Origin of the sequence: uncultured Sphingopyxis sp. (assembly GCF_900078365.1) — a bacterium.
GTDB lineage: Bacteria > Pseudomonadota > Alphaproteobacteria > Sphingomonadales > Sphingomonadaceae > Sphingopyxis.
The window spans coordinates 226,859-283,289 of sequence record NZ_LT598653.1 but is presented as its reverse complement, the minus strand read 5'-3'; the positions used below and the strand labels follow the sequence as shown (position 1 = coordinate 283,289).

At 67.1% G+C, this 56,431-nt stretch carries 52 protein-coding genes (1 of these 52 only partly in view); 12 read left to right on the top strand and 40 right to left on the bottom strand.

Annotated elements, in window-relative coordinates; all coding sequences use genetic code 11:
* Positions 1-63: 63 nt before the first annotated feature.
* The 3 genes from QZL87_RS01295 (at position 64) to QZL87_RS01285 (ending at position 2,699) form a co-directional block, all read left to right on the top strand.
* Positions 64-756 carry an SDR family oxidoreductase gene (locus QZL87_RS01295; RefSeq protein ID WP_295322838.1) on the top strand — a complete coding sequence of 231 codons (693 nt, stop codon included), beginning with the start codon at positions 64-66 and terminating at the stop codon, positions 754-756.
* A gap of 96 nt (positions 757-852) precedes the next feature.
* Positions 853-1,824: a 50S ribosomal protein L11 methyltransferase gene (locus tag QZL87_RS01290; protein ID WP_295322836.1), complete on the top strand. Its 972-nt coding sequence runs from the start codon at positions 853-855 to the stop codon at positions 1,822-1,824.
* Positions 1,825-1,886: 62 nt separating this feature from the next.
* On the top strand, positions 1,887-2,699 hold the full coding sequence (locus QZL87_RS01285) for a hypothetical protein (protein WP_295322833.1): 813 nt from the start codon (positions 1,887-1,889) through the stop codon (positions 2,697-2,699).
* A gap of 3 nt (positions 2,700-2,702) precedes the next feature.
* Here QZL87_RS01285 and phhA read toward each other — a convergent pair whose 3' ends face one another.
* From phhA to QZL87_RS01260, 5 genes are all read right to left on the bottom strand, one after another.
* Positions 2,703-3,575 carry a phenylalanine 4-monooxygenase gene (gene phhA / locus QZL87_RS01280; protein ID WP_295322831.1) on the bottom strand — a complete coding sequence of 291 codons (873 nt, stop codon included), beginning with the start codon at positions 3,573-3,575 and terminating at the stop codon, positions 2,703-2,705.
* Positions 3,576-3,614: 39 nt separating this feature from the next.
* Positions 3,615-4,235 carry an ATP-binding cassette domain-containing protein gene (locus QZL87_RS01275; RefSeq protein WP_295322829.1) on the bottom strand — a complete coding sequence of 207 codons (621 nt, stop codon included), beginning with the start codon at positions 4,233-4,235 and terminating at the stop codon, positions 3,615-3,617.
* The gene (modB, locus tag QZL87_RS01270) at positions 4,225-4,920 is read right to left on the bottom strand and encodes a molybdate ABC transporter permease subunit (protein WP_295322826.1); all 696 of its coding nucleotides are present in this window, start codon (positions 4,918-4,920) and stop codon (positions 4,225-4,227) included. Before modB ends, QZL87_RS01275 begins: the two co-directional genes overlap by 11 nt.
* 187 nt (positions 4,921-5,107) lie before the next feature.
* On the bottom strand, positions 5,108-5,875 hold the full coding sequence (gene modA, locus QZL87_RS01265; RefSeq protein WP_295322824.1) for a molybdate ABC transporter substrate-binding protein: 768 nt from the start codon (positions 5,873-5,875) through the stop codon (positions 5,108-5,110).
* A gap of 18 nt (positions 5,876-5,893) precedes the next feature.
* The gene (locus tag QZL87_RS01260) at positions 5,894-6,520 is read right to left on the bottom strand and encodes a Crp/Fnr family transcriptional regulator (RefSeq protein WP_295322823.1); all 627 of its coding nucleotides are present in this window, start codon (positions 6,518-6,520) and stop codon (positions 5,894-5,896) included.
* A gap of 98 nt (positions 6,521-6,618) precedes the next feature.
* Here QZL87_RS01260 and QZL87_RS01255 point away from each other — a divergent pair, with 98 nt between their 5' ends.
* On the top strand, positions 6,619-7,491 hold the full coding sequence (locus QZL87_RS01255) for a sterol desaturase family protein (protein WP_295322820.1): 873 nt from the start codon (positions 6,619-6,621) through the stop codon (positions 7,489-7,491).
* Here QZL87_RS01255 and QZL87_RS01250 read toward each other — a convergent pair.
* The 11 genes from QZL87_RS01250 to QZL87_RS01200 form a co-directional block, all read right to left on the bottom strand.
* Positions 7,478-8,830 carry a PepSY domain-containing protein gene (locus tag QZL87_RS01250; RefSeq protein WP_295322817.1) on the bottom strand — a complete coding sequence of 451 codons (1,353 nt, stop codon included), beginning with the start codon at positions 8,828-8,830 and terminating at the stop codon, positions 7,478-7,480. The two genes, QZL87_RS01255 and QZL87_RS01250, sit on opposite strands and share 14 nt — an antisense overlap.
* Positions 8,831-8,841: 11 nt before the next feature.
* Entirely contained in the window at positions 8,842-10,842 is a 2,001-nt protein-coding gene (locus tag QZL87_RS01245) for a TonB-dependent receptor (protein WP_295322814.1), read from the bottom strand.
* Positions 10,843-10,988: 146 nt separating this feature from the next.
* Positions 10,989-11,381, bottom strand: a complete 393-nt coding sequence (locus QZL87_RS01240; RefSeq protein ID WP_295322812.1) for a hypothetical protein — start codon at positions 11,379-11,381, stop codon at positions 10,989-10,991.
* A 63-nt stretch (positions 11,382-11,444) separates the two neighbouring features.
* Positions 11,445-12,614 (bottom strand): sterol desaturase family protein, encoded by a 1,170-nt coding sequence (locus tag QZL87_RS01235; RefSeq protein WP_295322810.1) that lies wholly within the window; start codon positions 12,612-12,614, stop codon positions 11,445-11,447.
* Between the two features lie 59 nt (positions 12,615-12,673).
* Complete coding sequence (gene ligA / locus QZL87_RS01230) at positions 12,674-14,917, bottom strand: NAD-dependent DNA ligase LigA (RefSeq protein ID WP_295322808.1); 2,244 nt, start codon at positions 14,915-14,917, stop codon at positions 12,674-12,676.
* The gene (locus tag QZL87_RS01225; RefSeq protein WP_295322805.1) at positions 14,917-15,309 is read right to left on the bottom strand and encodes an endonuclease domain-containing protein; all 393 of its coding nucleotides are present in this window, start codon (positions 15,307-15,309) and stop codon (positions 14,917-14,919) included. The genes ligA and QZL87_RS01225 overlap by 1 nt, the downstream gene beginning before the upstream one ends.
* A 134-nt stretch (positions 15,310-15,443) precedes the next feature.
* Positions 15,444-15,797, bottom strand: a complete 354-nt coding sequence (locus QZL87_RS01220; protein ID WP_295327096.1) for a putative quinol monooxygenase — start codon at positions 15,795-15,797, stop codon at positions 15,444-15,446.
* Between the two features lie 32 nt (positions 15,798-15,829).
* Entirely contained in the window at positions 15,830-16,513 is a 684-nt protein-coding gene (locus QZL87_RS01215) for a GNAT family N-acetyltransferase (RefSeq protein WP_295322803.1), read from the bottom strand.
* Positions 16,510-18,180 carry a DNA repair protein RecN gene (gene recN / locus QZL87_RS01210; RefSeq protein WP_295322799.1) on the bottom strand — a complete coding sequence of 557 codons (1,671 nt, stop codon included), beginning with the start codon at positions 18,178-18,180 and terminating at the stop codon, positions 16,510-16,512. Before recN ends, QZL87_RS01215 begins: the two co-directional genes overlap by 4 nt.
* A 134-nt stretch (positions 18,181-18,314) precedes the next feature.
* Complete coding sequence (locus QZL87_RS01205) at positions 18,315-19,109, bottom strand: outer membrane protein assembly factor BamD (protein ID WP_295322796.1); 795 nt, start codon at positions 19,107-19,109, stop codon at positions 18,315-18,317.
* 62 nt (positions 19,110-19,171) lie between these two features.
* On the bottom strand, positions 19,172-19,921 hold the full coding sequence (locus QZL87_RS01200; protein ID WP_295322794.1) for a peptidylprolyl isomerase: 750 nt from the start codon (positions 19,919-19,921) through the stop codon (positions 19,172-19,174).
* A gap of 96 nt (positions 19,922-20,017) precedes the next feature.
* Here QZL87_RS01200 and QZL87_RS01195 point away from each other — a divergent pair, with 96 nt between their 5' ends.
* Together QZL87_RS01195 and QZL87_RS01190 are read left to right on the top strand one after the other, a co-directional pair.
* Positions 20,018-20,698: a hypothetical protein gene (locus QZL87_RS01195; RefSeq protein WP_295322793.1), complete on the top strand. Its 681-nt coding sequence runs from the start codon at positions 20,018-20,020 to the stop codon at positions 20,696-20,698.
* 13 nt (positions 20,699-20,711) lie between these two features.
* Positions 20,712-21,170 (top strand): nucleoside deaminase, encoded by a 459-nt coding sequence (locus tag QZL87_RS01190; RefSeq protein ID WP_295322792.1) that lies wholly within the window; start codon positions 20,712-20,714, stop codon positions 21,168-21,170.
* A gap of 505 nt (positions 21,171-21,675) precedes the next feature.
* On the opposite strand, the gene pnp is transcribed toward QZL87_RS01190, so the two are convergent.
* The 6 genes from pnp to QZL87_RS01160 form a co-directional block, all read right to left on the bottom strand.
* A complete protein-coding gene (gene pnp / locus QZL87_RS01185) occupies positions 21,676-23,991 on the bottom strand; it encodes a polyribonucleotide nucleotidyltransferase (protein WP_295322789.1) in 2,316 nt (771 codons plus the stop codon).
* 262 nt (positions 23,992-24,253) lie between these two features.
* Positions 24,254-24,523 carry a 30S ribosomal protein S15 gene (gene rpsO / locus QZL87_RS01180; protein WP_295322786.1) on the bottom strand — a complete coding sequence of 90 codons (270 nt, stop codon included), beginning with the start codon at positions 24,521-24,523 and terminating at the stop codon, positions 24,254-24,256.
* 23 nt (positions 24,524-24,546) lie between these two features.
* On the bottom strand, positions 24,547-25,521 hold the full coding sequence (gene truB / locus QZL87_RS01175; RefSeq protein WP_295322783.1) for a tRNA pseudouridine(55) synthase TruB: 975 nt from the start codon (positions 25,519-25,521) through the stop codon (positions 24,547-24,549).
* A 33-nt stretch (positions 25,522-25,554) separates the two neighbouring features.
* Entirely contained in the window at positions 25,555-25,959 is a 405-nt protein-coding gene (locus QZL87_RS01170) for a DUF6491 family protein (RefSeq protein WP_295322781.1), read from the bottom strand.
* A 73-nt stretch (positions 25,960-26,032) separates the two neighbouring features.
* A complete protein-coding gene (locus QZL87_RS01165) occupies positions 26,033-26,569 on the bottom strand; it encodes a GNAT family protein (RefSeq protein WP_295322779.1) in 537 nt (178 codons plus the stop codon).
* Entirely contained in the window at positions 26,562-27,164 is a 603-nt protein-coding gene (locus QZL87_RS01160; protein ID WP_295322777.1) for a thymidine kinase, read from the bottom strand. Before QZL87_RS01160 ends, QZL87_RS01165 begins: the two co-directional genes overlap by 8 nt.
* Before the next feature lie 192 nt (positions 27,165-27,356).
* Here QZL87_RS01160 and QZL87_RS01155 point away from each other — a divergent pair, with 192 nt between their 5' ends.
* Positions 27,357-28,778, top strand: coding sequence for a wax ester/triacylglycerol synthase family O-acyltransferase (locus QZL87_RS01155; RefSeq protein WP_295322774.1), 1,422 nt, complete (start codon positions 27,357-27,359; stop codon positions 28,776-28,778).
* Between the two features lie 103 nt (positions 28,779-28,881).
* Here the strand turns inward: QZL87_RS01155 and rbfA are convergent, their stop codons facing one another.
* Genes rbfA through rimP form a run of 5 tightly spaced genes read right to left on the bottom strand, consistent with a single transcriptional unit; the run spans position 28,882 to position 34,819 of the window.
* Positions 28,882-29,289, bottom strand: coding sequence for a 30S ribosome-binding factor RbfA (gene rbfA / locus QZL87_RS01150; protein ID WP_295322773.1), 408 nt, complete (start codon positions 29,287-29,289; stop codon positions 28,882-28,884).
* 50 nt (positions 29,290-29,339) lie between these two features.
* Positions 29,340-31,871, bottom strand: a complete 2,532-nt coding sequence (gene infB / locus QZL87_RS01145; protein WP_295322772.1) for a translation initiation factor IF-2 — start codon at positions 31,869-31,871, stop codon at positions 29,340-29,342.
* A gap of 17 nt (positions 31,872-31,888) precedes the next feature.
* On the bottom strand, positions 31,889-32,647 hold the full coding sequence (locus QZL87_RS01140) for a DUF448 domain-containing protein (protein ID WP_295322770.1): 759 nt from the start codon (positions 32,645-32,647) through the stop codon (positions 31,889-31,891).
* Positions 32,628-34,274, bottom strand: a complete 1,647-nt coding sequence (gene nusA / locus QZL87_RS01135; RefSeq protein WP_295322769.1) for a transcription termination factor NusA — start codon at positions 34,272-34,274, stop codon at positions 32,628-32,630. The genes QZL87_RS01140 and nusA overlap by 20 nt, the downstream gene beginning before the upstream one ends.
* Complete coding sequence (rimP, locus tag QZL87_RS01130) at positions 34,274-34,819, bottom strand: ribosome maturation protein RimP (protein WP_295322768.1); 546 nt, start codon at positions 34,817-34,819, stop codon at positions 34,274-34,276. The genes nusA and rimP overlap by 1 nt, the downstream gene beginning before the upstream one ends.
* Before the next feature lie 455 nt (positions 34,820-35,274).
* Here rimP and QZL87_RS01125 point away from each other — a divergent pair, with 455 nt between their 5' ends.
* Positions 35,275-36,414, top strand: coding sequence for a cell wall hydrolase (locus QZL87_RS01125; protein ID WP_295322767.1), 1,140 nt, complete (start codon positions 35,275-35,277; stop codon positions 36,412-36,414).
* A 42-nt stretch (positions 36,415-36,456) separates the two neighbouring features.
* Positions 36,457-36,843, top strand: coding sequence for a VOC family protein (locus QZL87_RS01120; RefSeq protein WP_295322764.1), 387 nt, complete (start codon positions 36,457-36,459; stop codon positions 36,841-36,843).
* Between the two features lie 107 nt (positions 36,844-36,950).
* On the opposite strand, the gene QZL87_RS01115 is transcribed toward QZL87_RS01120, so the two are convergent.
* The 5 genes from QZL87_RS01115 to QZL87_RS01095 all read right to left on the bottom strand — a co-directional run bounded on the left by QZL87_RS01115 (position 36,951) and on the right by QZL87_RS01095 (position 43,397).
* The gene (locus QZL87_RS01115; protein WP_295327093.1) at positions 36,951-38,540 is read right to left on the bottom strand and encodes a DUF87 domain-containing protein; all 1,590 of its coding nucleotides are present in this window, start codon (positions 38,538-38,540) and stop codon (positions 36,951-36,953) included.
* Positions 38,541-38,749: 209 nt separating this feature from the next.
* Complete coding sequence (locus QZL87_RS01110; RefSeq protein ID WP_295322759.1) at positions 38,750-39,523, bottom strand: TIGR02186 family protein; 774 nt, start codon at positions 39,521-39,523, stop codon at positions 38,750-38,752.
* Complete coding sequence (locus QZL87_RS01105; protein ID WP_295322756.1) at positions 39,520-40,428, bottom strand: sulfite exporter TauE/SafE family protein; 909 nt, start codon at positions 40,426-40,428, stop codon at positions 39,520-39,522. Before QZL87_RS01105 ends, QZL87_RS01110 begins: the two co-directional genes overlap by 4 nt.
* Before the next feature lie 333 nt (positions 40,429-40,761).
* The gene (locus QZL87_RS01100) at positions 40,762-41,976 is read right to left on the bottom strand and encodes a hypothetical protein (RefSeq protein ID WP_295322752.1); all 1,215 of its coding nucleotides are present in this window, start codon (positions 41,974-41,976) and stop codon (positions 40,762-40,764) included.
* Positions 41,973-43,397, bottom strand: coding sequence for a glycosyl transferase family protein (locus QZL87_RS01095; RefSeq protein ID WP_295322749.1), 1,425 nt, complete (start codon positions 43,395-43,397; stop codon positions 41,973-41,975). Before QZL87_RS01095 ends, QZL87_RS01100 begins: the two co-directional genes overlap by 4 nt.
* 402 nt (positions 43,398-43,799) lie before the next feature.
* On the opposite strand from QZL87_RS01095, the gene nhaA reads away from it, so the two are divergent.
* Positions 43,800-45,074, top strand: a complete 1,275-nt coding sequence (gene nhaA / locus QZL87_RS01090; protein WP_295322746.1) for a Na+/H+ antiporter NhaA — start codon at positions 43,800-43,802, stop codon at positions 45,072-45,074.
* Positions 45,075-45,084: 10 nt separating this feature from the next.
* Entirely contained in the window at positions 45,085-46,434 is a 1,350-nt protein-coding gene (locus QZL87_RS01085; protein WP_295322743.1) for a hypothetical protein, read from the top strand.
* Between the two features lie 109 nt (positions 46,435-46,543).
* On the opposite strand, the gene QZL87_RS01080 is transcribed toward QZL87_RS01085, so the two are convergent.
* Positions 46,544-48,283, bottom strand: coding sequence for a D-aminoacylase (locus QZL87_RS01080; protein WP_295322740.1), 1,740 nt, complete (start codon positions 48,281-48,283; stop codon positions 46,544-46,546).
* 102 nt (positions 48,284-48,385) lie between these two features.
* Here QZL87_RS01080 and QZL87_RS01075 point away from each other — a divergent pair, with 102 nt between their 5' ends.
* Positions 48,386-48,691, top strand: a complete 306-nt coding sequence (locus QZL87_RS01075; protein WP_295322737.1) for an alkylphosphonate utilization protein — start codon at positions 48,386-48,388, stop codon at positions 48,689-48,691.
* A gap of 42 nt (positions 48,692-48,733) precedes the next feature.
* Here the strand turns inward: QZL87_RS01075 and QZL87_RS01070 are convergent, their stop codons facing one another.
* The 7 genes from QZL87_RS01070 to sucC form a co-directional block, all read right to left on the bottom strand.
* Complete coding sequence (locus tag QZL87_RS01070; RefSeq protein WP_295327090.1) at positions 48,734-50,023, bottom strand: acyl-CoA dehydrogenase family protein; 1,290 nt, start codon at positions 50,021-50,023, stop codon at positions 48,734-48,736.
* A 21-nt stretch (positions 50,024-50,044) separates the two neighbouring features.
* Positions 50,045-51,388, bottom strand: a complete 1,344-nt coding sequence (locus QZL87_RS01065) for a phosphotransferase family protein (protein WP_295322734.1) — start codon at positions 51,386-51,388, stop codon at positions 50,045-50,047.
* Positions 51,389-51,500: 112 nt separating this feature from the next.
* On the bottom strand, positions 51,501-52,781 hold the full coding sequence (locus tag QZL87_RS01060; protein ID WP_295322730.1) for a serine hydrolase domain-containing protein: 1,281 nt from the start codon (positions 52,779-52,781) through the stop codon (positions 51,501-51,503).
* 93 nt (positions 52,782-52,874) lie between these two features.
* Positions 52,875-54,233: a DUF389 domain-containing protein gene (locus tag QZL87_RS01055; RefSeq protein WP_295322727.1), complete on the bottom strand. Its 1,359-nt coding sequence runs from the start codon at positions 54,231-54,233 to the stop codon at positions 52,875-52,877.
* Positions 54,234-54,245: 12 nt separating this feature from the next.
* Positions 54,246-55,175 carry an electron transfer flavoprotein subunit alpha/FixB family protein gene (locus QZL87_RS01050; protein ID WP_295322722.1) on the bottom strand — a complete coding sequence of 310 codons (930 nt, stop codon included), beginning with the start codon at positions 55,173-55,175 and terminating at the stop codon, positions 54,246-54,248.
* Positions 55,172-55,921, bottom strand: coding sequence for an electron transfer flavoprotein subunit beta/FixA family protein (locus tag QZL87_RS01045; protein ID WP_295322719.1), 750 nt, complete (start codon positions 55,919-55,921; stop codon positions 55,172-55,174). Before QZL87_RS01045 ends, QZL87_RS01050 begins: the two co-directional genes overlap by 4 nt.
* 232 nt (positions 55,922-56,153) lie before the next feature.
* Positions 56,154-56,431, bottom strand: partial view of an ADP-forming succinate--CoA ligase subunit beta gene (gene sucC / locus QZL87_RS01040; RefSeq protein ID WP_295322716.1) — the 3' portion only. Its footprint extends 931 nt past the window's final position; only the last 278 of its 1,209 coding nucleotides appear in the window; the start codon falls outside the window, past its right edge; its stop codon occupies positions 56,154-56,156.

Below are 56,431 nucleotides of genomic sequence, written 5' to 3'. Positions count from 1 at the left end.
AGTGGGAAGGCACTACAACTGCGCCCGCTTGGCAAGTTCTGCCCCGCTGCCTAAGGCGGGAGCATGACAACGAACATCCTGATCACCGGCGCGAGCCGCGGCATCGGCGCCGCGATCGCCGACGCCCTCACCACCGACGCGACGCAGGTCGTCGCGCTGTCGAGCGCCGATGGCGACCTGTCCGATCCCAGGGCGCCCGACCGGCTGTGGCAGGCGAGCGTCGACAAGCTCGACGGCCGCATCGACGTGCTGGTGAATAACGCGGGCGTGTTCGAGGCGAACCCGCTGAGCGACGCCAACGCCGACTGGCTCGCGAACTGGAACCGCACGATGCAGGTCAATCTGACCGCGAGCGCGCAATTGTGCCGCCATGCGGTGCTGCACTGGCACGAACGCGGCGCTCCTGGCCGCATCGTCAATATCGCGAGCCGCGCCGCCTATCGCGGCGACAGCCCCGCGCACTGGCATTATGCGGCGTCGAAATCGGGCATGGTCGCGATGACCAAGACGATCGCGCGCGCCTATGCGAAGGACGGCATCCTCGCCTTTGCGATCTGCCCGGGCTTCACGATGACGGGCATGGCCGAAGATTATCTCGGAAGCCGCGGCGGCGACAAATTGCTCGCCGACATTCCGCTGGGGCGCGTCGCGATGCCCGACGAAGTGGGCGAGATGGCACGCTGGTGTGCGCTCGACGCGCCCGCGTCGATGACCGGCGCGGTGCTCGACGTGAATGGCGCGAGCTATGTGCGCTGACCTTTCTATTTCGTCATCCCCGCGGAGGCGGGGATCCAGCTTCTGGCGCTGGAAGAGCTGGATCCTCGCCTCCGCGGGGATGACGGGAAAAACGGGATGAGCTGGATCGTCTCCCTCCCCTGCACGCGCGACGAGGCCGAGGCGCTGTCGGGCGAAATTCCCGAGCTCGACGCGATGCCGGAAGCGCCCGTCGTCGTGACGCGCGAGATCGACGAGGATGCGGGGCTGTGGCAGCTCGACGCCTATATGGACGACAGACCCGGCGCGGCGCTGCTGACGCTGCTTCAGTCGCTCGTCCCGAGCGCGAAGGGCACCGAGCCGATCGTTGCGGAGCTGCCCGAAGAAGATTGGGTCACGCTGTCGCAGCAGGGGCTCGAACCCGTGCAGGCGGGGCGCTTTTTCGTCCATACGAGCAGCTACGCCGATCGCATCCCGCCCGGCACGACGCCCTTCCTGATCGACGCGAGCCAGGCGTTCGGCACCGGCGGGCACGACACGACAGCGGGCTGCCTCGCCATGCTCGACCGGCTGGCGCGGCAAGGCGCGAGCCCGCGCAACATCGCCGACATCGGCACCGGTACGGGGCTGCTGGCTTTCGCCGCGATAGCATTGTGGCCGCGCGCGAAGGTCATCGCGTCGGACATCGACCCCGCAAGCATCCATGTCACGCGCGACAATGCGGGGATCAACGGCGTGCCCTTGGGTCGTGGCGGCGGACGGCTCGCGCTCGCGGTCGCTCCGGGGACCGACCATCCCGCGATCCGCCACCGCGCGCCCTATGATCTCGTCGTCGCCAATATCCTCGCCGGCCCGCTGATCACCCTCGCCCCCGACATCGCCGCCGCGACCGCGCCGGGCGGCCATGCGATCCTCGCGGGGCTGATCGCGCGGCAGATGGAGCCGGTGCTCGCGGCCTATCGCGCGCAGGGCTTTCGCCTCGCCGCGCGCGGCGGCAGCGCCGAATGGCCGTGCCTACTGCTCGTCAAGCGCCGCCGTTACGGCTGGCGGCGCAGGGAACGCGCGCTGCACCGGGCCAGCCCGTCCGATGCCAGTTTCGGGAGCTGGTAGCCAAATAGTTGAGTTTTACCGGTGATTTGCTAGCTTTTGGCACGTCATCGGGAGAATCGGCCATGAGCTTGTTTACCGCCCTCGCGCTGCTCGCCGCCGCACCCGCCGCCGGCGAGGACCCCAATTCGATCATCGTGACCGGCACCCCCGACGCCAAGCGTGAAGAGCGAAAACGTGCCGCCGAATTCGTCCGCCGCACGGGCGTCGCCACGCTGAACCCCGTCGCGCGCTGGATCGCACCCGTCTGTCCCCGCACGATCGGCGTCGATGCCAAGGTCGCGGGAATCGTTGACGACCGGATCCGCGACGTCGCGGAAGCAGCGGGAGCGCCCATCGCGCCAAAGCCCTGCACGCCGAATATTGCGGTGATCTTCACCGACGACGGCGACGGCCTGACCCGTGCGATCTTCGATAAATCGCCGCGACAGGTCGCCGCCCTGTCGCCGACCGAACGCGAACGGCTGGTGCAAGGCGGCGGGCCGATCCGCTGGTGGTACGGCACACGCGAGGAAAGCCGCGACGGCATGCCGACCAACAGCGGCGTGCTCAAGCAATATAACAGCAGCATCGTCAGCACGCAGGTGGTGCGCGCGTTGCGCTCGGCGACGGTGATCGTCGATGCCGAGCAGGCGGACGGTACGTTGCTCGATTCGGTCGCGTCCTATACGGCGATGGTCGCGCTCGCCGAACTTAACGGCGATCCGCCGCCGCCCAGGGACTCGATCATGGGGCTGTTCGGCGAGGAACCGGAACATCGCGATCTGTCGGGCAAGGACATGGCGCTGCTACGCGGCATATACAGCCTGCCGCCCGACCGAGAAGCCTATCAACATCGGAACCGGTTGGTGGGGGCCGTTCGCCGGGGCGAAGATTGAGCGTCAGCCGCTCTTCGCGAGCGCATAGTCCTGCGTGCCGCGGGTGATCACCGCGTCGCCAGGCAATATGTCGGCGATCGGAATCGGCGGCAGCGCGGCGTTCGCGGCATAGAGCGGCGCGAAATCGGTGTTCACCGTCGTGCTCAACAGCTGGTCGAGGCTGTCGATGACGAAATAATTCTGCTGGAAATCGTCGATCCGGTAATCGGTGCGCATCACGCGCGCGAGGTCGAAGCCGATGCGGTTGGGACTGTCCGAATCGAGCGCGAAGACGCTTTCGGCGAAGGAGGAAACGATGCCCGCGCCATAGATGCGCAGGCCCTCCGCCTCGCGGATCAGGCCGAATTCGACCGTATACCAGTAAAGCCGCGCGAGCTGCTTCAACGCGTCGAATTTCAGGCTGCGCAGCCCGCCCTCGCCATAGGCGACCATATAGTCGGCGAAGACCGGGTCGGCGAGCATCGGGACATGGCCGAAGACGTCGTGAAAGACATCGGGTTCCTCAAGATAGTCGAGCTGCTCGGGCGTGCGGATGAAATTGCCCGCGGGAAAGCGCCGGTTCGCGAGATGGTCGAAGAACACGTCGTCGGGAACGAGCCCCGGCACCGCAACGACCTGCCACCCCGTCGCGTCCATCAGCCGCGCGTTGAGCTCGCGATAATCGGGAATGCCAGGCTTTTCGAGGCGGAGCACGTCGATACCGCGCAGAAAGGCTTCGGACGCACGGCCGGGCAGCATCTCCGACTGGCGTGCGAAGAGGCGATCCCACATCGCATGTTCGTCGGCGGTGAAGGCGTCCCAATTTTGCGAAATCGTCCAGTCGGCCGCGGCGCCCGGCGGCGGACTGTCGTGGACGTGGGTAAACTGGCTTTCCATATGACAACTTCTATCATCAAAATGGTTTCAAGTGAAACTTTATTCTCCGATCTCGACGACCTGCGTCGCCAGCCGATCGACTTCGGCGCGATCGTGGCTGACATAGAGGATCGGCAGTTCGAGCTCGTCGCGAATCCGCTCGATCACCACCATGATGTCGCCGCGCCGCGCCGCGTCGAGCGACGAAAGCGGCTCGTCCATCAGCAGGATTTCGGGACCCGCGAGCAGCGCGCGGCCGATCGCGACGCGCTGCGCCTCGCCGCCCGAAAGGCTTTGCGGCCAGCGCCCCAGCAGATGCCCGATGCCGAGAAAGCGCGCGGCTTCGTCGAGGCCCATCCAGCGGTTTCCCGGCGGCGCGAGGTCGAGACCGTAGACGAGGTTCGCGCGGACGCGGCGGTGCGGGAAGAGCCGGCCGTCCTGAAAGACATAGCCGACGCGGCGCGCCTCGGGCGGCAGGTCGGTCGCGCCGTCGAACAGGGTGCGGTCGCCGATGCGGATATGCCCGCGATCGGGCTTCAGCAGCCCCGCGACCATGTTGAGGACGCTCGTCTTGCCCGCACCCGACGGGCCGAAGAGCGCGGTCAGGCCGGGCCCCGCCGTAAAGCGCGCGGCGATGATCCGATCGCCGAGCCGACGCGACACGTCGATATCAATCGCCACGGCGCTGCCTTTCGCCATGGGTGCGGCGGACGAGCCATTCGGAGAGAATGAGCGCGCCGAGCGAAAGGGCAACCGACAGCAGCGCGAGCCGCGTCACCATCGCCTCGCCGCCCGGCACTTGCAGCGCCGAATAGATGGCGAGCGGCAAGGTGCGCGTCTCGCCCGGGATGTTCGAGACGAAGGTGATCGTCGCGCCGAACTCGCCGATCGAGCGCGCGAAGCCGAGGACGAGCGCGGCGAGGATGCCGGGGAGCGCGAGCGGCAGGCTGATCGTGCGGAAGGCGTGCCAGCGCCCGGCGCCCAATGTGCGCGCCGCGCCCTCGAGCCGCCGGTCGATCCCTTCGATCGATAGCCGCATCGCGCGCACCATCAGCGGCAGCGCCATGATCGCCGCGGCGAGCGCGGCGCCGGTCCACCGGAACATCAGCGTCGCGCCGAACCAGCTTTCGAGCCAGCGGCCGGCAGGACCGAGCGGGCCGAAAGCGATGAGCAGCAACCAGCCGGTGACGACCGGCGGCAGCACCAGCGGCAAATGGACGAGCCCGTCGAGGATCACGCGTCCCGGAAAGCGATAGCGCGCGAGAATCCACGCAAGACCGAAGGCGACGGGAAGCGTCGCGAGCACCGCGACGCCGCCGACCTTCAGCGACAGCGCGACGATCCCCCACTCCTCGGGCGACAGCATCACCGCAGCCCCAACCGCCCTCTCCCCTTCAGGGGAGAGGATAGCGCAGCTTGCTCCGCAGGAGCTAGCGGAGCTTGGAGAGGGGAAGGATCGCAGCCGCCCCCTCTCCAACTCCGGCTAGGCGCTCCGCGCCAAGCCTCCATATCCTCTCCCCTGAAGGGGAGAGGGCTGGGCGGCTTCCACAGCATCAGGGCGCCGAGAAGCCGTGGCGGACGAAGATCGCGCGGCCCTGTTTCGAGAAGAGGAAGGCACGGAACGCCGCCGCGTCCCGGTGCCGCGACGCCTTGAGCTGCGCGACCGGGTAGCGGATCGGCGGGTGGCTCGACGTGGGAAAGGTGCCGACGACGCGCACCGCCTTCGAGGCGCGCGCGTCGGTCGCATAGACGATGCCGAGCGGCGCGGCGCCGCGCTCGACAAGCGCCAGCGCGGCGCGGACATTCTCGGCGGGCGCGACCTTTGCGGCAACGCCGGTCCAGACACCAAGATGGGTCAGCGCCGCCTTCGCATATTTGCCCGCCGGCACCGCATCGGGATCGGCGAGCGCGAGGCGGCCGGCGCCGAGCGCTCTTGCGAGCGGGAAGCCGCGCGCCAAGGTCAGCCGGGCCTTGCTGCGCTTCGGCGCGATCAGCACGAGGCGGTTGCCGAGCAAGGTCGCGCGCGTGCCCGCGCGGAGCATACCCGCCTTCGCCACCGCATCCATCCACGGTTCGTCGGCGGACAGAAAGAGGTCGGCGGGCGCGCCCGCGATCGCCTGCCGCGCAAGCGCCGACGAGGCGGCGAAGGAGAGGACGGGTTTGGCGTGCCCCTTCACCGCCCAGGCATCCGCCGCTTCGGTGAGCGACTCCTGCAGGCTCGCCGCCGCGAGCACCACCGGTCCGCGCTCCTGTGCGATGGCAGGGGGAGCGAACAGGAGGAGCGTCAGGAGGAGGCCAAAGCTGCGGAGGAGCGCGATCATGGTGTCGCTATAACCCGCTCAGCCATGCGGCGAAAGCGACCCGCAGAGACGAATGTGACGATAGCCGCGCTCGACCACGCCCCGCCGCGCCAGCTCGCCGAGCGCCGCGCCCAGGGTGACGCGTGACACCCCCATCAGGTCGGCGAGCTGTTGCTGTGTCGCGCGGACGATGTCGCCGGTCGCGCTGTCCTGCGCCATCACGCCGAGCAGCTGCGCCAGCCGGTCGACCGTGCTCAGCCGCCGTTCGGCGTCGATCAGGTCGAGCGCGCCCGCGAGCTGGCGCGACAGGCTGCGCAGCAACAGTTCGGCCCAGCCGACATCGGCGACCATCATCCGGCGCAGCAGCGGCCGGTCGATCGCGATGAGCCGCGCATCGCCGCTGGCGATGGCGTCGACCTGTCGCGGCACCCCGGTGAAAAAGGCGAGTTCGCCGAACAGATCGCCCGCCGCGAGCACCGCGAACAAAGTGAAGCCGCCGTCCTCGGCATAGCGCCCGACCGCGACATGCCCGTCAACGACAGCCCAGAAGGCATCGCCGGGATCGCCCCGATGCTGGACGAACTGGCCGTCGGCAAAGGACTGCGGCCGCCTCTGCGCGGCGAGCTCACCCAGCTCGTGCGCCGACAGCCGCGATCGTTCGGCCATGGCGAATTGATAACTTCTTTGCATTTCGATTCGCGACGCTGTGGCATCACGCCCGCAAAGGCAAGCGGCGATCGACCGCTCGATTTGGGAGACGGCACATGTATCTGACCACGGCGCAATCGAGCTTGCTCGTCGCGGGCATCTACCTCGGCTTCTGCCTGCTCGAACTCGCCCGCACCCGGCTGTTCGCGAAGGGCGAGCAGACGCGCAACGACGGCATCATCGAAATCGTCAGCACCTTCACGCTGCTGATCGCGACCCAGCCGCTGATCCTGTTCGCGGTCGGCACGCTCGGCCACCGCTTTTTCCCGGGTTATGAAGGCGCGCTCGCGGGCATCCCCTTCATCGCCGCGCTCGCACTCTTCCTCGTCTTCGAGGATATGATGCAATATTGGTGGCACCGCGCGTCGCACAGCTTCGCCTGGCTCTACAATCTGCACCGCGCGCACCATAATGCGCGCTATATGAGCGTGCGGCTCGTCTATCGGAACAACATCATCTATTATGCGATGATGCCGAGCATCTGGTTCGCGGGCGCGCTCGTCTATCTCGGGCTCGGCTGGTTCTATGCCGGCTATCTGGTGGTCAAGATGGCGGTGATCATCGGCGCGCACAGCGATGTCGCGTGGGATGCTCCGCTCTACCGGATCAAGGCGCTGTCGCCGCTGATGTGGGTCGTCGAACGCACGATCAGCACCCCCGCGACGCATCACGCGCACCACGGCCGCCACGCCGACGATCCGGCGGTGAATTACAAGGGCAATTTCGGAAACCTGCTCTTCTTCTGGGATGTGCTGTTCGGCACCGCGAAGATCACGCGGCATTACCCGCAAAGCTATGGTGTCGAAAACCTGCCGCCCGCGACGCTGGGACAGCAATTGCTGTGGCCGATCTTTCCCGAGAACAAGGATATGGACGCGGATATCGCCGGCGCGACGCCGGCGGCGCCCAAGGCGGTCACGCTGGCCTAGCGCGCGCCATGCCGAGCCAGCGCGCCGCGCGCGGCAGGCGCGGCAGTAGCAGCCGCTCGGCGATCCAGAGCAGGATCAGCGAGGCGGCGAGCAGTGGCAGGAGCGCGGCGAGGATCAGCATGATCGCGGCGACGCCGCGGAGCCGTGCCGGGTCGCGCGCCGCCGGCGGCGCGCCAAGCGCGCCCTCGGGTTTGCGGCGGCGCCACATGAGGAAGCCCGAGACCGCGAGCGTGAAAAGCGCGAGCGCGGTCAGGACGCCGATCAGCTGGTTGATGCGGCCGAACAGCTGGCCTTCGTGCCACGCGATGCCGATGTTCACGGCGCGGTCGATGGCATGTTTGTCGGCGAAGCCGCTACGCGCGACCTCGGCGCCGGTCGCGGGATCATAGCTGACCTTGCGCACCAGCGGCCGGTTCTGCGTCTGCGTCGTCAGCGTCCATGTGTCGCCATTCGGCGGACCGAAGAGATTGGGCGCGCCGGGCGGCTGGACGATCGCGGGGGCGGGCATATGCTCGGCGCGCGCGCGTTCGACGATGCGCGCGAGCGGCACCGTGGGCGCCGCCAGGTGTGCCGCATGATCGGCCATCGCCATCGCCTTGTGATCGTGCGCGGCGTGCGGGTCACCACCGCCCTTCCAGTCCTGCACCCCCGACACCCAGCCCATTTCGGCGCGGACGGCGCGAAAGCCGCTTGCCCAGACGTCGGTCCACGGCAGCGCGGTGAAAAGCAGGGCGAGCGCGAGGCCCGACACCCAGAAGCCGGTGACGGCGTGCAGGTCGCGCAGCGCGGTTCGTCCGCCCAGCGACAGGCGCGGCCAGACCACCCCCGCCGCCCCGCGCCCGCGCGGCCACCAGAGATAGAGGCCGGTCAGGATCATCACGATCGCCCAGCTCGCGGCAAGCTCGACGATGAGGGAGCCCGCGCGGCCCAACAGCAGGCTACCGTGGATGCGCGACAGCCACGCCGAGATGCGCCGGTCGGGGTCGGCCGAACCGATCACGCGACCCTGCGGCGAGACGGCGACGTCGCGCATCGTGCCGTTGGTGAGGCCGAGATGAACGATCGCCGCGTCGCCCGGCGCCTCGGGGATGCGGTAATAGTGAAAGTTCGCGCCCGGAAAATCGGCGAGGGCGGCGGCGACCCGCGCGTCGGCATCGACCGCGCCCGCGGTCGGCAGCCCGCGCCACGCGCGCTCCTCCCATCGGTCGAGATCGGGTTTGAACAGATAGGCGGCGCCCGTCGCCGACAAGACAAGCACGAAGGGGATGACGAACAGCCCGGCATAGAAATGCCAGCGCCAGATCGTGCGATAGAGCGGAACCGGGTTGCTGTCGGTCATCCCCCGCCCTCCTAGAAGCGCGCGCGGATGCCCGCGGAGACCGCGCGGCGTTCGACGGGGTAATAGATCGCCGAGGTCGGCGTCACCGCGATTGCCGCGCTGATGTCGCCGATCGCCTTCTTGCCGGTGATGTTGCGGATATCGACGAAGGCGTCGATGCCGTCGGCGATCGTCGCGCCGCCGGTCACGCCGATCAGCGCATAGCCCGGGGCCGACACCTGATTGCGATAATCGGCGAAGGGACCATCGGGCACCCATTCGAGGTTCGGCGCGACGTGCAGCGCTTCGGTTCCGACCCGCAGCTCGGCGCGATAGACGTGCTTCGGCACGACCGGCAGGCGGTTGTCGCCGAACTGCGCGTCACCCCGGAAGCGGAAGTTGCTGTAGGTGTAGACTTGGCGCAGTCGCAGCCACTCGGCCGCCTGCACCTCGAGCGCCGCCTCGACACCTTCGTGGAGCGTGCGGCCGGCGTTGAAGGTCGACGCCGGTATGTCGGGGCCGATGTCGAATTGCAGCAATTCGCCTTTGATCGTCGACCGGTAATAGGTGACGTCCCAGTTCAGCGCCCCCCTCTTGCCGCGCGTCCCGATCTCGGCCGTCCACGCCCGCTGCGCGTCGAGCGGGACGAATGCGGCGACCTGCCCCAGTTCGATGAAGCCCGGAAATTCGACCGACCGGCTGTAGTTGGCGTAAATCTGCGCCCCCGCCACGGGTTCGAACAGCAGGCCGATCTTGGGCGAGAAGGCGTCGAAATCGGCGCGGCCGACCGTGCCGTTCTGCGTCGGATCGGAGGCGTTGAAGTTCATCACCTGCCGCCGCTGTCCGTCGGCATAGATGCCGCCCGCGATCAGCGTGAGCATCGGCGTCGGACGCACGCGAACCTCGCCATAAAGCGACGCCGCGTGCGCATGCTGGTCGGCGTTCACGCGCAGCGCGCCGCGCTTGCCGCCTTGATTGATGAAACGCTTTGCCCGGATGTCACCGACGCGCAGTTCGCCGCCGAACGTCGCTTCGAATATGTCGCCGGCGTAATCGAGGCGGAAATAGCCCCCGCGATCGAGCCCTTCCTGATCGACCAACTCGAAAATCGGATGGTAAAGCGACTTGGCGTTGACGAAGGCGCCGACGTCGAGCTTCACCCCGCCCCAGTCGAAGCGGGTGCGGTTCTGGATGCGGATCGAATCAATGTCGCGGCCATGATCACCCGCGATCGTCCCCGCGGTCGCGAGGCGCGGCGTGGTCAGCGCCTGTTCCATCGTCAGCGCGCTCGGAATCTGCTGGTCGATGCTGTTGACGCTGACATAGAGGCGGTTCGACACCACGCCGCTGAACTGCATGCCGACATTGCCGTTGAAACGGAAACTGCGGCGCTTCGCATGATCGCGGTCGCCGTCGGACGTGTCGGCGCTGACCGCGCCCCATGCGTCGACCGCGCCGCTCGCGACGCCCGCCGAAACGAGCCCGCGCACGCTGTCGAAGCTGCCCGCGTCGGCGCGCAGATAAAGGCCCTCGGCGGTACGCCCCGTCGGGGTCACGCCGTTGATCGCGCCGCCGAGCGTGCCCGATCCGAAGCGCAGCGCGTTCGCCCCGCGATAGACCTCGAGATGATCGAAGAAGATCGGCTCGAGCTCCTGAAAATCGCCATTGTCGTCGGCGAGGTTGATCGGCACGCCGTCCTGCAGCAGCGTCAGCCCGCGCATATGATAGCCGCGCGACAGCCCCGAACCACGGATCGAGATCCGCACTTCCTGCCCATAGCGCGGCTGAAGATAGACGCCGGGCGAGAAGGCGAGCGTGTCGCGCAAGGAGACGATCGACTTGTCGGCATAATCCTCGTGGCCGACGACGTCGGTGCCGCCGGCGGTCTTTGCCACGCGCTCCTCGGCTTCGTTCGTGAGTTGCGGCGCGGTGACGATGATCGTTGAGTCGGCTTCTTCGGCACGGACGGGACCGGCGGCGAGACAGGTTGCGAGCGCCAGCAAGGGCGCCGCTTGATAGGCATATTTTGTCATTGGAAATTTCTTCCCCGGAAACAGGAATGGGGCCGCGCACAGGGCTGGCGCGGCAACATATATCGTCATCCCGGCGGAGGCCGGGATCTCGACGTCGCGTCAGAACGCGAGGGCGAGACCCCGGCCTTCGCCGGGGCGACCGAATTTCATGCCAGGGAAGGTGGTCCGGTACTCGGCGGAAGCGGAGAGGCGATGCCCGGCGCATAGCCGAGCGAGGGCGGCGCGACGGGCGCGGGTTCCGCCGCCATCGGGGCGGCTGTCAGAACGGGCACATCGGGGACGATCGGCGCATGGGCGAGCGCGCCCCACGGGCAATGCTGCTGCACCTCGCCCGCGTCGTGGCTGCCCGCTTTCTCAAGCGGGATCGTCATCGTGCCGCCGGGGTTGGCGGGATCCGAACAGATGCGGACGGTGATCGACCCGCCGGCGTCGCTCTCGATCATCCAGCCCGGCGCGACGAGCACCCGCGCCGCGAGCGCGAGAAGCAGCGGCAGAAGCAGCAGGATGCCGGGACGGCGAAAGGCGGCAAGCAGGCCCACGCTGCGCGCCTTATGGCGCGGCCGCGCGGCTGGCAAGCGGACAGATTGCCCTATCCCGCCCCGCTACTCCGCTGGCGTCTCGCCGGTCTTCTTGCCCGTGCGCGTCCAGGGATAGAGGAACTGGCGCCAATAGTTTTTCGGCACATCCTCGGGGATGCCGTAATTTTCGGGCCAGCGGTCCCTGGGCAAGTGGAAAGTGCCGAAAAGCTTGTCGATCCACGGAAAATGGATCGCGAAATTGACGTCAAACGCCTCACGCTCGAGCCCGTGATGCCAGTGGTGGAAGCGCGGGGTCGCGATCCAATGGCCGAGCCGGTTGAAATTGCCCCCGACATTGGCGTGGAGCAGCGACGACCAGACATAGATGAAACCGATATAGGCCTGCATCACCGAGGGGCTGAAGCCGAGCGTGAACAAAGGCAGCGAGGTCACCGACCGCAGCAGGACGACTTCGACCAGGTGCATCCGCGATCCCGCCAGCCAGTCCATCGAGCTCGCGCTATGATGCACCGCATGAAAACCCCACAGGAAGGGGATTTTGTGGAACAGGCGATGATACCAATATTGCGCGAAGTCCGACGCGACGAGGACGATCAGGAACTGCACGATCCACGGCAACGCCGCGACGCCAGCGCGGAACGCATCCCAGCTCGACGTATGCGCATTGACGAACTGCTGCGGCGCGAGCGCGAGAAAGCTCAATATCTGCACGAACATCGTGCTGACGAGGAAATAGAAAAGATCCTCGCGCCACTCGGTGCGAAACAGGCGCTGCGCCCGGCGGTGCGGGAACGCGCGTTCGAGCGGCGCGAACATGAAGCCGGTGACGAGCAGGTTCACGGCGAAGAAATCGAGCCCGAAGAAAATGCCCCAGTCGCGCGTTTCCTGCGGCTGGACGTTCGCGCCGCCGAGGAGGATCGCGGCGAGCCCGATCATCAGCGCGGTGAGCCCAAGCACTTTCCGGGGCCGCAGCAGCAGGCTGAGCAGCGAAAGGCCGTAGCTGACCAGCAGCGTCGCGTGGACGAGGCCGCGAAACCCGCCCCAATTCTTGACGATGTCGAGCTCGGGAGTCGCGAACCAGTCGGGAAAGCGCAGCGCGATCACCATGAAGAAGCCCGCGATCGCGAAGAGCAGACCGAAAAAGCCCGAAAGCCACCCGCTGCCGAACCGCCGCACCTCGGTGTGCGATTCGAGGTCGCGCATCAGATTCCGGAGATAGTCACGCTTTGCCATGTCGCCCCTTCACAGCGTTTTCGCCGCGCTGTCTGTGATGATACGCACGGCCAACAGAATCATCCCGCCGCCTCGACGATCTTCGCCCATTCACCCTCGTCGATCACCCTGATCCCCAGCGCGCTCGCCTGCTTGAGCTTCGACCCCGCGCCCGGGCCCGCGACGACGAGGTCGGTCTTGGCGCTGACGCTGCCCGCGGCCTTGGCGCCGAGCGCCTCGGCCTGCGCCTTGGCTTCGTCGCGGCTCATGGTCTCGAGCTTGCCGGTGAACACCACCGTCATCCCCGACACCTCGCTCGCGCGCGTCTCGACAACGTAAAGCGGCGGCGCGACTTCGGAGAGGAGATCGTCCCACAGCGCGCGGTTGTGCGGTTCGTGGAAGAAATCGGCGAGCGCCTCGCCGACCGCGATGCCGATCCCGTCGGCGCGCACTTCGAGGATCGCCTTGAACGCCTCGACGCGGCGTGCCGTATATTTGCCGTCGGACTCGCCCTCGCCGCGCGGGTTGGCTTCAAGATAGGCGTGGATTTCGGCCGCCTTTTCGGGGAGCCGCTTTATGTCGCCCAGCCCCTTCAAGAGATCGCGCGCGGTCACCGCGCCGACATGGCGGATGCCGAGTCCGAAGAGCAGCCGCGCCGCGTCGGGCTGCCGCTTCGCCTCGATCGCGGCGAAGAGATTGTCGACCGACTTTTCCTTCCACCCCTCGCGCCCGAGCAGTTCGTCGCGATGCGCCTTGAGCCGGAAGATGTCGGCCGGCCCCTTGTCGAGCCAGCCGAGTTCCAGAAACTCGGCGATGCTCTTTTCGCCGAGCCCCTCGATGTCGAGCGCGCCGCGGCTGACGAAGTGGCGCAGCCGCTCGAATTTCTGTGCGTTGCAGATGAGGCCGCCGGTGCAGCGGACGTCGACCTCGCCCTCCTCGGCGACCGCCTCGCTGCCGCACACCGGGCAATGGTCGGGAAAGGCGAAGGCCGCGCGATCCTCGTCGCGGGTGAGATTTTCGACGACTTGCGGGATCACGTCGCCCGCGCGCTGGATGACGACGCGGTCGCCGGGGCGCACGCCGAGCCGGCCGATTTCGTCGCGGTTGTGGAGCGTGACGTTCGATACCACCACGCCGCCGACGGTGACGGGGGTCAGGCGCCCGACGGGGGTGAGCTTGCCGGTGCGGCCGACCTGGATGTCGATGGCCTCCAAGGTCGTCTGCGCGCGTTCGGCGGGGAATTTATGCGCGATGGCCCAGCGCGGCGCCTTGGCGACGAAGCCCAGCCTTTGCTGCCAGTCGAGCCGGTCGACCTTGTAGACGACGCCGTCGATGTCATAGTCCATCTCGGCGCGGCGACGCTCGATTTCGGCATAGTGGGCGAGGACCGCCTCGGCGCTCTCATAGCGTTTCAAGAGCGGCGACACCGGCACGCCCCAGCCCTCGATCGCCTTCATCACCCCATATTGGGTATCGGCGGGAAGCGCGCTGACCTCGCCCCAGCCGTGCGCGAGGAAGCGCAGCGGACGCGACGCGGTGACGCTCGCATCCTTCTGGCGCAGCGAACCCGCGGCGGCGTTGCGCGGATTGGCGAACTGGCGGACCGTGGCGGGATCGAAATCCTGTTCGCGCTGCGCCGCGAGCGCCCTGCCCTCTTCCATCAATCGCGCGTTGAGCGCCACGAAGTCGGTTTTCGCCATATAGACCTCGCCGCGAATCTCGAAGACATCGGGAATATCGGTCGCCCCCGCGAAGGCGGGGGCCGTTGGCGTTTGTACGCTATCTCCAGCGGCCCCCGCCTTCGCGGGGGCGACGAGTTCGTCGGGAATGTCGGCGATGTGGCGGACGTTGGCGGTGACATCCTCACCGACGCTGCCGTCGCCGCGCGTCGCGGCCTGGACGAGCTTGCCCTTTTCATAGCGCAGCGAGCAGGACAGGCCGTCGATCTTGTCCTCGGCGGTCAGCGCGACCGCGGCATCGGCACCGAGGTTGAGAAAGCGGCGCACGCGCGCGACGAACTCCTCGACATCCTCGGCAGCGAAGGCATTGTCGAGACTCATCATCCGCTGCCGGTGCGTGACCTTGGCGAGCGGCGATCCCTCGACCGCGGCGCCGACCTGATTGTTCGGGCTGTCGGCGCGGATCAGTTGCGGGAAGGCATTCTCGATTTCATTGTTGCGGCGGACGAGCGCGTCATAGTCGGCGTCCGAAATCTCGGGCGCATCCTCGGCATGATAAAGCTTGCTGTGATGGGCGATCTTCCTAGCCAGCCGCATCAGCTCGTTGGCGGCCTCGGCCTCGGACAGGGATTCGATTTCGGTCATTAAAGCCTCTCCCCGTCAGAAGAAGGGTTGGGGTGGGGCCACCGGTCGGCCAGCCTCGCCGCTTGGGTTTCGATATGTTGCAGCACGCCGTCCATATTGGTGCGGATATCCTCGTTGGTGATGCGAATAGTCGCATAGCCATATTGCCGGGCCATCTTCCGGTCCAGCGCCCCGTCCGCTTCGCGATCATGCGTGTTGCCATCCACTTCGACGATCAGCCCCTTTGAAGGACAGAAAAAGTCCACGATCCGATTGCCTATGGTCGCTTGTCGGCGAAATTTCAGGCCTCCAAGCTTCGATCCGGAAAGGCAGCGCCACAGCCATTTCTCAGGCTCCGTCGGCTCGCGCCGCATTCGGGCGGCTCGGGACAACATATCCTCGCGGGAAACCATTCAGCCCCTCCTCTTCAGAGGAGGGGTAGCGAGACTTGGCAGCTTGCTGCCTAGTCGCAGCGGGGTGGTGGCCGCCCGCGCACGCCAAGCCGCCGCACCACCCCAAACCCCTCCTCTGAAGAGGAGGGGCTTAGTCAAAGCGCCGTCACCGGCGTGAATTCGGCGCGCGTGCCAAATCCGGCGATCAACGGGCGACCCTTTTTGATCGCCGCCTGCACGGCGGGCAGCTTCAGCGACGCGGCGTGCGCGTCCTTGCTCTCCCACAGCTCGACGATCCAGATCGCATCCGGATTCGCGCTGTCCTCGCCGATCAGATAGGCGATATTGCCGGGCATGGCCCCGGTTCCTTGCGCGAGGATCGCGACCAGATCGGCGCGTTTGCCCGGTTGGGCCATCATCTGGCCGATGAGGCCATATTGCGGGTCGGCTTCTTCCATCTTCGCCTCCAGAGCGCGGAGTTTCGTCGCGGGCAGCAGCATCGCCGCCATCGCCAGCAATGCCGCGAGATGCTCGCGCCGCTTCACTTGGCGATCACCAGCACATGCACCTGACGTCGGATGCGGAAACCGAGCGATTCATAGAGGCCGATCGCCCCCGCATTGTCGGCGTAGCTGTGCAGGAAGGGCGTCTCGCCGCGCGCCACCATTTCGCGCATGACATGGCCGATCAGCGCCCGCGCGAGGCCGCGGCCGCGGCAATCGGCCCAGGTCGCGACGCCGCTGACCTCGGCCATGCCGGGGACGAGAATGCGCTGCCCCGCCATCGCAAGCAGCCGGTCGTTTTCGCGAATCCCAAAAAAGGGGCCGTAGCGATGCGTCGTCGGTCCCCAAGGGCCCGGCTTCGCATGGCCGGCAAGCGCCGCCATTTCGGCCGCGTCCGCCTCGCCGAGCGCGAGGATCGCGGGCTCGCCCGCGCGCGTGACGGGCGGCGCGCCCTCAGCAACCATCTGCGCCAGCACCGCGCGCTTCACCTCGCGCGTGCCGTCGGGCACCGGCCAGGGCTCGCCCTCGACGATCCAGATCTCGCCTTCTTCGGGCACGAGCGCCGCGAGTGCCGCCTGCGCCGCGGCGCCCGTATCGGCAGCGACCCCGAACACGCCATAGCCGCGATCGATCCTGAGCGCCCCGCCCTCACCCTCGGCCAGATGCGCCTGCCGTCCGGTCAGCATCGACCAGATCGGGCGATCGAGCGGGTGCGCGGTCACGCCGCGACGTCCAGCAGCCGCTCGGCCTGCGCGCGCGCTTCCTCGGTCACTTCGGCGCCCGACAGCATGCGCGCGATTTCCTCGCGGCGGCCGGCGTCGTCGAGCGCGTGGACGCTGGTGCGCGTGACGGTGCCTTCGCTCGATTTGGCGATGATGAAATGGAAGGCGCCTTTCGCCGCGACCTGCGGGCTGTGCGTCACCGCAAGCAATTGCTTGCCCGCGCCCGAAAGCCGCGCCAGCCGGTCGCCGATCGCGCTCGCGACGGCGCCGCCGACGCCGCGATCGATTTCGTCGAAGATGATCGTGCCGGCGCCACCCTCCTCGGCAAGCGCGACTTTCAATGCGAGGATGAAGCGCGAGAGTTCGCCGCCCGACGCGATCTTCGCGAGCGGCGCGAACGGCGCGCCGGGGTTCGTCGCGATGAGAAATTCGACGCGGTCGATCCCCTCGGCGCCCCAGCGTTCGGCGGGCAGCCGTTCGACGGCGGTCTGAAACCGCGCGGCGTCGAGCTTGAGCGGTATGAGTTCTGCCGCGACGGCGGCGTCGAGCCGGATCGCGGCCTTGACGCGCTGGTCCGAGAGCGCGGTCGCGGCATGGGTGTACGCGGCGGCGGTCTCGGCAACCGCAGCTTCGAGCTTCGCGAGCCCCGCGCTGCCGCCTTCGATCGCGTCGAGCCTTGCGGCGAGTGTGCCGGTGAGTTCGGCGAGTTCGTCGGGCTGGACATTATGCTTGCGCGCCATCGCGCGCAGTTCGAACAAGCGCGTCTCGGTCGCCTCGAGCCGTTCGGGGTCATATTCCATCGCGCGCGCGGCATCGTGCAGCCTGGTTTCGGCCTCGTCGGCCTCGATAATCGCGCGGTCGAGCCCGGCGAGCGCCTCGGCGAGCAGCGGGTGATCGCCCGCGAGCCGGTCGAGCCGCCGCGCCGCGCCGCGCAGCAGCGCCGGGCCGCCCGCGCTGCCGTCGAAGGCCTCGAGGATCGCGCCGAGATCGCCCGCAATCCGTTCGCCCTTCTGCATCGCGGCGCGCGCTTCGGCGAGTTCGGCTTCCTCGCCCGGCTGGGGGCCAAGCGCCTGCAGTTCGGCGACGCAATGTTCGAGCCACTCGCGGTCGCGCTCGGCTTCGGAGACGGCGGCGCGCGCGGCGGCGAGCTTGTCCTCGGCGGCGCGCCACACCGCATGCGCCGCCGCGACCGCGCCAGTATCGGCGCGCGCATAGGCGTCGAGCAAGGCGCGGTGCCCGGCAGGCGCGAGCAGGCCGCGGTCGTCGTGCTGGCCGTGGATTTCGACCAGATGGCCGCCGACTTCGCGCAGCAGCGCCGCCGAACAGGGCTGATCGTTGAGGAAGGCGCGGCTGCCGCCGTCGGCCTTCAAGGTGCGGCGTATCAGCAGCGGCTCGCCCGGTTCCAGTGCAACTTCATTGTCGGCGAGCAGCGCCGCGAGCCGCGTGTCCGCCGCGGGCGGTGTGAAGCTGGCCGTCACCTGCGCCTTGTCGCTGCCCTGCCGCACCAAGGCGCTGTCGGCGCGCGCGCCGAGCGCGAGGCCGAGGGCGTCGAGCAGGATCGACTTGCCCGCCCCCGTTTCACCGGTGAGCACGCCGAGCCCCGCCTCGAAATCGAGGTCGAGCCGTTCGATGAGAACGATATTGGCGATGGACAGCGCCGTCAGCATGCGCCGTCCTTACCGCAGAACAAAATGCGAATCTATTCGGTAATAGCGCGTCGCCCCCGCGAAGGCGGGGGCCGCCGGCAACCTTGCGCCGCGCCGACAGCGGCCCCCGCCTTCGCGGGGGCGACGCTCGGGCATCACGCGCTCGGCGCGTGCTTCTGCATCAGCTTGTAGGCGCGTTCATACCATTCATTGCCCGGATAATTGGCGCCGAGCACCGCAGCCGACTTCTTCGCCTCGACCGGAATACCGAGCGCGAGATAGCATTCGGTCAGGCGGTAGAGCGCCTCGGGCGCATGGCTGGTCGTCTGATATTTGTCGACGACCTCGCGGAAACGGATCGACGCCGCGAGCCAGTTCGAACTGCGCTGATAGAAGCGGCCGATCTCCATTTCCTTGCCCGCGAGATGGTCCTGCACCAGATCGACCTTCAGCCGCGCATCGGCGGCGTAGCGGCTGTCGGGATAGCGGCGGATCACTTCGCCGAGCGCGGCGCGCGCCTGCTGGGTGATCTTCTGATCGCGGGTGACGTCGCTGATCTGCTCATAATAGCTGAGGCCGATCAGATAATAGGCATAGGGCGCGTCCTTGTTGCCCGGGTGGATCGCGAGGAACCGCTGCGCCGCCTCGATCGCCGGCGTATATTCGCGGTCCATATAATAGCTGAACGCGCTCATCAGCTGTGCGCGGCGCGCCCAGGGCGAATAGGGATGCTGACGCTCGACCTCGTCGAACAGCGCCGCGGCGAGGCCGTATTGCTTGCGGTCGAGCCGGTCCTGCGCCGCGCGATAGAGCGTGTTGACGTCGCGCGCGACGTAACGCGTGTCCTTCTTGACCCCGCCGCCGCCGGCGCAGGCCGCCAGCATCGGCGTGATCACAAGAGCGGCGGCGAGCAGGCGCGTCGTGACGCGCAAGGAGGAAGGATGAGTCATGCGCGCGGTATAGCCACAGCGCGGATGAACGCAAAATAAATGATGGTGGGTCCGGCGCAGCTTTACGGCGTCTTGACGACGCAACCCGCCGAGGCATCGGGCGGCGCGGGCACGCGGCGCGCCGTCTTGATCGTCACCTGCGGCTCGAGCATCTGGCCGACCATCACGCCCTCGCCCGCGGTGGGGGAGATCGGCGCGTTGAAGATCGCCTCCGCGACCTCGGCGCCGCCGACCATTTCGCCGAACACCGCGAAACCCGCGCCGTCGCCGCCCACCGCATCGGCGTCGAAGCCCTTGATGTCGGACAGCAGCAGGAAGAAGTCGCTCGTCGCGTCGCCGGGGTTGAGCCGCGCCATCGACAGCGCGCCCTTGCAATTGGTGAGCCCGGTCGCCGTCGTCGGCTCGTGCGCGATGGGCGGGAAATTCCGCCGCGCATCGCCGCGGTTGCCCGCCTGGATCAGTTGGCTCGCCGGCCCCCAGCTCTTCGTCGAGCGATAGAATTTGAATCCGTCGAGGCGCTTCGCATCGACATAGCGGAGAAAATTGGCGGCCGTGATCGGCGCCCGCTTGTCCTCGATCCGCACGGTGATCGTGCCGAGATCGGTGACGAGCGCGACATAGGGCCGCGTATCGGCCTCGACGACCGGCGTGACAGGCGCCGGAACCGACGGCACCGGCGGCGGCAATTGGGTCGCTTGCGGCGGGACGGACGGCGATTGGGCGGCGAGCGCGAGCACGGCGAACAGGGTCAGCATGGCGCCGATCATAAGCGCAATCGCCGCGCCGATGCGAGCGGTTTTACGAAGCGGCATCCGCGCCGCCCTTGCCGCCCGGCCGCGGTTGGAAAAACGCACGAAGCAGGCTAGGCAGGCTCCGCCCGCCCCCTCACGATCCAGATGGAAGAAACGATGGACGAGATTCCGGCCCGCGAAACCGAGCCTGCCGCCGCCCCGGCGGCGTCGACCGCGGCCGAGCTGAGTTCGCGCTTTCTGCGCTACCTTCCGTTCATCACCATCGCCCATTTCCTCATCGGCCTGCCCGCGCTGATCGCCTCGCTCGCGCTCGCCTGGTTCGCTTTCGTCCAGGCCGACGCGACGCAGAAGATGCAGACCGGCGGCGTCATGCCCTTCGTCACCTTCGGGACAAGCAATGGGGACGAGGAGGGCAATCAGGATATTTCGCTGTCGCTGACGAACAATGGCGTCGGCCCCGCGATCCTCGGCCCCATCGAAATCCGCTATGAGGGCAAACCGATAAGCACCCCGGTCGAACTGCTCAGGTCATGCTGCGCGAAGACCGAGGCGCGCGCCTTGCGCTTTTCCACTTCGCCTTCGACCGGGATCGCGGTTCGTCCGGGCGAAACCATCGAATTCGTCAGTTTTCCGCGCACTCCCGCGACCGAGAAAGTCTGGCAGATTTTCAACAAGGAGCGGTGGAAGCTCCAGGTCCGCGCCTGCTATTGCTCGATCTTCAACGATTGCTGGGTAACCGAAGGGATGCAGGGGTTGCCGAAAGCCGTCGACAAATGTCCCGCCGACTGGTCGCTGTATCGCGAGGATGCCGGAAACCGGATCGCGGGCGTTTCTTGAGATGGAGCACATCATGGAGAGCGAAGACTATCTGCGCGAGGCGATCGCGCTGGCCTATGCCAATGCCGAAAATGGCGGTCGCCCGTTCGGCGCGGTGGTCGTTCGCGACGGACGGATCATCGCCTCGGCGGTGAACGAGGTCATCGCAACCGGCGATCCGACCTCGCATGCCGAGCTCAACGCGATCCGGGCCGCGAGCGGGATAGCGGGGCCCGATCTCGCCGGCTGCTCGGTCTTCGCCAGCGGTCATCCCTGCCCGATGTGCATGGCGGCGATGCGCCTCGCAGGGATTGCGGCGGTGACCTATGCCTATTCGAACGAGGACGGAACGCCATATGGCCTGTCGACGGCGGCGATCTACGAGGATCTCGCCAAGCCTTTTCCGGAGCAGACGATGAAGATCCGCCATCTGCCGGTTCGTCTCGACGGCAGACCCGATCTCTACGCCGACTGGCGGCAGCGGCAGCGTTGATCCCGCCTGCCGAAGATGGGAACGACGGCGGCTGGCGGCCGGTAGCTGCCATGAAATCCTCCCTGCGGCGAAGCCGTGGGGAGGGGGACCGCTCGCGAAGCGAGTGGTGGAGGGGCCGCGGCGGTGCGCCCTGAGCCCCTCCGTCAGCGCTTCGCGCTGCCACCTCTCCATCGCTGTGCGACAGGGAGGATGTTCCTTTCATCGTCATCCCGGACTTGATCCGGGGTCCATTCGCGCGGGCGTCGGGAAGAATGGATTCCGGATCAAGTCCGGGATGACGAAGACTGGAAACGACCGAAAAGCGACGCTCAGTATCCCACAGCTTCGTCATTCCCGCGCAAGCGAGAACCCAAAGCCTGCGTCGGCTGATTCCACACTGGGTTCCCGCTTTCGCGGGAATGACGAATGTTGGGAATGCCATAGTCCACCCCAAGCCGCCGAATGAACTGCAACAAAAAAGGGCCGCCTTTCGGCGACCCCTTCTCTTTTCCGGTAGCGGAAGAACTCAGTCCTTCAGGAAGTCGGGCACATGGCCCTGATCTTCCGGACCGTCTTCGCTGCGCTCGCGACGCGGGCCGCGGTCGCCGCCATCGCGGCGCGGGCCACGGTCGCGGCCGCCGCGGCCACGGTCGCCACCGTCGCGACGCGGGCCGCGATCGCCACGGTCACCGCGCTCGCCCCGATCGCCTCTGGGTTCGCGCGCCGGACGCGTGTCTTCGAGTTCCTCGCCGGTTTCCTGATCGACGACGCGCATCGACAGGCGGACCTTGCCGCGCGGGTCGATCTCGAGCACCTTGACCTTGACTTCCTGGCCTTCGCTGAGGACGTCGGCCACCTTCTCGACGCGCTCGTTCTTGATTTCGCTGACGTGGACGAGACCGTCCTTGCCGCCCATGAAATTCACGAACGCCCCGAAATCGACGAGGTTGACGACCTTGCCGTCATAAATCTTGCCGACTTCAGCTTCCTCGACGATGCCGGCGATCCACTTGCGCGCCGCTTCGATCTGATCGAGGTCGCTCGACGAGATCTTGATCAGACCTTCGTCGTCGATGTCGACCTTGGCGCCGGTGGTCGCGACGATCTCGCGGATCACCTTGCCGCCGGTGCCGATGACATCGCGGATCTTCGACTTGTCGATCTGCATCGTCTCGATGCGCGGCGCGTGCGCCGACAATTCGCTGCGGACTTCGCCGAGCGCCTTGTTCATCTCGCCGAGGATGTGCGCGCGGCCTTCCTTGGCCTGGGTCAGCGCGGCTTCGAAGATTTCCTTCGTGATGCCCGCGATCTTGATGTCCATCTGCATCGTGGTGATGCCTTCGGACGTTCCCGCGACCTTGAAGTCCATGTCGCCGAGGTGATCCTCGTCGCCGAGGATGTCGCTGAGGATCGCATAATCCTTGCCTTCGAGGATCAGGCCCATCGCGATGCCCGAGACGGGGCGCTTGATCGGCACGCCGGCGTCCATCATCGCGAGCGAACCACCACACACCGACGCCATCGACGACGAGCCGTTCGACTCGGTGATGTCGCTGGTGAGGCGGATCGTATAGGGGAACTCGTCCTTCGTCGGCAGCACGGGGTGCAGCGCGCGCCACGCGAGCTTGCCGTGACCGACTTCGCGGCGGCCCGGCGCGCCGAAGCGGCCGACTTCACCGACCGAATAGGGCGGGAAGTTATAGTGCAGCATGAAGTGCTGGTACGACAGGCCGTTAAGGCCGTCGATCATCTGCTCGGCATCCTTGGTGCCCAGCGTCGCGGTCGCAATCGTCTGGGTCTCGCCGCGGGTGAACAGCGCCGAGCCGTGCGCGCGCGGCAGGAAGTGCGTTTCGGCGACGATCGGACGGATCTGCGTCGTTGTGCGGCCGTCGATGCGCTTGCCGTCCTTGAGGATCGCGGTGCGGACGATTTCGGCTTCGAGCTTCTTGGTGAGCTTAATGCCCGCCATCACCGCCTGCGGGTCGAGACCGTCTTCGGTAAACTGCGCCTTCGCCTTCGCGCGCGCTTCGTTGAGCGCGTTCGAGCGGGCCGACTTGTCGGTCAGCTTGTAGGCGGCCGCAATGTCCTTGCCGATCAGCTTCTTGATCTTGTCCTTGATCGCGGCATTGTCGTCCGACGCGGCCATTTCCCAAGGTTCCTTGGCGGCCTGTTCGGCGAGCTTGATGATCGCCTTCACGACTTCCTTGCAGGCATCGTGCGCGAACAACACGGCGCCGAGCATCACCTCTTCCGACAGCTCGTTGGCTTCGGATTCGACCATCATCACCGCGTCGTGCGTCGCCGCGACGACGAGGTCGAGGTCGCCCTCGGCCACCTGTTCGTCGGTCGGGTTCAGGATATATTCGCCGTTCAGATAACCGACGCGCGCGGCGCCGATCGGGCCCATGAAGGGCACGCCCGAAATGGTGAGCGCGGCCGACGCCGCGACCATCGCAAGGATGTCGGGCTCGTTGTGGCCGTCATAGCTCAGCACCTGGGCGATGGCGTTGATCTCGTTGTAGAAGCCTTCGGGGAACAGCGGGCGGATCGGACGGTCGATCAGGCGGCTAACCAGCGTTTCCTTTTCGGTCGCGCCGCGCTCGCGCTTGAAGAAGCCGCCCGGGATGCGGCCGGCGGCCGAATATTTTTCCTGATAATGGACGGTGAGCGGGAAGAAGTCCTGCCCGTCCTTCACCGACTTCGCGGCGGTCACGGCGCACAGGACAACCGTTTCGCCCAGCGTCGCCATCACGGCGCCGTCGGCCTGGCGGGCAACCTTGCCCGTTTCGAGCGTCAGCGTTTCACCGCCCCACTCGATCGATACTTTTTTCACGTCAAACATGTGGTTTCCTTCGCCCGCCGGGCCCTATGCCGGGCGGGGCCTCTGTGTCCGGGCAGTCCGGCCCGGGGCGGTTCAGGGCGTCTGTCTGCCCTATGGCGGTCCCGCCGGATGCGGGAGCGGCCCTTACTCTTTACGTCGCCCCCGCGAAGGCGGGGGCCGCTGGCGGAATGAAAACTCGGCTTGATCCCGCCCCGGATCCCCGCCTGCGCGGGGATGACGCAATACGTAAACGGCCCCCGTTACCGGGGGCCGAACGATTGCGTCACTTACGAAGACCCAGCTTCGCGATCAGCGCCGAATAGCGGGCCTCATCCTTCTTGCGAAGATAGTCGAGGAGGCTGCGGCGCTTGTTGACCATCATGAGGAGGCCGCGGCGGCTGTGGTTGTCCTTGTGGTGCGCCTTGAAGTGATCGGTCAGCGTGTTGATGCGGTCGGTCAGGATCGCGACCTGGACTTCCGGCGAACCGGTATCGCCCTTTTCGCGGGCATTATCCTTGATGACTTCGGCTTTGCGCTCGGCGGTAATCGACATATTCTTTTCCTCGAACATCCTTGTTACAGATTGAAGCCCCGGACGACTTTCAGCGTTCCCGCCAAAGCCTCGATCAGGGCGACGGGACGCATATCGCTGTCCCTTCCCCAATAGAGCCCGTCTTCCGTGCTACCCCCGGCCCAGACGCGACCCTGACGGATCGCCCCTGCCGCTTCCGGGGAAAGGTTCAGAGCCGGGATGTCGACCAGCCCTGCCTCGAGCGGCAGAATTATTTCTGATTGCGCGGCCCCTTGGCCGAAAGCGTTCAATTTGTCCAGCGAAATCGCCTGTTCGAGCGTGAAGGGGCCCGCGCGCGTGCGGCGGAGCATGGTGACATGCCCGACGGTGCCGACCGCACACGCGATGTCGCGGGCGAGGCTGCGGATATAGGTGCCTTTGGAGACGTGGGCGGTGAGGGTGATTTCCTGAAGCCCCTCCCCTGACCCCAACCCGTCACCCCGGCGAAGGCCGGGGTCTCGCCGGTCCGGGTCTGAGCCGCCAATGGCGAGATCCCGGCCTTCGCCGGGATGACGGATGGAAAGGGAATATATGACGACCCCCCGCGCCTTCATCTCGACCGCTTCGCCCTTGCGCGCGCGGTCATATGCTCGCTCACCATCGATCTTGATCGCCGAATAGGCCGGCGGCACCTGCTCGATCGGTCCGGTAAAGCGGGGCAGCACTGCTTCGATTTCCGCGAGCGTCGGTCGCACGTCGCTCGAAGCGACAATCTCGCCTTCGGCATCGAGCCCGGCGGTTTCGGTCCCGAACGCGATGGTGAAGTCATAGACCTTGCTCGCATCGAGCATCCGCCCGCAGAGCTTCGTCGCCTCGCCGAGCGCGATCGGCAGCACGCCCGACGCGAGCGGATCGAGCGTCCCGCCATGGCCGACCTTGACCTTGCCCAGCCCGGCCTCGCGGCACACGCGCTTCACCGCGCCGACCGCCTGCGTCGAGCCGAGACCCACGGGTTTGTCGAATATGATCCAGCCGTTCATCGCAGCGCCGCTAGGCGCGCCAGGCGGCAATTGTCAATTTGCCGCGGGCTTTTCGCCCATGATGTCCTTCGCCTTGTCGCGCTTCGACGGCGGCGGCGCCGAGGTGACGAAGGAGGTCAGCGGGCAGCGTTCGCCGCGCACGATGATCGACGCGAACCGGTCGAGCCGCCCCGCGCCGCGCGTCTCGACGCCGATCGCCTGCGCGAAATCGACATCGCGGCAGATGCCGGCGAAGGTGCCGTAATACCAGTTGCGGCGGCGATCCTGGATCCAGATGCCGCGGTCGCGGTCGGCCCGCCAGGTGCGGATCGAGCTGTCGCTGGGAAAGACGATGCTCGCCTCGACGCCGAGCGCGCGCGAGTCTTCGGCGGGCTCGATGGCCGCCGCCGCAGAAAGGGGAAGCAGCATGGCGGCCAGGGAGAGTGCGAGATTCTTCATGACGACTCGCCTAGCAGAGGCAGGCTGAACCAGTGCTGACGCGATCCTCCCTGTCGCGCAGCGATGGGGAGGACTATTTCGCCCACTCCTCCGCCAGCAGCGACCAGAGTCCCGTATCGCGCACATGGCCCGTCCAGGTGATGCGTTCGGAGCGCAGCACGCCCTCCTTGGTGCAGCCGAGCTTGGCGACGGCCGCCTGCGACCGTTTGTTGCGCTCGTCGATGCGGAATTCGATGCGGCGGATGCCGGTCGCGAAGGCGTGGTCGATCATCAGCGTCTTGAGCCGGCCGTTGAGGCCGGTGCCGCGCGCAGCGGGATGGATATAGGAGTTGCCGATCTCGACCGTCTGCGCAGAGACGTCGGGACGCAGCCAGGCGGTCATGCCGACGAGCGTGTCGCCCGCGAAGATCGCATAGGGCATGCGGCTCGCATGCCCGACCAGCGCGTCGAACGCCGCGTCGAAATGCCCGGAATCGAAGCTCGTGGAATAGATCGGCCAGATGTCGGCGTCGGCGGCGCAGGCGGCGCGGAGCGCCTCGCGATGCGGCTCGGCCAGCTTGACGAGCCGCAGCTCGCCGTCGGCGAGCTCGACATAGAGGCGATCAAGCATCGGCAAGCACTCCGGCCACTTGACGCCGCTTTTCCATGAAATGCCGCCGGCACATCGCGACATAGCGGTCGTTGCCGCCGATCTCGGTCTGCGCGCCCTCGACCACCGCGCGGCCCGCTTCGTCGACGCGCAGGTTCATCGTCGCCTTGCGCCCGCATTCGCACACGGCTTTGAGCTCGACGAGCGCATCGGCAAGACCGAGCAGCGCCGCCGATCCGGGGAACAGGTTCGCCGCGAAATCGGTGCGCAGGCCATAGCAGAGCACCGGGATATTCGCCTCATCGGCGAGCCGCGCCAGCTGCAGCACCTGCTCGCGCGACAGGAATTGCGCCTCGTCGACGAGCACGCAAGCGAGCGGGCGCTGGCGGTTCTCGCCGCTCACCGCCGCCCACAGGTCGCTGTCGGGGTCGAATTTATGCGCCTCGGCGAGCAGGCCGATGCGGCTGGTGATCTGCCCGGCGCCATAACGATCGTCGAGCGCCGCGGTCCACAGCATCGTTTCCATGCCGCGCTCGCGATAGTTGAAATCCGCCTGCAGCAGCGTGGTCGATTTGCCCGCATTCATGCTGGCATAGTAGAAATAGAGCTTTGCCATGGTGCGGCGATACCGTGCATCTCAACCTTCGTCACCCCGGACTTGATCCGGGGCCCAGCTTTTCGACGTCGCTGAGCGGGACCCCGGATCAAGTCCGGGGTGACGAGGAAATGAAGGGCGGCTTGACTCGCTTACGCCCCCTGTCATGCTGCGCCTCAAAAGATGCAGCATTTTGAGCGGGGAGAGCTGCCGATGCGCTTGATGCCGGTGACCGACGCGATGTTCCTGTGGGGGGAGAGCCGCGAGATGCCGATGCACATCGGCGGCATCAACCTCTACACGCTGCCCGAGGGCGTCGACGAAACCGAGTGGCTCAACGAGCAGCTTGCGCTGCTCCGCCAGTCGGAGGGACTGCGGCGGCCGTTCAGCGAGGTGCTGAAACTGACCCCCTTCGGCCAGTACGGCCCGATCCGCCTCGCCCCCGATCGCGACATCGACATGCACTATCATGTCCGCGCCGCCGCGCTGCCCAAGCCGGGGCGCTATCGCGAGATGTTCGAGCTCGCCTCGCGGCTCCATTCGGGGCTGCTCGACCGCACGCGGCCCTTGTGGGAGATCACGCTGATCTCGGGGCTGCCCAACCGCCAGATCGCGACCTTCAAGAAGGTCCACCACGCGCTGATGGACGGCGCCGCGAGCATTCATTTCTATAATTCGATGCTATCGGCGGACCCCGAGGAGCGGCGCGCCGCCTCGCCGCTCTCGGTCGAAGCCTATGAGGCGTACAAACGCCAGTTCCCGCCGCCGAAGAAGCCCGCGCGCCCCAACCTCACCGACATCAAGGCGATCGGCGATTTCCTGAAGGAGCAATGGGGCAACAGCGTCGGGGTGACCAAGGCGATGAACCAGTATCTCGCGGCGATGTTCGGCATCGGCGGCGATGGCCTTGCGACGCCCTTTGCCGGGGTGCCGCGCACCAGCTTCAACCGCAACATCACCGGCGCGCGCCGTTTCGTCGCGCAAAGCTGGTCGCTGGAACGCGTGCGCGCGATGGGCAAGGCCTATGACGGCACGATCAACGACGCGGTGCTGGGCATGTGCGCGGGGGCGATGCGCAAATATCTGCAATCGCTGAACGAACTGCCCGACAAGCCATTGAAAGCCATGGCGCCGGTGTCGATCCGGCCCAAGGACGACATCGATTCGGGCAATTCGGTCGCGTCGGTCACCGCGAACCTCGCGACGCATATCGACGATCCCGCGACGCGCATGGCGATGATCCAGGAGTCGATGAACTCGGCGAAGGCGCAGCTGCGCGCGATGACCGCGGCGCAGATCCAGCTCTATACCGCGATCACCAGCTTCCCGATGATGCTGACCGCGCTGACGCGCACCGCCGACAAATTTCCCGCCTATTCGGTAACGATCTCGAACGTCCCGGGGCCGCGCGAGCAGATGTACTGGAACGGCGCGCGGCTCGACGGCATGTATCCTGCGAGCATCCCCGTCGACGGCATGGCGATGAACATCACGCAGGTGTCGAATTTCCGGAATATCGACTTCGGCATCACCGCGTGCCGCCGCAGCGTGCCGCACGCGCAGCGGATGATCGACTATCTGGAAGAGGCGCTGGTCGAGCTGGAAGCGGCGGCGGGGATCAAGGGGAAGAAATAAACTCCCAAACCCGTTCGCGCTGAGCTTGTCGAAGCGCCGTTCTTCCTTCACGCTTTGAAGAAGGACGGTCCTTCGACAAGCTCAGGACGAGCGGACTGGGGAATCAGCTCTGTTCCGCTTCCCCGCCCTCCAAATCGCGCAGCACCTTCGGATCGCGCAGCAATTTGTCGATATGGCTCGCCTCGTCGAAGCTTTCGTCGGCGAGGAATTTGAGTTTCGCGGCATATTTCATGCGGATGCGGTGCGCGACTTCGCGCTGGAGATAGGCGGTGTTGGTGCGCAGCGCCTTGAGCACCGCCTCTTCGTCCCTGCCGAGCAGCGGCTTCACGAACACCGTCGCGTGGCGGAGGTCGGGCGACATGCGCACTTCGGTCACGCTGACCGGATGCGTCGCGAGAATATCGTCATGCACGTCGCCGCGCGCGAGGATTTCGGAGAGGATATGGCGCACCTGTTCGCCCACGCGCAGCACGCGGACGGAGGGGCCTTCGGATTGTTCCTTGTGGCGCATCGGTCAATTCCTCCCGCACCCCCGCGCCGGCGGGGGTGCAGGGATAATGATTACAGCGTGCGTTCGCGCAACTCGACCTCGAAGACTTCGAGGTGGTCGCCCGCCTTGATGTCGTTCGTATCGGCCAGCACGACGCCGCACTCCAGGCCCGCGCGCACTTCGGCGACGTCGTCCTTGAAGCGGCGCAGCGACGCGATCGTCGTTGCCGAGACGATGACGTCCTCGCGCGTGAGGCGCGCGTGGAGCCCCTTGCGGATCGAACCTTCGAGCACGAGCAGGCCCGCGGCCTTGTCGCGCTTGCCGGCCGGGAAGACTTCCTTGACCTCGGCGCGGCCGACGACGTTTTCGATGCGCTCCGGACCCAGCTCGCCCGCCATCTCCTTCGCGACGTCGGCGGTCAGGTGATAGATGACGTCATAATACATGAAGCGCACTTTTTCGCGGTTCGCGATCTCGCGTGCCTTGGCGTTCGGGCGGACGTTGAAGCCGATGATCGGCGCCCCCGTCGCCGCCGCCAGCGTCACATCGCTCTCGGTGATCGCGCCGGCGCCCGACTGGAGCACGCGAACGCGGATTTCGTCGGTCGACAGGCGGTTGAGCGCGTTGACGATCGCTTCGACCGAACCCTGCACGTCGCCCTTGATGACCACCGGATATTCGATGACCTTCGCCTTGTCGGCGAGCGCCGAGAACATGCCCTCGAGGCTGACCGGCGCCTGCGCGGTCCGCTTCTTGAGCGCCTGTTCCTGGCGATAGGCCGCGACCTCGCGGGCGCGCGCCTCATTCTCGACGACGGTCAGCGTGTCGCCCGCCATCGGCACGCCGCCGAGGCCGAGCACCTCGACCGGCATCGAGGGGCCCGCGGCCTTGATCTGCTTGCCATGATCGTCGACGAGCGCGCGGACGCGGCCGCTTTCGGCGCCGCAGACGAAGATGTCGCCGACCTTCAAGGTGCCGCGGCGCACGAGGATCGTCGCGACGGGGCCGCGGCCCTTGTCGAGCTTCGCCTCGATCACCGTGCCTTCGGCGGCGCGGTCAGGGTTGGCCTTGAGTTCCATGATCTCGGCCTGCAGCGCGATCGCGTCGAGCAGCTTGTCGAGCCCGGTCTTCTTCAGCGCCGACACCTCGACATTCTGGACGTCGCCGCCCATTTCCTCGACCACCAGCTCATGTTCGAGCAGGCGTTCGCGGACGCGCTGGGGATTGGCGCCGTCCTTGTCGATCTTGTTGATCGCGACGATGATCGGCACGCCCGCGGCCTTCGCATGGTTGATCGCCTCGATCGACTGCGGCTTCAGCCCGTCGTCGGCGGCGACCACCAGGATCACGATGTCGGTGACGTTCGCGCCGCGCTGGCGCATCTCGGTAAAGGCTTCGTGGCCCGGCGTATCGAGGAAGGTGATGACGCTGCCGTCCTTCGCCTTCACCTGATAGGCGCCGATATGCTGGGTGATGCCGCCGGCCTCGCCCGCCTGCACATTCGCGCCGCGCAGCGCGTCGAGCAGGCTCGTCTTGCCGTGATCGACATGGCCCATGATCGTCACCACCGGCGCGCGCGGCTTCAATGCCGCCGCGTCGTCGACATCCTCGTCGTGGCGGATGTCGATGTCGGCTTCGCTGACGCGCTTGATTTCGTGCCCGAACTCGGTGACGAGCAGTTCGGCGGTGTCCTGATCGATCGTCTGGTTGACCGTGACCGGCATGCCCATCTTGAACAGCGCCTTGACCAGGTCGGCGCCCTTTTCGGCCATGCGGTTGGCGAGTTCCTGCACCGTGATGCTGTCGGGCACCACGACTTCGCGAACCTGCTTCTCGCGCGGGCCCGAGGAGGTCATGTGCGAACGCTTTTCCTTTTCGCGCGCGCGCTTCAGCGCCGCGAGGCTGCGCGCGCGGGCGCCCTCATCCTCGTTCAGTGCGCGCGTGACGGTCAGCTTGCCCGACTGGCGGCGATTGTCGGCGCTGCGGTTCGTCTTCGGCTCCGGGCGCTTTGGTTCGGGGCGCTTCGGCGCCTCGACCGGAGTAAAGCGGCGCGGCGCGGGAGCGGCGCTAGTCGCCGCCGGGCGCGGCGTAGCGGCTTCGGCCTGCGGTTCGGCGGCGGCCGGTGTTTCGGCGGCGGGTTCAACCGCAGCCGGGGCTGGCTCGGCGGCCTTTGCCGCAGCCTGTTCCTGACGCGCCTCGGCGCGCGCCTTTTCTTCCTCGGCGGCGCGGGCGCGGGCCGCTTCCTCGCGGCGGCGATTTTCCTCGAGCGCGGCCATGCGCGCTTCCTCGGCCTCGCGCAGCAGCTGCGCCTGGCGCTCCTGACGCGTCATCAGGCTGTCGGGCGCGGGCTTCGGCGCGGCAGGCCTGGGAGGAGCGGCCGGCGTGGGCGCAGGGGCGGGGGCAGGCGCGGCCTGGACCTCTTCGGCCTCGGGCGCCGGGGTGGCTTCGCCCGGACGGCCAAGCACGCGGCGGCGCTTCACCTCAACCACCACCGTATTGCGGCGGCCGTGGCTGAATTGCTGCTGTACCTGTCCGGCCTCGACCGTCCGCTTCAGCCCGAGCGGCTTGCGGCTAAGGGTCGGCTTGTCCTGTTCGTCACTCATCGAAAACCATCATTCCTTCAAAACGCGTCCGAAACGGCGGAGGCCGCGGACGTATCCCCTGTCCCCGACGTGCGGGAATCCCTATTCGAAACGCGATCGGCCGCGTCCCTACTCCATCCGGTGAAAAACTGCCAGCGGCTCAAATGCGCCAGCACCCGGTCGGCGGCGCGGGCGTCGACAATCGCCAGATGCACCGCATTCTCGCGCCCCAATGCCATAGATAGGGTGCCGCGGTCCACCGGCAAGACCAGACCTTCGCGGCCCGAGCCTTCGTCATCCTCGCCGACGCGCCACGCCTGCCCCAATTTCTTGCGGCCATCCTCGCCCGCGTCGCTCGCGTGAAGCAGCAGGCGCACCTGCCCGCGGCGCGCCGCCTGCTCGATCTTGTCGTTGCCGCTGATCAGCGTGCCCGCGCGCGATTCGAGCCCCAGCCGGTCGAGCGTCGCGCGCGCGAGCTGCGCCTCGATCCGCGCGCCGAGATCGTCGGGGATCGCGATATGGCTTTCGTGCAAAGCGCGCGCGAGCCCGCCCTTGAGCTTGCCCTTGGCTTGGCTCGCTTCGAGGTCGGCGCGCGTCACCCCGATCCACGCGCCGCGCCCCGGCGCCTTGCCATGGACGTCGGGGGCGATGCTGCCGTCGGGACCGAGCGCCAGGCGCACGAGCCGCTCCGCCGGCGAAACCTCACCGGTTACGACGCAGCGCCGCTCGGGCACGTGGCTCCCGCGCCCCTTTGCGCGGTCGGTTTCGGTCAGCTGATCATTGCGCGGGGTCCGCATCGGCGGCCTCCCCGTTTTGCGGCTCCGCCGCGGGCCCGGTTGCCGGCTCGCTCGACTCTTCGTCGTCGAACCAGTGCGCGCGCGCCGCCATGATGATCTCGTTGCCCTGCTCTTCGCTGAGGCCATATTCGCCGAGCACGCCGCCCTTGTCCTCGGCGCGCTCGCTGCGCGCCGGGCCGCGGCGGTTGTCCTGGCGCTTCTTGGCGATCAGCTCGTCGGTCGCGAGGTCGGCGAGGTCGTCGAGCGTCTTGATCCCCGCCTTGCCGAGCACGACGAGCATCGCCTCGGTCAGGTGCGGAATATCGGCGAGCGCATCCTCGACGCCCAGTTCGCGACGTTCGGCGCGCGATGCTTCCTCGCGGCGTTCGAGCCCTTCGGCGGCACGGCTTTGCAGTTCCTGCGCCAGTTCCTCGTCGAAACCTTCGATGCTCGCCAGTTCGTCGAGCGGCACATAGGCGACTTCCTCGAGTTCGCCGAAGCCTTCGGCGACGAGCAGCTGCGCGAGCGTTTCGTCGACGTCGAGTTCCTCCTGGAACATCGTCGAGCGTTCGACGAATTCGCGCTGGCGCTTCTCGCTCGCGTCGGCCTCGGTCATGATGTCGATCTGGCTGCCGGTGAGCTGGCTGGCGAGACGGACATTCTGGCCGCGGCGGCCGATGGCGAGGCTGAGCTGGTCGTCGGGAACGACGACCTCGATGCGGCTGTCGTCCTCGTCGATCACGACGCGCTGCACCGTCGCGGGCTGGAGCGCGTTGACGACGAAGGTCGCGGTATCTTCGGACCAGGGGATGATGTCGATCTTCTCGCCCTGCATTTCCTGGACGACCGCCTGAACGCGGCTGCCCTTCATGCCAACGCAGGCGCCCACCGGATCGATGCTGCCGTCATAGCTGATGACGCCGATCTTCGCGCGCGAACCCGGGTCGCGCGCGGCCGCCTTGATCTCGATGATGCCGTCATAGATTTCGGGCACTTCCTGCGCGAACAGCTTCTTCATGAAGTCGGGGTGCGCGCGGGAAAGGAAAATCTGCGGGCCGCGGTTCTCGCGGCGCACCGACAGGATCAGCGCGCGGACGCGGTCACCGACGCGCATCAGTTCGCGCGGGATCTGCTGGTCGCGGCGGATCACGCCTTCGGCGCGGCCGAGGTTGACGACGATGTGGCCGAATTCGACCGACTTCACGACGCCGGTGATGATCTCGCCCGCGCGATCCTTATATTCTTCATACTGGCGCTCGCGATCGGCTTCGCGGACCTTCTGGAAGATCACCTGCTTCGCCGACTGCGCATCGATGCGGCCGAGGTCGACCGCGGGCAGCGGATCGACGATGAAGTCGCCGATCTTGGCGTCCTTCTGCAGCTTCTGGCCCGCGGCGAGATCGACCTGCTTGAAATAATCCTCGACCTGCTCGACGACTTCGACGACGCGCCACAAACGAAGGTCGCCGGTCTGCGGATCGAGCTTCGCACGAATGTCGTTCTCGGCGCCATAGCGCGCGCGCGCGGCGCGCTGGATCGCTTCCTCGATCGCCTCGATGACGATGCCCTTGTCGATCATCTTCTCGCTGGCGACGCTGTTGGCAATCGCGAGCAGCTCGGCCTTGTTGGCGGAAATGGCAGTGGCCATCAGTCCTGTCCTTCTTCTTCCATTTCGTCGGCGCCCTCGGTCGAGAGCGGAACGGTTGCGGCAATCAATTTGTCGGTGAGAACGAGCTTCGCCGTGTCGATCGCGTCGAACGGCAACTGATGCTCCACCCCTTCCTTGTCGAAAATCGTGACGGTGTCGCCGTCGATACCGGCGAGTTCGCCGTTGAAACGCTGGCGGCCATCGCGCTTTTCCTTGAGCGCGATCTTCGCCTCATGCCCCGCCCAGTCGGCGAAGTCGGCGCGGCGCGTCAGCGGCCGGTCGATGCCCGGCGACGAAACCTCGAGCCGGTAGGCGACGTCGATCGGGTCCTTGCCCGCTTCCTCGAGCGCGTCGAGCCGGTCCGAGATGCGGCGCGACAGGTCGGCGCAATCGTCGATCGTCAACTGGCGCGTGTCGGGCCGCTCGGCCATCACCTGCAAGGTCGGGTCGCTCTCGCCACCAAAAAAGGCGACGCGCACGAGCGCAAGGCCCATCGCCTCGGCTTCGGGCGCGATGATCGCGTTGAGGGCGTCGAAATCGACCAAATTCTGTTTCCAATCCGGATGACCGGAAAGCCATGCGGGTATTGCCGCCGCGGCCCGCGGCCCCGACGTCCCAACTGGCTAACCATGTCAAGAAGTAGGGCGCATATAGGCTTTGGCGGGTGAGTCGGCAAGGGGGAATGGGCCGGGGACCATCGGCGAAACCTCGGCGCCGGCCCAGGGCGGGTTTCGGCCGATTGCGGCCGTTGATCTCCCCTCCCGCTTGCGGGAGGGGTTGGGGGTGGGCAGCGACGCCGCGATTGCCCACCCCGCTGCAACTAGCGAACAAGTTCGCAAGTTTCGCTGCCCCTCCCGCCTGCGGGAGGGGAAACCAGTTCAACAGCTCAACGGCAGTTCCCCACCCCAAAACCGACCGCCCACAGACCGTGAAACATTTTATTGGCGTTTCAGCGTATAAGGCGGGCTGGCCTTTCGCGCGAATCGCGCGCCGAGCGCCGATGGAACGTGAAACGCGCATGAAGCCCGAATTGTCCCTCACCGCCCGCTCGACGTGGCGCGACCCGGTGCCGGAAAAGCCGGCGGGGCCGGGCCGCGCCTTTTGGGCGGCGATCGTCGCGGTGGTCGCGGTCGCCTGCCTTTCCTTCCTGCTGTCGAGCGGACAGTTGCGCGCACCGGCGGCCTTCGGCCCGTATAATGTGTCGGTCCCGCTCGACTTCAAACCCTATGACCCCGAACGCTGGGCGATCATGAATGCCGATGATTATCAGACGGCGCTGAAAATCGATCCGACTCTGCCCGATCCGGCGAGCATCGGCTATGGCGACGCGGCCGCGATGCCCCCCGCCGATCCCGCGCTGCTGCGCGAGGAAGCCTTTGTCGGGCCGGCCGCCAAACCCTATGTCTTTCGCGGGGTCACCGCGCTCGACCGCGAGCGGGCGCATTATTGCCTGACCGCCGCCCTCTATTACGAGGCGGCGTCCGAGACCGACGACGGAATGCGCGGCGTCGCGCAGACGGTGATCAACCGCGTCCGCCATCCGAGCTTCCCCAACACCGTGTGCGGCGTCGTCTTCCAGGGGTCGCAGCGCGCGGGCGTATGCCAGTTCACCTTCGCCTGCGACGGCGCGATGGCGCGCGCGCCCGAACGGCGGAACTGGCTGCGCGCGAGCCGCATCGCTTCGGCCGCGCTCGGCGGATATGTCTTCCCCAAGGTCGGGCTCGCGACACACTATCACACGCAGGCGATCTGGCCGCGCTGGGGCAAGAGCCTGGTGATGACCAACATCGTCGGCGCGCATATTTTCCACCGCTGGCGCGGCCGCTGGGGTATGCCCGACGCGTTCCGCGCGCCCTATCTCGGCCGCGAACCCGTGCCCGGTCCCTATCTGCCGCTCGCGCAGCAACTGGCGATCCTCAAGGGTCAGGGCCTCGCCCCCGGCGCGGGTCCCGCCCCGATGCTGGCCGGCCCCGCCGCGCCGCTGCCCGATGTCGCCCCGGCGCCGCTGCCCGGCGCGATCACGCCGCCGGCAACGGCCGCGCCGCCGCCCGCTGCGGCGCCCGCCTACGCCGATCCGCGACTCAACCAGTCGGGCCAGATCCGCGAGGAATTCCGCAAGAGCGGGGAGTGGAAAGGCTGAGGCTTTCGGCCTAGGCTGCCCCTGTCATCACGGGAGGCCAGCATGGGACATGTCAAAGGCATCGGCGGGCTGTTTTTCCGGGCGCGCGACCCCGAGGCGCTGTCCGCATGGTATCGCGAGCGGCTGGGCGTCGGGGCCGGATGCAGCGCCGACGATACGGGTCCGATCGACGAATGGACATGGGCCGTCGCCGCGGGCCCGATGGTCTTTGCGCCGTTCAACGCCGACACCGACTATTTCGCCGCCGACCGCCAGTTCATGATCAACCTGCGCGTCGACGATCTCGACGCGGTGCTTGCGCCGTTCCGCGCGGCAGGCGACGAGATCATCACCAAGGAGGAATGGGACGACCCCGCGGTCGGGCGCTTCGCGCGCGTCCACGACCCCGAAGGCAATCCGATCGAGCTCTGGGAGCCGCCTAAAACATAGCATCGTCATCCCGGCGAAGGCCGGGATCTCAACGGGGCGCTATAACGATGTGGCGAGATCCCGGCCTTCGCCGGGATGACGGTTTAGTTTGTCGATGGTGGGCGCTACTATCTGCCCTGACTCCGCCACCGCTTTACGACGCGTTCGAGGATTTCCGCTTCGCCGCCGGTTTCGCGCCACAGTTTCGAGAAGAGCGGATCGCTCGACGCCGGGCGTTTTTCCTCCTCGAGCGTGTCGAGGTGGACGCGGATCGGGATCGAGACGCCTTCGCCGCAGACGATGCACTCGCGGTTGCGCAGCGCCGGGATCGAATCGATGAAGCCGCGCGCGCCTTCGGGCATCGCCGCCTTCACGAAATGCTGGTCGCGTTCGTTGTTGAGGCGCATCGAGATGATCGTGCCGCACTGCGACAGCACGCCTTCGGCGAGATCGGAAGGACGCTGGGTGATGAGGCCCAGCGACACGCCATATTTGCGGCCCTCCTTGGCGATGCGTTCGAGGATCTTGCGCACCGCCTGCCCGGCCCCGACGTCCTTCGACGGGATATAGCGGTGCGCTTCCTCGCAGACGAGCAGGATCGGGCGCTGCGGCTCGCCGCGCGACCAGATCGCATAGTCGAAGGTCAGGCGCGACAGCACCGCGACGACGACCCCGGTGATGTCCGACGGCACCCCCGACACGTCGATGATCGAAATCGGCCGCCCGTCCGACGGCAGGCGGAATATCTTGCCGAGGAAATTCGCCATCGTGTCGGCGACGAGCATCCCTGAGAACATGAAATTATAGCGCGGGTCGGCGCGCATTTCCTCGATCTTGCCCTTGATGCGCATGAAGGGCGCCGACGAGGTCGCCTTGTCGAGCTTGCCCATTTCGTTCTGGAGGATGTTGAGCAGGTCGGAGAGCAGATAGGGGATCGGCGAGTCGACCGTGATCTTGGTCATGCCTTCGGCCAGCCGGTTCTTGGTGCGCGCCTGGAGCAGACAGCGCGCGAGCACGTCGCAGTCGGCCTGGCGGTCGCGCCCTTCGGCGGTGACGAAGACCTCGCAATGCTCCTCGAAATTCATCAGCCAATAGGGCATCGCGAGATTGTCGACATCGAACAGCGCGCCGGTGCCCTTGAAGGCGGCCGAATATTCGCCGTGCGGGTCGATCATCACGATATGCCCCTGCGGCGCGAGTTCGCAGATCTTGTGGAGGATCAGCGCAGCGCTCGTCGACTTGCCGGTGCCGGTCGAGCCGAGCAGCGCGAAATGCTTGCCGAGCATCGCATCGACATAGAGCGAGCCGCGAATATCCTTGGTCGGATAGACGGTGCCGATCTCGACATGCGCGCGCTCGTCGGCGGCATATATCTGCTTGAGGTCGGCGCTCGTCGCCGCGAAGACCTGGCTGCCCGGGATCGGGTAGCGCGTGACGCCGCGCCGGAAATTGTGGATGCGGCCGGTGATCTTTTCCTCTTCGCCTTCGCCGAGGAAGTCGATCGTCGCGACGATCAGCCCCTCGCCGCGCGTGTCGAGCCGCTGGTCGCGGATGCTCGCGATCAACCAGACATTGCCGACGCGCACCTTGACCTGCGCCCCGACCTGCCCCGCCATCGCCACCGCCGCATCGCTCGACGACGCCAATTTGCCGAGGATCGCGGAATCGAGCAGGATGCGCGAGGCCGAGCCCGAAATATCGGCGACTTCGCCGATCATCAACTCGTCGCGATGATGGCTCGCCGCCGGCGCGACCGGCGCCGCCACGCCGCCGCCGGCCAGGCGGACATGCTGTGCCGCCGTCAGATTTCCGGCGCCGAATCCGCCATCTTGCATGTCCATATGTCCGCCCCGCCTATTGTGGTCCCGGCTCGGGCTATCGCAGACGAGGGTAAATAGGCCGTGAACTTAGGATTAAAAGCTTGTGTCTAACGGCGGCGGAAAATCGCCGATGCGCCATAACCGAGCACGAGCGACAGGAGCACCGCGGAGAGGCCGTAGAGAAAGCCGTGGCGCTCCGCCGCGAGCGCGACGAAGCGTTCGAATCCGGCCTTGCGGATCTGGACGTCGCGCGACGCGACCGCGAGCACGCGGCCGCGGCCGATCAGATAGGTTTCGGCGCGATAGGTCCCCACCGGAACGCGCGCCGGCACCGGGATGCGGGCGCGATAAAGCACGCCCTCGGTAATTTCGACAGATGCGGGGTTTTCGACGAAGAGGCCCGCGCGGCGATAAAGGTCGATCAGCCCCGCCTCGAACCGCTCGAGCGTTTTCGCCTCTGAAAATCCGGTCGGCGACATCGACAGATTGGCAAGGCCGAGTTCGAAGATCGCCGCGGTCCGTTCGTCGACCAGCTTGTCGATCGGACGCGACGACCCGATCGCATAGAAGCCGGGCGACGTGCGCAGTCGAATGCTGTCGGCGTTGACCCATATCCCCGCGACACGGCGCTTTTCGCGCAGCACGATCGGCCGCACCGGCCCCTTCAGCACGACGACGATGTCGGCGCGGTCGTCGGGCAGGCGCTGGCCGGGGTAGAGGATCGCACCGAACAGCAGCAGCTCCTCGCCGGTGAAGCTGTACTGGATGTCGATCGCCCGGCTCGACACGTCGGGGACGAGCCGCGGGTCGGCGGCGCGTGCCGCGGTCGCGGGCAGAAGCGCCAGCGCGACCGCGAGGATCAAGGCGCGCAACCTGATCATTGCACGGTGTAGATTTCGTCGGGACGGATGAAGAGGTCGACCGCCATGCGCGCCGCGACGAGCAGCACGATGACGGCGAGCGCCATGCGCAGATATTCGGGTTTCACGCGCTGAGCGAAGCGCGCGCCGATCTGCGCCCCGGTGACGCTGCCGAGCAGCAGCAGCCCGGCGAGCACGATGTCGACCGCGCCGGTCGTCATCGCGTGGACCATCGTCGTCGCGATCGTCACGAACAATATCTGGAACAGCGAGGTGCCGACGACCACCTGCGTCCCCATGCCGAGCAGGAAGATCATCGCGGGGACCATGATGAAGCCGCCGCCGACGCCGAGCAGCATCGTCAATATGCCGACCGCCATGCCGAGGATCAGCGGTGCGAGCGGCGAAATATAGAGGCCCGAGCGATAGAAGCGCCAGCGCAGCGGCAGGTTGGCGACCATCGGGTGGTGGCGCCGTTTGCGTGCGGGGGCGGGCAGACCCGCGCGCATGTTCTTGAGCGCGCCCAGCGCCTCGCGCGCCATGATCCCGCCTACCGAGCCGAGCAGCACGACATAGAGGATGTTGATCACCGTATCGATCTGGCCCCAGGCAGTGAGCAGCTCGAACAGCCCCGCGCCGATCAGCGAGCCGACGAGGCCGCCGGCGACGAGCACCGTCCCCATGCGCAGGTCGACCCCGCCGCGTTCGAGATGCGCGAGCGCGCCCGACACGCTGGCGCCCGTCACCTGCGTCGCCGCCGACGCCGCCGCGACCGTAGGCGGAATGCCGTAGAAGATCAGCAGCGGCGTCGTCAGGAAACCGCCGCCGACGCCGAACATGCCCGACAGAAAGCCCACCCCGCCACCGAGCAGGATGATGACCAGCGCATTGACCGACAGATTGGCGACTGGGAGGTAGAGATCCATGGGCCCCGAATGACGTTCGCGGCGCCGGAAACCACGCCGAGTCCCGCGACCCTAGAGCATTTTTCGGGCGCGGGGAATCGGCTGCGGCGGCTATTTTTTGGCGATCATATGCTTTGCAAACCGGATAGCGGCGTAGCCGCTTTCGATCGGAACTAGCCGTCGCCCCCGCGAAGGCGGGGGCCGCTGTCGGTTTACGCGGGCGCCGCTGATTAAGGCCGCTGGCGGCCCCCACCTTCGCGGGGGCGACGGTTATAGGCAACGCCCTCTCCCCATCCCCAATGCCGACGTCCTCTGGCGCGTTCGCAATCGTTATGACCGCCTGTCTCTCCCCAATCAGAAGTCGGCGGCGAGGGTCAGGGCGAGCCCGCTTTCGGGCCGCGCGTCGCCCGCGACGCGCTGGCGCCAGTCGAGCGCGATCCGGCCGCCTTCGCCGACCTCGGGAAGGCGCAGCGTCAGCCGCGGGCCGACATCGACGCGCGCCGCGCCGGGTTGCACCGCGCCCGCCGCGAGCGCACCGAACCGCAGCGACGTCTCGCGGATGCCGAGGCGGCGGTCGACCACGACCGCCCCGTCGGCGAAGCCGTCGCGCCGCCGCGCGCCGACGATGCCGGCCTGGGCATAGGCGTCGAGCCGGAAGCCGGCGGGCAGCGCCATATCCGAAACGCCGCCGCTGACCATGACGGCGAGCGCGGTGCGGCCTTCCGGCCCCGCCGCGACACGCTGTTCGATCGCGAGATCGACGGGCAAGCGCGCCAGCGGAGCGACGGCGAGACCGAAGGCCAGCTCGCGCTGCCGCGGCCGCCGCAGCGCGATGGTCGCGCGACCATAAGCACGCGCCCGGCCGGTTTCGCCGAAGCCATAAGCGAGCCGAAGGCCCGCCTGGCTGCCCCCGAGCTGGCTCGGCCCGCCGATCGTTCCGGACGCATCCCCCGACCCTTCGCGCAGATAAAGCCAGCCCCCGAGCGACCAGCTTGCGAGCTCGCGCCGGATCCAGAACGGCGAGGCCTGTCCCGGAGTGGCCGTTGCCGCGGGCGCCGGGGGAAACCAGATGGGCCCGCCCGCCCCGACCGCGGATCGCGCGGCTCCTCCGGGCCGCTGCGGCAACATCCGCGCGATCAGCGCAAGGCGGAGGCTGTGGCGGTCGGCGCCGAAGCCGCCCGAAGGGCGCGGGACGTCAACGTCCGGCGGCGCATCGGACAGGCCCGGCCGCGCGGCCACCGAAGGGCGAAGCAGGTCCGCGCCCCGCCGCCCCATCGCCGGCACGCCGCGGGCCGACACCCGGCCGTCTTCGGGCGGGTGTCGGCCCGCGGTGGTTGCCAGCAAGGCCAGCACCGGCACGCCGCGGGCCGACCGCCAGCTATCCGAAAGACCGCCGCTTGTCCCGAAGGGTGCAGGCGGCATCCACGGCGGCGCCGGGGCATGGGCCGGCACGGGCATGGCGGGATTCCAGACCATCAATATCCTGATGGCGATCCAGCCGCCGACGCATAGCAGCAGGAAACGCAGCGCCGGCGCATCGCGGCGCGCGCCGATGCGCCGCGCCATCATCGCGCGGCCTTCCGGGCAAAAGCGTCCTCATGGATCGGCTCGCTCCGGCAATGGTCGGTCTTGTCCCACACCACCTCGCCCGACCGCAGCATCCGCCAGTAAAGCGTGACTGCGCGGCGCGCTGCAAGAATGGCGATGACGTTCGAAACGAAGGCGCGCGGCACCGAAATCAGCGCCTCGCCGAGGCCATACCAGCGCGCCGCGAAATGACCGCGCATCCCCACGCGCCAACAGAGCAGCAGCAGATTGAAGGCAAGGAACAACCGCACGCCATCCTCAAGCACGATCGCATTCCAGCCGAGAAGCCACTGCCCCGCCACGCCGAGGCCGGTCAGGATCGCGCCGGCATAAGCGGCAAGCAGGATGAGGGCGGAAAGCGGGGCCCGGCGGTCGCGCCACAGCATCCAGCGCGCGAGCCACAGGCGATGTGCGGGAAGGGCAGCCCCGCCCTGCCGCGAGTCCGGCCAGCCGAGATGGTCCCACCCCGCGAGCGCGATCCCCGCGATCCAGCGCGATTTCTGCCGCACCGCCGTTTCGATTTCGCTAGGAAAAGCGCCGCGCGACACGATCCGCCCGCCCGCGGGCCCGGCCGTGTCGACGAAGCGCGTTCCGAGGCCATAGGCCCCGATCAGCATCCCGATCTCATAATCTTCGGTCAGGCTGTCGCAGCAAAAGGGCTCGCCGCCGCGTTCGATCGCGAGCAGTGCGAGCGCGCTCCGCGTCAGTGCGCAGCCGACGCCCGCCGACGGCAGCGGCAGTCCAAGGCGCGAGCGAACGACCATCTCCTTGCCATGCGCCTCCGCAAATTCGTCGGCATAATGCCCGCCGACCCATCGCTCCGCGCGTTTGATCATCGGCACGACCGGGATCTGCACCATGGCGCATTCGCCCAGGCAGCGCCGATAGAGGGCGAGTTCGTCCGGATGGACATGATCCTCGGCATCGTGGAGGACGACGGCGGCGAAGCGGATGCCCTCGGCGCGCTCGTCCTCGCCCAGCGCCGCCCATAGCCGGTTGAGATTGTCGCCCTTGGTCGTCGGCCCCTCGCGGTCCCCGATCACGAGGCGCAGCCGCCGGTCGCGCGCGGCCAGCGGCGACACGGCGAAGAGCGTCGCGGCGTCGTTGGGGTAACAGCCGACATAGAGCCGGAAATCCTCCCCCCGCCATGCCGCGAGCGTCCGGTGCAGCATCGCCGGAAGCACGTCCGCTTCGTCCCACGCGGGCACGAACACCGCGACGCGCCCATCGATCGGCGGCGTGTCCGGGACCGGCGGCGCGTCGCGGCGGCGCGTCGCCAGCCACAAGGCGTCGAACAGCAGGTCGTCGAGCCCGATCAGCAATATGCCGACCGACGCGAACAGCATCAGTTCATGGCCGGCCCCCAGCACCAGCCATTCCAGCCATGCGGTCCAAAGCCCCATATGGTAGGGTCAGGACCCGCTAATTGCGCGTTCGAGGCGTCGAAATGGCGAAGATATCGGGCTCGGGTGGCCGCCGCGGGTAGCATCGCTACCCGCAAGGCCGCACGGGCCCGAGATCGAAGCCATTTCGACGTCGCTTCGCGATTTGACCGATTTTGCCCATGGCTTCGTCGGCAAGTCTTGAAATATTGACATATTCCTGCGTCTTGCCTCCTCGCCCTGAGCAAAATCGCTTCAAACCTCGAACGTGCAATTAGCGGGTCCTGACCCTAGCCCCGCGCCCCCGGATGACCTAATGTCATCTCCATCTAAGTGCTAGTGAACAGGCCCGATTTGTAAAGTCTGGCCCATATCGCGGCTTAACCGTCAAACCGGCTGACGAAATAAGGAAATAATTTACCAATGGCCCGCAGTTTTCCGCCCCGTTCCGCATTGCGCGATTTTCTCGAAAGCGAGAGCGCCGGCGGCATGCTGCTCATTTTCGCAGCCATTTTGGCGATGATTGTCGCCAATTCGGCCCTCGCCGAGACTTACGAACACGCAATTCATGCGGTGACCGGGCCCATTCTCACCGACAAGCTCGGTCCGATGACGGTCCATTTGTGGATCAACGACGGGCTGATGGCGCTATTCTTCCTGCTCGTCGGACTCGAGATCAAGCGCGAGTTCGTCGATGGCCGGCTCGCGAGCTGGGACCGGCGGCGGCTGCCGTTCATCGCGGCGGCGGCCGGCATGGCGGTGCCCGCGGCGCTCTACATGCTGCTTGCCGGAGGAGAGCCGGGACTCGCGCCGGGCTGGGCGATCCCCGCGGCGACCGACATCGCCTTTGCGATGGGGGTGCTCGCGCTGCTCGGCAGGCGCGCGCCGACTTCGCTCAAGCTGTTCCTCGTCACCGTCGCGATCGTCGACGACATGGGCGCGGTCGCGATCATCGCGCTTTTTTATACCGCCAAGATCAACATCGCCGCGCTCGGCGCCGCGGCAGCGATCCTCGCGGCGATGTTCGCCCTCAATCGCGCCGGGGTGAAGAAGCTCGCCGCCTATCTGCTGCTGTTCCTTCTTCTCTGGTATGCGATGCTGCTCTCGGGCGTCCATGCGACGATCGCGGGCGTGCTCGCGGCGATGACAATCCCCTTCGAGCGCACGCCGGGCGCGCCCGACAGCCAGACGTCGCCGCTGCACCGGCTCGAACATGCGCTGCACCCGTGGGTTGCCTTCGCGATCGTCCCGCTGTTCGGCTTCGCCAATGCCGGGGTCGATCTTCGCGGGATCGGGCCGGACCAGTTGCTTGCGCCGCTGCCGCTCGGCGTCGCCGCCGGATTGTTCCTCGGCAAGCAGATCGGCATTTTCGGGAGCGTGTGGCTTTCGGTCAAGCTCGGCATCGCGGGCCGGCTGCGCGGCGCGACCTGGTTGCAGATCCACGGCGTCGCGCTGCTCTGCGGGATCGGCTTCACGATGAGCCTGTTCATCGGCGGGCTCGCCTTTCCCGGCGATGCGCTGCTGGTCGAGGAAGCGAAGATCGGTATCCTCATGGGCTCGCTCGTCGCCGCGCTCGCCGGCTTTGCCGTGCTCCGCTTCGCGCCGCTCCATCCGCAGCATGATGCGGTCGAAAGCGCGTCCAATGGCGAAATCGCCGCCGACGGCGACGTGCGTGACACCTCCGAAGGTCGGGGCTAAGCAGCCGGGCATGAAGACGCTGATCTCGCTGTCGCTCGCCGCCGCAATCCTGTCGGGCTGCGCCGCCGCCGGCTCCCAGGACCCCGCCGCCTCGCCCGGCGTCGCGACGCTCGACGTCCGCCGCGCCGCTGCCCCGGCGAAGGCGCTCGACGCCATCGCCGCCGCCTATCTGCGGCTGAGCCTCGAGATCGGGACGCACGAGCCCGGCTATATCGACGCCTATTACGGCCCGCCCGAGCTGAAGAAGGCGGCCGAAGCGGCCCCGCGCGACAAGCCCGCGCTGCTCGCGGCGACGCGGGCGCTGATGGCCGAGGCCGATCTCGCGGCGCGGCGCCAGTCCGACCCGCTCGCCAAACGCCGCGCCGCCTTCCTGCGCGCCCAGCTTCGCGCCGCCGAGACGCGGCTGATGATGATGCAGGGCACGCGCTTCGCCTTCGCCGACGAGGCCGAGCGACTGTTCGGCGTGCGGCCGCGACTCAAGCCGCTCGCGAGCTACGACGCCGAACTCGCGAAGATCGAGGCGCTCGTGCCCGGCGAGGGCGCGCTCGCCGACCGCGTCGAGGCCTGGCTCGACGCCTTCACCATCCCCAAGGACCGGCTGCAAAAGGCCTTCGACGCCGCGATCGCGCGCTGCCGCGGGCGCAGCATGGCGCATATTCCGATGCCCGAGGGCGAGAGCTTCCGCCTCGAATTCGTGACGGACAAGAGCTGGAGCGGCTATAATTATTACCAGGGCGGCTATCACAGCCTGATCCAGGTCAACACCGACCTGCCGATCCGCCTGTCGCGCGCGCTCGATCTCGGCTGTCACGAGGGCTATCCGGGGCATCATCTCCTCAACATGAAGCTCGAGGAGAAGCTGGTGCAGGAGCGCGGCTGGACCGAGTTCAGCGTCTATCCGCTCTACAGTCCGCAAAGCCTGATCGCCGAAGGAAGCGCCAATTACGGCATCGACCTCGCCTTTCCCGAAGGAAGCAAGGCCGACACCGAGCGCGACATATTGATGCCGATCGCCGGGATCGCGGTCCCGTCGGATGACCGTTACTGGCAGGTTCTGAAAGCGATCAAGCGCGCGTCGGGGGCGCGGCTGGCGATCGCGCAGCAATATCTCGACGGCGAGATCGACCGCGCCACCGCAGTCGCGCTGACGCAGAAATATCTGCTCGTTTCGCCGCAGCGCGCCGAACAGTCGGTCGCCTTCACCGACCAATATCGCAGCTATGTGATCAACTATGGCCTCGGCGAGACGATGGTGCGCGCCTGGGTCGAACGCGGCCGACCGAACCGCGACGAGATGTGGCGGCGCATGGCAAGGATCGTCAGCGAACCGACGCTGCCGTCCGACCTGCTGGCGCGGTAACAAGCCGCGATCACCGAACAAGGGCGTCATCCCGGCGAAGGCCGGGATCTCACCCTCGGAGCATGACGCACCGGCGAGATCCCGGCTTTCGCCGGGATGACCGGAACGGCTACTCCGCCGCCATCGCCATTTCGACGCGCTGCGGGCCGCGGATCACGCCGCCCGGGGTCGGCCCCTGCATTTCGCCATCGCGGAAGGTCACGACCCCCGACTTCACCGTCGCGACATAGCCGTCGGCCTTTTGCAGCAGGCGCTTGCCGCCCGCGGGCAGGTCGAAGGCGAGCCAGGGCTTGCCGAGCTTGAGCGCGTCCATGTCGATGACATTGAGATCGGCGAGATAGCCCGGCGCGAGCAGGCCGCGGTCTTCGAGGCCATAGAGCAGCGCGGTGTCGCGGCACTGGCGCTTCACCGCATGTTCGAGCGCGATGCGATGGCCTTCGCGGTCACGCACCCAATGCTGGAGCATGAAGGTCGGCGAGGCGGCGTCGCAGATCGTCCCGCAATGCGCGCCGCCGTCGGACAGGCTGTTCACCGTGTCGTTCGCGGCCTGCAGATCCTCGAGGAAATTGAGGTTGCCGTCGCGATAATTGAGGATCGGGAAATAGATGAAGCCCTTGCCGTCGTCCTTCATGAGCAGATCATAGGCATATTCGGCCGGGGTCAACCCCGCCGCCGCCGCGCGCGCGGCAATGCTCTCGTCCATCCGGGGCTCATAGTTGAAATCGGGGTCCATCTCGAACTGGACCGGCCAGCCCAGCGCGACGACTTTCAGGAAGTCGATGATGTCGCTTTCGGGCCAGATATTCTCTTCCTCGACCATCCGCTTCTTGAACGCAGGGTCTTTCAGCTTCGCGAACTGCTCGGCCCACGGCAGGTCGATGATCTCGTTCCATGCGGGCTTGAAGCGGAAGGGGTGGACGGTGCCCTGCCACGCCATGATCACACCGTTGCCGCGCAGCGCGATCTGCGCGACGATGTTCGCGCCGGCCCTATTCTGCCGCCGCATTTCCTCGATCTGTTCCTCGAGCGGCAATTCCTTGGCGATCGACTGGAGCGCGGCGAAGGTCACCGGCAGGCCGGTCTCGCGGCTCAGATCGCCCATCCATTCGAACTCGTTCCACTCGCGCTTCAGATCGCTCGCCATTTCGAACACGCCGTAGCCGACGCGGCCCATCGCGCGGCCGATCGCGATCAGTTCCTCGGCGGTCGCGGTGGTGCCGGGGACAAGCTCGCCGTCGACCGACTTGTGGAGCACCGTGCGGCTGGTCGAAAAGCCGAGTGCGCCCGCGCGCACGCCTTCCTCGACGATACGCGACATTTCGGCAATGTCCTCGTCCGTCGGGATAGCCCCGGGTTTCTCGCGGTCGCCGAGCACATAGGCGCGCACCGCGCCGTGCGGGACGTGACACGCGACGTCGACGGTGCGCGGCAGCCGTTCGAGCGCGTCCATATATTCGGGAAAGGTCTCCCAGTCCCACGCCATGCCCTCGGCGAGCGCGGTGCCGGGGATGTCCTCGACACCCTCCATCAACGAAATCAGCCAGTCGTGGCGATCGGGCTTGGCGGGCGCGAAGCCGACGCCGCAATTGCCCATCACGACGGTGGTGACACCGTGCCAGCTCGACGGCGCCATTTCGGCGTCCCACGTCGCCTGCCCGTCATAATGGGTGTGGACGTCGACGAAGCCCGGGGTGACGATCTTGCCGCTGGCGTCGATTTCCTGCGCGCCCCCGCCGAGCTTTTCGCCGACCGCGACGATCCGGTCGCCGTCGATCGCGACATCGGCGACAAAGGGCGTGCCGCCCGAACCATCGACGACGGTGCCGCCGCGAATCACCAGATCATACATGTCCGTCTCCCGATTTTTTCGTTTCAGGAAGAAACCTATCATGGATTGCCAATATGCCAAGGGCGATTGACCCCGTCGCCATCCGCGCGCAAAGCGAATGGCATGAGCGATGAAGATTATGTCTATGACGAGGCGAGCGGCGAATGGCTTCCCGCGAGCGAAGCCCGCGACCGCGCGGCCGCTGCGGCGGCCGGCCCCGAAGTGCGCGACGCGGTGGGCAATCTGCTCGCCGACGGCGATTCGGTCGTGCTGGTCAAGGACCTCAACGTCAAGGGCGCGGGCCAGACGCTGAAGGTCGGCACCGTGATCAAGTCGATCCGCCTGACCGGCGACGATCAGGAAATCGACTGCCGCCACGAGGGGATCAAGGGGTTGGTGCTGCGCGCGGAATTCGTGCGGAAGCGGTGAAGAACAACTGTCGCCCCCGCCTGCGCGGGGGCGACGGGTTCGCTACCCCAACGTCCCTTTCCTTGGCCCCATAAACCCGAACAGATAGGCCGCGACCTTGCGCATCTGGATCTCTTCGGCGCCCTCGGTGATGCGGTAGCGGCGGTGATGGCGATAGATATGCTCGAACGGCTTGTGGCGTGAATAACCGATGCCGCCATGCACCTGCATCGCGCGGTCGGCGGCTTCGCAGACGAGGCGGTTCGCCCAATAATTGCACATGCTGACCTTGTCCGACAGCGTGCGCTCGATGTCCTTGTGCGGCGTGTTGTCCATGTCCCACGCGGTCTTGCGGATGAGCAGGCGCAGCATCTCGGCCTGCGTGGCAAGCTCGACGAGCGGGAACTGGATCGCCTGGTTCTTCGCCAGCGCCTCGCCGAACGGCTTGCGCTGCCGCGCGTATTTGACGCTCTCCTCGATACAGTAAACCGCGGCGCCCAGCGATGACGCCGCCTGCCGGATGCGGTTCTGGTGGACGAAGCTCTGCGCGATCGACAGCCCCCCGCCCTCGGGTCCGAGCCGCGCGCTGTCGGGCACCCACACATCGGTGAAGCTGACGCGCGGATGATCGGTCGGCATGTTGAAGGTCCAGAGATATTCCTCGATCACGAGCCCCGGCGACGGGTTGGGCACGAGCAGGCAGGTGATGCCCTTCGCGTCGCCGTCGTTCCCGCTGGTGCGGCAGAAGGTCGCGCAATGCGTCGCGACGTGCATCCCCGTCGTCCACATCTTGGCGCCGTCGATCCGCCAGCCGTCGACGCCGTCGCGCGTCTCGCGCACCGCGCGCGTTTCCATATGCGTCGCGTCGCTGCCGTGATCGGGTTCGGTGAGGCCGAAGGCGGTGCGGCGCTTGCCCTCGAACCCGCCGAGGATGAATTCCTGCTTCTGCTCCTCGCTCGTCGCGAACTGCTCGAACATCTCGACGAACGGGAAGTTGCCGACGATGCTATGCTCGTTCTGGAGGTCGTTGTGGAGGCCCAGCCCTTTCGCGGCGAAATGCTCGCGGATCACCGCCATCCACAGGTTGCTGCCGTCCTTGCCGCCATATTTCTTGGGCGCCGAAAAGCGCCAGTGGCCCGCGGCGTCGGCCTTTCGCGTCGCCTGGCGCAACAATTGTTCCCACTCGTGCCGCGGCAGGCCCTGATTGTCCCAGTCGGTGCGCGCATGTTCGCGGCGGTGGTCGAAGAAACGGATATTGTCGTCGGCGCGCTCGAGCGGTTTGATCTCCGCCTCGATAAACGCATCCAGCTCGTCGAGATACGCCTGCAAGTCGGCGGGCATCGCAAAATCCATCATTTCTCTCCCTGATCCCTCTTATTCGCGCCACGCGGCACGCGCCTCGACAAGCGGCGCATATTTGGGGCTGTCGACCGCGCATTTGTCGAGCACATCGCGCCGAAGCCTGGCGAGCAATCCCGGTTCGGCGAGCGTCCGTTCGCCGTTCAGCAACGCGGCCGCCAAATCGCGATCACCGGCGCGCACGCCCGCCCCCAGGTCGCGCAACACGATGCCGAGCGCGTTCATCGCCACCACCGCCTCGAACTTGGCATGGCCTTGCGACGCGGGCTTGATCGATGCTTCGATCCACTCGCGCACCGCCGCGACCATCTCGGCATTGGCCGGCTCGCCCGCCGGCGCGGGTGCGGGCGCCGGGGACGGCGGCAACGCCCGGTCGCGCTCGGCCTCCGGCGCTTCTTCCTCGAGCAACCGTATCAGGTCGAGTTCCTGCTCGGCCGTCCGCCGCCCGACGACGACGCGCTCGACCGTCCGGTCGGCGCCGCTCCGCCACGCCGCGCCCATCTGCAGGCAGCCGAGCGCCCACCAGAGCGTGCGATAGACAAGCCAGAAGCGGAAGCGCGCCGGATCGACCTTGCCTCCGCCCGCGGCTTCATAGGCCGCAAAATAGTCCGCGAGGCTGCCGAGCCCGAGCGCCGGCCGATCGAGCCGCCCGAAGCGCCACACGCTCATGCAGCCGAACGCCAGATCCTCATGGGCGTCGCCGCGATGCGCGAGCTCCCAGTCGAGCACCGCGGCAAGGCCGCCGCCCGCCTTGGCGACATCCACCATCACATTGCCCATCCGGTAATCGCCATGCACCAGGACGGGCGGCGCCGGTTCGGGCAGATGATCCTCGCACCATTTGATCGCCAGCGCGATCGCCGGACGGTCGCCGCCATAGGACAGGAAGCGCGCCTTGAGCTCGGCCAGCGCCGCGCCGGTGTCCATCAGCGGGATCGCGGCAGGCAGTTTCGCCAGCGGCACGGCGTGAATCCGCGCCAGTTCGCGGGCGAGATCGCCCAGAAGCGATGGCGGCGGATCGGCCAATATCGTCGCCGGCGACACCTCGCCCATGACGCGCCGCATCACATAGCCCGTGCCGAGCCCGTCCCCCGCCTCCAGCACCCCCACCACCTCGGGCGCCTTCACGCCCGCGCCAAAGGCGGCCATCACCAGCGCCGCCTCGTCGGCATGCCCGAACGGGCGATCCGCCATATATTCAGCCGATGGCGCGCGGCGCAGCACATGGCCTTCACCGGCCCAATCGAACGCCCAGCTTTCCATATTCGCGCCGCCGGACAGGCGCGACAGACCCGACAGGGCGCCCGCACCGGCAAGGCGAAACATCAAGGCGGACAGCGGTTCGGCGAGATCGGTCATTACTTAATGATGCTAAGTATTTTTGATCACCGCAAGCCGTTTATGACGATGTCGCGATCATTCGATGGCCGTCACAACCTCACGTCCCGGCTGACGCGGCGCGCCGGATGCCCTAATCGCCCGGCGGCCCCCGATAGTCCGGCCCATAGACCGCAGCGCGGAAATCGCGGTGGAGCGTGCCGTCATAGGGGATGGTCTGGACGAAGAAGACCGCGGTCAGCTTGTTCGCCGGATCGACCCAGAACAGCGTCGAGGCCATACCGTCCCAGAAAAACTCGCCGACCGCGCCGCGATTCTCCTCGGCGGTTTGCGGCGGCGACTTGCGCACCGCGAAATCGAAGCCGAAGCCGACCGCGCCCTTGCTCGGCAACCAGGCGCGCGCGGTGATCGCGGGATCGAGCTGGTCGGTCGCCATCAACTCGACCGTCGAGGGCCTCAGGATGCGCGCACCGTCGAGTTCGCCCTTGTTCAGCAGCATCCGCGCGAAACGCGAATAATCGTCGAGCGTCGAGGCGAGGCCGAAGCCTCCGGGGGTCAGCGCATGATCCTTGAAATTCAGCGTCTGCGCCTCGGCCGCCGGTTGCTGGACCAGCTTGCCGTCCTTTTTCACATTCATTGCCGCCAAGCGCGGCAGCCGCGCGTCGGGCTGGCGCCACGCGGTCTCGGTCATTCCCAGCGGTCCGAAGATATGCGTGCGGACATAATCGGCGAAGGGCTGGCCCGAGAGTTTCTCGACAAGCGCGGCCTGCACATCGACCGCGATGCTGTATTCCCACTGGGTCCCGGGCTGATAGAGCAGCGGCACGCCCGCAAGCCGCTTGCTCGCTTCGGCGAGCGGAATGTCGAGCGCGAGCGGATCGGCGGCGACATAAGCATCGTGCGCGGGCGTCGGCCCGGCGCCATAGGCGAAGCCCGCAGTGTGGCGCAGAATGTCGCGCACGCTGATCGGCCGCTCGGCAGGCACAGTGCGCGGCCGGCCGGCCGCGTCCCTGCCCGCATCGACGCGCATCGCGGCATATTCGGGCAGATATTTCGCCAGCGGATCGTCGAGGCGGAACTTGCCTTGCTCCCAAAGCTGCATCAGCGCGACGCCGGTGACGGGCTTGGTCATCGAATAGATTTGCGCGATCGTGTCGCGGCGCATCGGCCGCTGCGCCGCGCGGTCGGCCATGCCGGCGGTTCCGAAATAGACCTCGCGCCCGTCCTGCCAGATCAGCGCCGAAGTGCCCGCGGCGCGGCCGTCGGCGACCATCGCTGCGAGCGCGGCATCGATCCGCTTCGCGTCGATCCGGAGCGTTTCGGCGGGCGCGGTCTGCGCCTGGAGCGGCAGCGCGATCGTCGCCGACCCCGCCCACGCCACCATCATCGCCAGTGCCAGCCGCTTGCCGCGCATATTGCCTCTCCCCTGTCCCGCCGTTTGCCGCGGATCGCAACGCATCCCATGCGATCGGGCGCGACAGGTCAACCCGAATAGGTCTGCGGGCGGCTATTCGGCCGCGGATGCTTCGGCGGCGGCGGCGTCCTCGGGTGCCTCGGCGGCGGTGAGCGCGCCGTTCTGGATCAGCCATTGCGGATAGTCCGCCTGCACTGCCGCCACGATGCGATCGATCGCGGCGGCGACCTGCTCGCCCTCGGCTTCGCGGTCGCGCTGCACGACGACGCGGCGCGCCTGCGCGTCGATCAGCACCCGGTCGCGCGGCAACAGTCCGCCGACCGTCAGCCCGGCGGGGATCGCGCCGCTATCGTCCTCGCGCTGTTCGAGCGCGGCGATGCGGCGTCCCAGTTGCTCTTCATATTCGGCCGCGGCGTTGGTCTGCTGCCGCAGCTGGACGATGCTCACGCGCACGGCGCGGTCGAGCTCGCCCGCGACCTTGCCGGCGAGCGTCGCGTTGAGCCGCGAGGCATAATGATCGACCAGAACGACGCCGTCGACCGCGACGTCATCGCCCTCGAGCCGGACGTTCAGGCTGTCGATCCGGTCGTCCTTGCCGAGCAATTGGCTGAGTTCGGCCTGCACCGCCGTGCGCGCGCGCAGTTCGCGCGCGATGTCGTTGAGCGACAGCGCGAGCGGGATCGAGAGGATGCCAAGCGTGGCGAAGATGCCGACGACCTGCATCGCCGTGTGCTGCGGCGTCATCGACGGACCGAAGCGGTTGAGCCGCGCGACGATCGTCGCGGCGAAGGCGATGGCGAGCGTGTTGGTAAGAAAGAGCAGCGCGGCCCCAAGCGCGAAGTCCGCCCGCCCGGTCGCGAGGCCAAAGCCGATCGTCGAGAGCGGTGGCACCAGCGCGGTCGCGATGGCGACGCCGACCATCACGCCCGACAGTTTGCGCATGATCGCATAGACGCCCGCGACGCCGCCGACGACCGCGACGCCGAGGTCGAGCAATGTCGGCTGCGTCCGGGCGCGAAGTTCGGAGGTGACGTCGGCGATCGGCGAGAGCCAGACGAGCAGCATCGCGACGAGGACCGCGACCGCCATCCCCGCCGCCATCGTCACCAGCGCGCGCTTGATCAGATTGCTTTCGAGCGTCGCGAGGCCGAAGCCGATTCCCATGATGGGACCGAGCAGCGGCGACACGAGCATCGCGCCGATCACCACCGCCGCCGAATTCTGCAAGAGGCCGAGCGTCGCGATCGCCGCCGACAGCGTGATGAGCAGCAGGAATTTCCTGTCGAGCCGCGCGTCGCGCGCAACGCTCGCCAGAATCAACGAGCGGCCGTGGCTGTCCGCCACGGCCGCTGCGTCGTCATTCTGGTCCGGTGCGCCCCGTGCCGCGTGGCGACCGCCGGCATCGAACGGCGCATCGCCCAGTCCGGGCACCCCGGGATGATCGCCGGCCATATGGGCGGACGGTTAGATCTTGCCCGTCAGTTCGGGCACGGCGTTGAAGAGATCGGCGACGAGGCCGAGGTCGGCGACCTGGAAGATCGGCGCGTCCTCATCCTTGTTGATCGCGACGATCGTCTTCGAATCCTTCATGCCCGCTAGGTGCTGGATCGCGCCCGAAATGCCGATCGCGAAATACACCTCCGGCGCGACGATCTTGCCGGTCTGGCCGACCTGATAGTCGTTGGGGACATAACCCGCATCGACCGCGGCGCGGCTGGCGCCGAGCGCGGCGCCGAGCTTGTCGGCGAGCGGGACGATGACTTCCTGATATTTCTCGCTCGAACCGAGCGCACGGCCGCCCGACACGATGATCTTCGCCGAGGTGAGTTCGGGACGATCCTGCTTGGCGATTTCGGCGCCGACGAAGCTCGAGATGCCGGCGTCGCCGCCAGCCGAGACGGCTTCAACGGTGCCCGAACCGCCCGAGGTCGCCGCCTTTTCGAAGGCGGTGCCACGAACGGTGAGGACGAGCTTCGCGTCCGACGATTCGACGGTCGCGATCGCGTTGCCGGCATAGATCGGACGGGTGAAGGTCTTCGGACCCTCGACCGACAGGATTTCCGAAATCTGCATCACGTCGAGCAGCGCGGCGACGCGCGGCGCGATATTCTTGCCGGTCGTGGTGGCGGGCGCAACGAAGGCGTCGTGGCTCGCCATCAGCTCGGCGACGAGCGGCGCGATATTCTCGGGCAGGTTGTGCGCGAAGGCAGCATTGTCGGCGACATGGACCTTGCCGACACCCGCAATCTGCGCGGCAGCTTTCGCAACGCCATCGACGCCTTCACCGGCGACGAGCAGGTGGACTTCGCCGAGCTTCGACGCGGCGGTCACCGCGGCGAGCGTGGCATCCTTGACGGCGCTGCCGTCATGTTCGACCCAAACGAGCGTTTTCATGAATGCACTCCCATCGCCTTCAGCTTGGCAACCAGTTCATCGACATCGGCGACCTTGACGCCCGCCGAGCGGACGGGCGGCTCCGAAACCTTCACCGTCTTGACGCGCGGGCTCGTGTCGACGCCATAATCGGCGGGCGACTTGGTATCGAGCGGCTTCGACTTCGCCTTCATGATGTTCGGCAGCGAGGCGTAGCGCGGTTCGTTCAGGCGAAGGTCGGTGGTGACGATCGCGGGGAGCTTGAGCTTCACCGTCTCGAGACCGCCGTCGACTTCGCGGGTGACGCTGACGCTGTCGCCCTCGACGTTCACCGCGCTGGCGAAAGTGCCCTGCGCCCAGCCGGTGAGCGCAGCGAGCATCTGGCCGGTCTGGTTGTTGTCGCCGTCGATCGCCTGCTTGCCAAGGATCACGAGGCCCGGGCCTTCGACGTCGCCGATGGCCTTCAGTATCTTCGCGACTGCCAACGGTTCGACTTCGTCGTCGGTCTGGACGAGGATCGCGCGGTCGGCGCCCATCGCGAGCGCGGTGCGGAGCGTTTCCTGCGCCTTCGCCGGGCCGACGCTGACGGCGACGATCTCGGTCGCGACGCCCTTTTCCTTCAGGCGAATCGCTTCTTCGACCGCGATCTCGTCGAACGGGTTCATCGACATCTTCACATTGGCAAGGTCGACGCCGGTGCCGTCGGCCTTCACCCGCGGCTTGACGTTGTAATCGAGCACCCGTTTGACGGGGACGAGGATTTTCATGGGCTCAAAGCTCCTCTCAGCAAATTGTGCAGCGCGTCATAATTGGCGTTTACGTAAACGTCAACCGGCAGTCCCTCATTCCTCTCCCCTTGGGGGAGAGGATAGGAAGACTTGGTCCGCAGGACCTAGTCAGACTTGGTGAGGGTCCGGACGTTGCCGCCCTCACCGCTGCGACTAGGCGGCAAGCCGCCAAGTCTCGCTGCCTCTCCCCCAAGGGGAGAGGCAATTTCTATCACGCCGCCTTGGCGACCTCGGCGACGATCTTTTTCGCCGCATCGCCCAGGTCGTTCGCCGCGACGATCGGCAGGCCCGAGTTCGCAAGAATGTCCTTGCCCTGCTGGACGTTCGTGCCTTCGAGGCGGACGACGAGCGGGACCGAGAGGTTCACTTCCTTCGCCGCGGCGACGATGCCGTCGGCGATGATGTCGCACTTCATGATGCCGCCGAAGATGTTGACGAGGATGCCCTCGACCGCCGGGTCCTTGAGGATGATCTTGAACGCCGCGGTGA

What these genes read in the sequence shown, in the direction of transcription:
- QZL87_RS01255 (WP_295322820.1), top strand. Translation starts at nt 6,619, where the DNA reads ATGTATCTGACCACGGCGCAATCGAGCTTGCTCGTCGCGGGCATCTAC.
- QZL87_RS01235 (WP_295322810.1), bottom strand. Translation starts at nt 12,614, where the DNA reads ATGGCAAAGCGTGACTATCTCCGGAATCTGATGCGCGACCTCGAATCG.
- QZL87_RS01100 (WP_295322752.1), bottom strand. Translation starts at nt 41,976, where the DNA reads ATGATGGCGCGGCGCATCGGCGCGCGCCGCGATGCGCCGGCGCTGCGT.
- QZL87_RS01155 (WP_295322774.1), top strand. Translation starts at nt 27,357, where the DNA reads ATGCGCTTGATGCCGGTGACCGACGCGATGTTCCTGTGGGGGGAGAGC.
- QZL87_RS01060 (WP_295322730.1), bottom strand. Translation starts at nt 52,781, where the DNA reads ATGCGCGGCAAGCGGCTGGCACTGGCGATGATGGTGGCGTGGGCGGGG.
- QZL87_RS01225 (WP_295322805.1), bottom strand. Translation starts at nt 15,309, where the DNA reads ATGGTTTCCCGCGAGGATATGTTGTCCCGAGCCGCCCGAATGCGGCGC.
- QZL87_RS01095 (WP_295322749.1), bottom strand. Translation starts at nt 43,397, where the DNA reads ATGGGGCTTTGGACCGCATGGCTGGAATGGCTGGTGCTGGGGGCCGGC.
- QZL87_RS01120 (WP_295322764.1), top strand. Translation starts at nt 36,457, where the DNA reads ATGGGACATGTCAAAGGCATCGGCGGGCTGTTTTTCCGGGCGCGCGAC.
- nusA (WP_295322769.1), bottom strand. Translation starts at nt 34,274, where the DNA reads ATGGCCACTGCCATTTCCGCCAACAAGGCCGAGCTGCTCGCGATTGCC.
- QZL87_RS01125 (WP_295322767.1), top strand. Translation starts at nt 35,275, where the DNA reads ATGGAACGTGAAACGCGCATGAAGCCCGAATTGTCCCTCACCGCCCGC.
- QZL87_RS01055 (WP_295322727.1), bottom strand. Translation starts at nt 54,233, where the DNA reads ATGGCCGGCGATCATCCCGGGGTGCCCGGACTGGGCGATGCGCCGTTC.
- QZL87_RS01115 (WP_295327093.1), bottom strand. Translation starts at nt 38,540, where the DNA reads ATGATCGGCGAAGTCGCCGATATTTCGGGCTCGGCCTCGCGCATCCTG.
- QZL87_RS01170 (WP_295322781.1), bottom strand. Translation starts at nt 25,959, where the DNA reads ATGAAGAATCTCGCACTCTCCCTGGCCGCCATGCTGCTTCCCCTTTCT.
- QZL87_RS01295 (WP_295322838.1), top strand. Translation starts at nt 64, where the DNA reads ATGACAACGAACATCCTGATCACCGGCGCGAGCCGCGGCATCGGCGCC.
- nhaA (WP_295322746.1), top strand. Translation starts at nt 43,800, where the DNA reads ATGGCCCGCAGTTTTCCGCCCCGTTCCGCATTGCGCGATTTTCTCGAA.
- QZL87_RS01140 (WP_295322770.1), bottom strand. Translation starts at nt 32,647, where the DNA reads ATGCGGACCCCGCGCAATGATCAGCTGACCGAAACCGACCGCGCAAAG.
- QZL87_RS01105 (WP_295322756.1), bottom strand. Translation starts at nt 40,428, where the DNA reads ATGGATCTCTACCTCCCAGTCGCCAATCTGTCGGTCAATGCGCTGGTC.
- QZL87_RS01260 (WP_295322823.1), bottom strand. Translation starts at nt 6,520, where the DNA reads ATGGCCGAACGATCGCGGCTGTCGGCGCACGAGCTGGGTGAGCTCGCC.
- phhA (WP_295322831.1), bottom strand. Translation starts at nt 3,575, where the DNA reads ATGGAAAGCCAGTTTACCCACGTCCACGACAGTCCGCCGCCGGGCGCC.
- QZL87_RS01080 (WP_295322740.1), bottom strand. Translation starts at nt 48,283, where the DNA reads ATGTATGATCTGGTGATTCGCGGCGGCACCGTCGTCGATGGTTCGGGC.
- QZL87_RS01045 (WP_295322719.1), bottom strand. Translation starts at nt 55,921, where the DNA reads ATGAAAATCCTCGTCCCCGTCAAACGGGTGCTCGATTACAACGTCAAG.
- rpsO (WP_295322786.1), bottom strand. Translation starts at nt 24,523, where the DNA reads ATGTCGATTACCGCCGAGCGCAAAGCCGAAGTCATCAAGGATAATGCC.
- modB (WP_295322826.1), bottom strand. Translation starts at nt 4,920, where the DNA reads ATGCTGTCGCCCGAGGAGTGGGGGATCGTCGCGCTGTCGCTGAAGGTC.
- QZL87_RS01110 (WP_295322759.1), bottom strand. Translation starts at nt 39,523, where the DNA reads ATGATCAGGTTGCGCGCCTTGATCCTCGCGGTCGCGCTGGCGCTTCTG.
- QZL87_RS01085 (WP_295322743.1), top strand. Translation starts at nt 45,085, where the DNA reads ATGAAGACGCTGATCTCGCTGTCGCTCGCCGCCGCAATCCTGTCGGGC.
- QZL87_RS01205 (WP_295322796.1), bottom strand. Translation starts at nt 19,109, where the DNA reads ATGACTCATCCTTCCTCCTTGCGCGTCACGACGCGCCTGCTCGCCGCC.
- QZL87_RS01220 (WP_295327096.1), bottom strand. Translation starts at nt 15,797, where the DNA reads ATGGCGGCGATGCTGCTGCCCGCGACGAAACTCCGCGCTCTGGAGGCG.
- QZL87_RS01160 (WP_295322777.1), bottom strand. Translation starts at nt 27,164, where the DNA reads ATGGCAAAGCTCTATTTCTACTATGCCAGCATGAATGCGGGCAAATCG.
- QZL87_RS01200 (WP_295322794.1), bottom strand. Translation starts at nt 19,921, where the DNA reads ATGCCGCTTCGTAAAACCGCTCGCATCGGCGCGGCGATTGCGCTTATG.
- recN (WP_295322799.1), bottom strand. Translation starts at nt 18,180, where the DNA reads ATGCTGACGGCGCTGTCCATCGCCAATATCGTTCTCATCGAACGGCTC.
- QZL87_RS01250 (WP_295322817.1), bottom strand. Translation starts at nt 8,830, where the DNA reads ATGACCGACAGCAACCCGGTTCCGCTCTATCGCACGATCTGGCGCTGG.
- QZL87_RS01285 (WP_295322833.1), top strand. Translation starts at nt 1,887, where the DNA reads ATGAGCTTGTTTACCGCCCTCGCGCTGCTCGCCGCCGCACCCGCCGCC.
- QZL87_RS01075 (WP_295322737.1), top strand. Translation starts at nt 48,386, where the DNA reads ATGAGCGATGAAGATTATGTCTATGACGAGGCGAGCGGCGAATGGCTT.
- truB (WP_295322783.1), bottom strand. Translation starts at nt 25,521, where the DNA reads ATGAACGGCTGGATCATATTCGACAAACCCGTGGGTCTCGGCTCGACG.
- QZL87_RS01190 (WP_295322792.1), top strand. Translation starts at nt 20,712, where the DNA reads ATGGAGAGCGAAGACTATCTGCGCGAGGCGATCGCGCTGGCCTATGCC.
- rbfA (WP_295322773.1), bottom strand. Translation starts at nt 29,289, where the DNA reads ATGCGCCACAAGGAACAATCCGAAGGCCCCTCCGTCCGCGTGCTGCGC.
- ligA (WP_295322808.1), bottom strand. Translation starts at nt 14,917, where the DNA reads ATGACCGAAATCGAATCCCTGTCCGAGGCCGAGGCCGCCAACGAGCTG.
- QZL87_RS01165 (WP_295322779.1), bottom strand. Translation starts at nt 26,569, where the DNA reads ATGCTTGATCGCCTCTATGTCGAGCTCGCCGACGGCGAGCTGCGGCTC.
- infB (WP_295322772.1), bottom strand. Translation starts at nt 31,871, where the DNA reads ATGAGTGACGAACAGGACAAGCCGACCCTTAGCCGCAAGCCGCTCGGG.
- QZL87_RS01050 (WP_295322722.1), bottom strand. Translation starts at nt 55,175, where the DNA reads ATGAAAACGCTCGTTTGGGTCGAACATGACGGCAGCGCCGTCAAGGAT.
- QZL87_RS01065 (WP_295322734.1), bottom strand. Translation starts at nt 51,388, where the DNA reads ATGACCGATCTCGCCGAACCGCTGTCCGCCTTGATGTTTCGCCTTGCC.
- modA (WP_295322824.1), bottom strand. Translation starts at nt 5,875, where the DNA reads ATGATCGCGCTCCTCCGCAGCTTTGGCCTCCTCCTGACGCTCCTCCTG.
- QZL87_RS01195 (WP_295322793.1), top strand. Translation starts at nt 20,018, where the DNA reads ATGGACGAGATTCCGGCCCGCGAAACCGAGCCTGCCGCCGCCCCGGCG.
- pnp (WP_295322789.1), bottom strand. Translation starts at nt 23,991, where the DNA reads ATGTTTGACGTGAAAAAAGTATCGATCGAGTGGGGCGGTGAAACGCTG.
- QZL87_RS01290 (WP_295322836.1), top strand. Translation starts at nt 853, where the DNA reads ATGAGCTGGATCGTCTCCCTCCCCTGCACGCGCGACGAGGCCGAGGCG.
- QZL87_RS01070 (WP_295327090.1), bottom strand. Translation starts at nt 50,023, where the DNA reads ATGGATTTTGCGATGCCCGCCGACTTGCAGGCGTATCTCGACGAGCTG.
- QZL87_RS01245 (WP_295322814.1), bottom strand. Translation starts at nt 10,842, where the DNA reads ATGACAAAATATGCCTATCAAGCGGCGCCCTTGCTGGCGCTCGCAACC.